We start from the raw sequence: 57671 nt of genomic DNA, 5'->3' as shown, positions 1-57671 counted from the left end.
CCGCTGACAGACGACACCCCGGAGCAGACGAACAACCTGCGCCGGGTGAACTCCCAACTGGCCGCCCTAAAGGGCCTGTTCGGCTTCGTCGGTGACCGCGGCCGACAGGTCGACGCGACGACCCGCGCGGCCCGTCTCGCCGGCCTGCGCGACACCGGGCCGGTCTACCTCGGCGGCGCCGACAACGACCCCGCCGAACCAGCCGAGGTCATCCAGGACCCGCCCTGCGGCTACCGGCTCACCGCACAGCAGTACGAGGAGTCCGCCGACGAGCTGGCCCTGCACGGCGTCCACGCGCGGCCCGACCGTGACGGCGACGGCGTACTCGTCCCGCTGCGCCAGCAACTGCGCGCTCTCGTCCCGCTGCTGTTCGACGAGCGCGCGCCGTACCGCCTGACGGTGGGGGAGCCCGACGCGACCTGCTGAAAAAGAGGGGATCGGCGTCACATGCGGTGCGGCTCAGTGGGCAGGTGAAGCTCGTTCCAGCCACTCGCGGAAAGGTTTCATCTGTGACGCAAGATCACAAATCCACCCACCACGGGGGAGGCGCGCTTCCGGGCTCGGAGGCGGGTCTCCCCGGCGGCGGGCGGCCCCGGACGGACCGTGTCGTGTTCGGCGTGACGGCGGCGCTCACCCTGGCCTTCGTCCTGTGGGGCGCCCTCGCGACCGACTCGCTCGAAGAGGTCTCCGGCAAGATGCTGAGCGGCCTGATCCACAACGGCGGCTGGGCCTTCATGCTGGCCGCATCCTGCTTCGTGGTCTTCGCCCTGTGGCTCGCCGTCAGTCGCTACGGCCGTATCCACCTCGGCGTCGAGGGCGAGAAGCCCGAGTTCCGCACGGTGTCCTGGGTCGCGATGATGTTCAGCGCCGGCATGGGCATCGGCCTGATGTTCTACGGCGTCAGCGAGCCCCTCGCGCACTACGCCTCGCCCCCGCCCGGCACGAACCCCGAGGGCTCCGGCGAGCACATGGAAACGGCCATGGCGACCACCCTCTTCCACTGGACGCTGCACCCCTGGGCGATCTACGCGGTGGTCGGCCTCGCCATCGCCTACAGCACCTTCCGCAAACGCCGCCGCCAGACCATCAGCGCCGTCTTCACCCCGCTGATCGGCGAGAAACACGCGAACGGCACCGGCGGCCGGATCATCGACATCCTCGCGATCGTCGCCACCATCTTCGGCTCGGCGGCCTCCCTCGGCCTCGGCGCGCTCCAAATCGGTTCGGGCGTCCAGGAGTTGGACTGGATGGACAAGGTGAGCACCGGGCTGCTCGTCGCCATCATCGCCGTACTGACCCTGGCGTTCGTGGCCTCCGCCGTGTCCGGTGTGGAGAAGGGCATCCAGTGGCTGTCCAACACCAACATGGTGCTGGCCCTGCTGCTCGCCGTCTTCGTGTTCGTCGCGGGCCCGACGATCCTCGTCCTCGACCTGCTCCCCACCTCGGTCTTCGCCTACCTCGGCGACCTGCCCCAACTCGCGGGCCGCACCGAGGCGTCCGGCGGCCAGGGCGTGGCCGACTGGCTCGGCAGCTGGACCGTCTTCTACTGGGCGTGGTGGATCTCCTGGACGCCCTTCGTCGGCATGTTCATCGCCCGCATCAGCCGTGGCCGCACCATCCGCCAGTTCGTCGGCGGCGTCATCCTCGTCCCCAGCTCGGTCAGTCTCGTCTGGTTCGCCGTCTTCGGCGGTACGGCGATGAAGCTCCAGGAACAGGGCCGACTCGGCGAGGAAGCGACCCCTGAGGGCCAACTCTTCGCCGTACTCAACGAGTTCCCCATCGCCACAGTGACCAGCCTGCTCGTGATGATCCTGGTCGGCATCTTCTTCGTCTCCGGCGCCGACGCGGCCTCCATCGTCATGGGCACGCTCTCGCAACGCGGCGCCCTCGAACCCGGCCGCTTCGTCGTCGTCTTCTGGGGTGTGGTCACCGGAGCGGTCGCCGCGATCATGCTTCTGGTCGGCAGCGGCCAGGGGGACGCCCTCACCGGCCTCCAGAACCTCACGATCCTGGCCGCCGCGCCCTTCGTGCTGGTGATGATCGGCATGTGCGTCGCCATGATGCGCGACCTTCGCCGCGACCCGGTCATCATCCGCGAGGAGATGGCCTCCGCCGCGGTCGAACTCGCCGTCGTCCAGGGGCACACGCGGTACGACGGCGAGTTCGAGATCAGGGTGGGGCCGGGGCAGGGAACGGAGATCGAGGGGGATCCGATAGGGCATCAGCACGATTGAACTCCGTAGGGGCAGCTGTGAGTGGAGGGCTGCGGGCCGTCTGTGGCTGGTCGCGCCCGCGCGGCGGAGCCGCATGTGTCACAGTCCCGCGCCCCTGACGATCACCCGGCAGCCAGTTGTGCGGCCTTCCTCGCGCAACCCCACGCCACCGTGACGCCCGCCCCGCCATGCCCATAGTTGTGCACCAACACCCGCCCGCCCCTCAGCGGCACCCGCTCCAGGCGGACCGCCGGGCGGGCGGGCCGCAACCCCACCCGGTGTTCGAGCACCCGCGCCCCCGCGATCTCCGGCCGCACTGCCACACACCGCGCAACGATCTCCTCGGCGATCACCGGATCCGGCGTCAGCGACCAGTCGTCCTCCTCCGCCGTACCACCGAGGATCAACCGATCCGGCTGCGGTATGAAGTACGTACTCTTCGCGTTGGCGCCGTCCACCAAGCCGAGCCACGTGGTGATCCCGGGGTTCTCCACGATGACCAACTGCCCCCGAACCGGCCGTACGGCCGGATCCGGCGCCAACTCCCGCGCGCCGAGCCCCGTGCAGTTGACCACGACCGGCGCGTCGACCGCGGCGAGATCCGTGACCGTACGCTCCTCGACCGTCCCGCCCGCCGCGACGAACCGCTCGCGCAGCCACCGCAGATGGGCCGGCATGTCGATGACCGGCAGTCGCGCCCACAGGCCCGTCCCGGCGTACTCCTCGGCGGTGGCCGCCCGCAGCCCCGGCACATGTGAGGCCCAGTCGCCGAGCCCGTCCAGTGTGGTCCCGCCGTGTACGCCCTCGACCATGCGTACGCCCGTCTCGTCGGGCCGTGCCGCCAACTCCTCGTACACGGAGAGCGTCGCGAGTGCCCACTCGCCGACGAGGGCCTCCGGCTCGATCCGGTACGGCCACCACAGTCCGCCCGCGACGGCGGACGTCGTCTGCTCGGCGGGCTCACGTGTCCAGACCCGTACCTGTCTGCCGCTCTCCGCGAGAACGACGGCCGTCGCCAGCCCGACGACTCCGCCACCGACCACGATCACGTCACTGTTCGATTCCCTGGTCACGACGGGACGTTAGCGGAATATGTCATGCCGTGCTCACAAGTCGGAATTTGTGGGGATACTCACAGCATGTCTGCCGAGTACGCGACCTTCGGCCTGGCACCGGCGATGCGCGCCGGTGGGGTCCTCGCCAACGGTGCCTACCAAGTGCACCGGGACTTCGTGGACTTCATCGTCGACGGACGCCCGCTGCTGTTCCAGCTCTCCGACCTCGACGCCGTCTCCCCTCTCGCCTCCGACGTCCCGCCCTCCATCTTCAGCGCCCAGGTGCGCGGTCTGCTCCTGGAGGCCGAAGCTCCCCTGCCGGATGGCCGGTACGTCATCTACGGCTGTCCGGAATGCGCCGACCTCGGCTGCGGTGCCGTGACCGCGGTGATAGAGCGGGCCGGCGACGACTATGTGTGGCGCGACTTCGCGTGGCAGACGGAGGAGGAGGCCGACCTCAAACTGAACGGCTACACGGGCATCGGCCCCTTCCGGTTCCGCGGCCCCGAGTATCAGAGCGCGCTGCAGTCCCTGCTGCGCGAGACCGCCGACGAGTCGGCGGCCCGGCGCCGCGTTCTCCTCATCGGTGCCCGCGTAGCCGTGCTCGCCAAACTCGCCGCCGCCCTGCGCGCCATCGGTATCGGCGCCGACATAGCGCAGGACGCCACCGGCGTGTCCCCCGAGGAACTGCGCGCCTACGGCGCGGTGGCCTTCGGCCGGCCCGTGGGCGAGGCGGACCGTGCCGCCGTACGGCGGGCCTTCGAGGGCGCCGGCGTCCAGGTCGCGTACGTCGACGGGCTCGCCCCGATCATCCCCCTCCTCGTCGCCCAGATCGAACACGCCCTCGACCGCAGCCCGGCCCAGCAGCGTCGGCTCACCCGCCTCGTCGCCGCCGACGGCCAGGCGGGCATCGAGATCACCTCCACGTGCCGGGTGGAGCTGACCGCGTACCGCTTGGACCGTCTGTATCGGACGCATACGCACAAGTTCTTCGACGGGATCCTTCCGGCGGGGCAGCACCGGATCGGGCTGGATCCGAAGTCCGTGAAGGGAGAATCGTTCATCGTGGCCCGGACATCGGGGACGGTGCTGGTGGAGCCGATAGGGAGATGAACCGAGGGGTGGGGGGACTGGAGGCGCGCTGCTCCGCCGGTAGTCATTAGGATCGCCCCCTGTGACCGCCACCCTCGTCGTCAAGAATCTCGCCGCCGGCCACGGCGACCGCTCCCTCTTCTCCGGGCTCGACCTCGTCATCGCCCCCGGCGATGTGATCGGGCTGGTCGGCGCCAACGGCGCGGGCAAGTCCACGCTGCTCCGGCTGCTCGCGGGGCTGCTCCCACCGGAACAGGGGGAGCTGCGCCTGTCCCCGCCCACGGCGACCGTCGGTCATCTGCCGCAGGAGCCGGAGCGCCGGGAGGGCGAGACCGTACGGGAGTTCCTCGCCCGGCGCACAGGGGTGGCCGAGGCCCAGCGGGCGATGGACGAAGCCACGCAGGCTCTCGTCGACGGCGCCCCGGGCGCGGACGACGCGTACTCGACCAGCCTGGAGCGCTGGCTCGACCTGGGCGGCGCCGACCTCGACGAACGAGCGGAGGAGATCGCCGACTCCCTCGGCCTCGCCGTCGATCTGGACCAACCCATGACCGGTCTCTCGGGCGGCCAGGCGGCCCGGGCCGGCCTCGCCTCCCTCCTCCTCTCCCGCTACGACGTCTTCCTCCTCGACGAGCCCACCAACGACCTCGACCTCGACGGCCTGGAACGGCTCGAACGCTTCGTCGCCGGCCTGCGCGCGGGCACGGTGGTCGTCAGCCACGACCGCGAGTTCCTCACCCGCACCGTCACCAAGGTCCTCGAACTCGACCTCGCGCAGAACGAGATCAACCTCTACGGCGGCGGCTACGAGGCCTACCTGGAGGAACGCGAGACGGCCCGGCGGCACGCGCGCGACGACTACGAGGAGTACGCCGACAAGAAGGCCGCCCTCCAGGACCGCGCCCAGATGCAGCGCTCCTGGATGGACAAGGGCGTCAAGAACGCCCGGCGCAAGGCGGGCAACGACAACGACAAGATCGGCCGCAAGTTCCGCAGCGAGGCGAGCGAGAAGCAGGCGTCGAAGGCCCGGCAGACGCAGCGCATGATCGAACGGCTCGACGTCGTCGAGGAGCCGCGCAAGGAGTGGGAGCTGCGCATGGAGATCGCGGCGGCCCCGCGCTCCGGCGCGGTCGTCGCCACCCTCCGCGACGCCGAGGTACGACGGGGCGACTTCTCCTTCGGCCCGGTGTCATTGCAGATCGACTGGGCGGACCGGATCGCCATCACCGGCGCGAACGGCGCGGGCAAGTCGACCCTGCTGGGCGCCCTACTGGGCCGCATCCCTCTCGACCAGGGCCACGCCGCTCTCGGCTCCGGAGTCCTCGTCGGCGAGGTCGACCAGGCCCGCGCACTCTTCCACGGCCCCGAGTCGCTCCTGGATGCCTTCCGCGCGGCCGTCCCCGACATCGAACCGGCCGAAGTCCGCACCCTCCTCGCCAAGTTCGGCCTCAAATCCGACCACGTTCTACGCCCCGCGATCACCCTCTCCCCAGGCGAACGCACCCGCGCCGCCCTGGCCCTCCTCCAGGGCCGAGGCATCAACCTCCTGATCCTCGACGAGCCCACCAACCACCTGGACCTCCCGGCCATCGAACAACTGGAATCCGCCCTGGACTCCTACGAGGGCACGTTGCTCCTGGTCACCCACGACCGCCGAATGCTGGAAGCGGTAAGGGTGACAAGGCGCCTGGAGGTAGCCGCGGGAAAGCTGACGGAACGCTAGCCCCGGGTCAGAAAAGGGCCTGAAAAGCAGGGGCGCGGGGAACTGGCGCGACAAGCCGCGAACGACCCGCACTCGCCGTACAAACCGCACCCCCGAGCTCATAGGCGCCCTGGCGGGGTCGAAGGGGCGGCAGCCCCTGGATGGGGGTCCCCCCGCTCGAGCGGAGCCGAGAGTGGGGGAGGGACGGGTAGGGGCGGCGGGGGCGCAAAACCCCCGCCGCAACCTCAACGCCGCTTGGGATCCACCAACCCGGCCCGCCGCAACGCATCAGCCATCGCACTGTTGGCCGGAGCCGGCACGGCAGCACCACCCTGCCGCGAACCGCCTCCACCACGCCCCTGCTGCCGCTGCTGCTGAGGCCCACGAGCCCCCCGCTGCGCCCGCGAGGAGGCCCCACCCGACGCCCCCTGACCCTGCCCTTGACCCGCGGCCTCATCATCCAACCGCAGCGTCAACGAAATCCGCTTCCGCGGAATATCGACGTCCAGCACCTTCACCTTCACGATGTCCCCAGGCTTCACCACATCCCGAGGATCCTTCACGAACGTCTTCGACATGGCCGACACATGCACCAGCCCGTCCTGATGAACCCCGACATCCACAAACGCCCCGAACGCCGCCACATTCGTCACGACACCCTCCAGCACCATCCCGGAGACAAGGTCGGAGATCTTCTCGACCCCCTCCTTGAACGTCGCCGTCTTGAAGGCCGGCCGCGGATCCCGCCCCGGCTTCTCCAGCTCCTTGAGAATGTCCGTCACGGTCGGCAGACCGAACGTCTCGTCCACGAAGTCCCCCGGCCTCAGCGACCGCAGCACACTCGTGTTGCCGACCAGCGCCGCGACCTCGCTGCCCGCGGACTTCACCATCCGCCGTACCACCGGGTACGCCTCCGGGTGCACGCTGGACGTGTCCAGCGGATCGTCCCCGCCCCGGATCCGCAGGAAGCCCGCGCACTGCTCGTACGCCTTCGGCCCGAGCCGCGCGACGCCCTTGAGCTGGGCGCGCGACTTGAACGGACCGTTGGCGTCGCGGTGCGCCACGATGTTCTCCGCGAGGCCGGAGGAGATGCCGGAGACCCGCGCCAGCAGCGGTGCGGACGCCGTGTTCACATCGACGCCGACGCCGTTCACACAGTCCTCGACCACCGCGTCCAGCGAACGCGAGAGCTTCATCTCGGACAGGTCGTGCTGGTACTGCCCGACACCGATCGACTTCGGGTCGATCTTCACGAGCTCGGCCAGCGGATCCTGAAGCCGGCGCGCGATCGAGACCGCACCCCGCAGCGACACATCCATGCCCGGCAGCTCCTGCGAGGCGAAGGCCGACGCCGAATACACGGACGCGCCCGCCTCGGACACCATCACCTTGGTGAGCTTCAACTCCGGGTGCTTGGTGATCAGCTCACCGGCGAGCTTGTCGGTCTCACGGGACGCCGTACCGTTGCCGATCGCGATCAGCTCGACCGCGTGTTCCTTCGCGAGCCGCGCCAGCTTGGCGATGGCCTCGTCCCACCTGTTGGCCGGGACGTGCGGGTAGATGACGTCGGTGGCGACCACCTTGCCGGTCGCGTCGACCACGGCGACCTTCACACCCGTACGGAAACCGGGGTCGAGGCCGAGCGTCGCGCGCGTCCCGGCGGGGGCGGCGAGCAGCAGGTCGCGCAGGTTCGCCGCGAACACGTTCACCGCCTCGTCCTCGGCGGCCGTACGCAGCCGCAGCCGCAGGTCGATGCCGAGGTGCACCAGGATCCGGGTGCGCCACGCCCAACGGACCGTGTCCGTCAGCCACTTGTCGGCGGGCCGCCCGCGATCGGCGATCGCGAACTTGTGAGCGACGATCCCCTCGTACGACGAAGGCCCGTCCGTGGGCTCCTCCGGCTCCAGGACGAGGTCGAGGACGTCCTCCTTCTCGCCGCGCAGCATCGCCAGGATCCGGTGCGAGGGCAGCTCGGTGAAGGGCTCGGCGAAGTCGAAGTAGTCGGCGAACTTGGCGCCCGCCTCCTCCTTGCCGTCCTTGACCTTCGCGGCCAGCCGGCCTCGTACCCACATGCGCTCGCGCAGCTCGCCGATCAGGTCGGCGTCCTCCGAGAACCGCTCGGTGAGGATGGCCCGCGCGCCGTCCAGGGCGGCCTGCGCATCGGCGACCCCCTTGTCGGCGTCGACGAAGGCCGCGGCGGCCGCGAGGGGCTCCACGGTCGCGTCGCCCAGCAGCCCCTCGGCCAGTGGTTCGAGCCCGGCCTCACGGGCGATCTGCGCCTTCGTGCGCCGCTTCGGCTTGAAGGGGAGGTAGATGTCCTCCAGCCGTGCCTTGGTCTCGGCGCCGCGGATCTGCGCCTCCAGCTCGGGCGTCAGCTTGCCCTGCTCGCGCACCGAGTCGAGGATCGCCGTCCGCCGCTCCTCCAGCTCGCGCAGATACCGCAACCGCTCCTCGATCGTGCGCAGCTGCGCATCGTCGAGCATCTCGGTCGCTTCCTTGCGGTAGCGGGCGATGAAGGGCACGGTCGAACCGCCGTCGAGCAGCTCGACCGCGGCCTTCACCTGCCGCTCCCGTACGCCGAGTTCCTCGGCGATCCTGCCTTCGATGGACCCTACTTCGATGGATCCGGGTGTCGTCACGATCCCGTACCGCCTTCTCCACTGAGGTTGCGCGGCAATTGTGGCAGGTGGCGCCGACAACGGGGGATCAGGGCGGCACGAGCCGCTCGTCGACTCGCGGCCGGAGTCAGGCCCGGCGGGCCCGTCCGGTGCGGTGGGTGGAGCTCGACGCACCGCCGAAGAGCCGGGCCAGGGCCCGGAACGGCAGTGTCACGACCGTCGCGATGGCTCCTCCGATCTGCCGCAACACATCTGCGATCGCACGGAACACGAACTTCCCCTTTCCTCTCCCGACCGACAGGGCCAGGAAAGAACCGGGTACCGCGCGCCTCGCTCTTCATGCCCGAACCGTCAGCCCTTGCCGACCATCCCCGCGGGGAACGCCCCGGCGGCGAGCATCGTCGTCACGAGCCCCGTCGCCAGCTCGGTGAGCCGTTCCACCCCGGTCGCGCCCAGATGCTCGTACGGCGCCAGATCGAGACGGTCCGTCGCGGCCTCGATCTCCTTGCGCAGCGAGACACCCGCCGCCGTCAGCTCGCCCGCGCCGTCGAGCAGCCCCCGCTCCCGGAGCCGCTCGCTCGCAGCGTCCCAGTCGTCCCGGGTCCATCCGCGTGTCGCGAGGACCCACTTCGGGGACATGCCCTTGCCGGTCGCGGTATGGCTGACCAGGGCCTCCACCGGATCGAGGCCGGCGTCGAGAAGCACCGCGAGATGCCCGTCGCCCCGGTGCTCGCGCAGCAGTGTCGCCGCGTGCCACAGCGCGAGGTGGGGCGTTGCGGGAACGGGCAGATCGGCGTGCGCCGCATACAGGGGGCGCGCGATCCGTACGCACGCCTCGGTGGCGCGCAGCGCCAGCTCCGCCGCCTCGGCGACCTCCTTGGCGCCGATCAGCTCCTCGCCGAGCAGCCGCCGTAGCGAGGCGTCGACGACGCGCTCGCGCGCCGCCAGCACCACCGCCGGAGCGGCCGTCTCCCACACCGCCGGGACATGCTCCGCCACCCGCTCGTACCGGAAGTTGAAGAACGTCGCCGTCACCACACCGGCCCCGACCTCGCCCATAGCCGCGGCCCGCACCGCGAAGTACGCCGCGCTCGGGTCCTCGATCCCCACGGCGGCCAGCTCCCGCCCGAGGTCCGGCGCGAAGTAGTGCGCGGAGTGGAGCGGATTGAGGAGGTTGTGGCAGCGCCGACCGGCGCGCTCCGGCAGAGAAGAGGTCATACCCGGCAGGTTACCGACTGGTCGGTTCGTGCGGCAGGGGGTGCCTGCCTTCGCCACCGCCATGGCAGAAAAGGTGGGCTACTCGTCATTGCGGCCATCCGCCGCCCACCCAAGAATCGAGGACATGCGAACCGTCCTGGCCGTCCTCTTCGACGGTGTGCAGAGCCTCGACGTCACGGGCCCGTTGGAGGTCTTCGCCGGCGCGGAACTCCACACCCCGGACACGTACCGCATCCGCACGGCCTCCCTCGACGGCGCCCCCGTCCGCACCTCCAGCGGCCTCACCCTCGTCCCCGACCACGCCCTCGCCGCCGCGCCCGCCCCGCACACACTGCTCGTCCCGGGCGGCCACGGCACCCGGAACCCGGCCCCGGAGGTCGTCGCCTGGCTGCGCGAGCACGGCCCGCGAGCCGAGCGCCTGGTCTCGGTCTGCACCGGCGCGATCCTGCTCGCCGAGGCGGGCCTCCTGGACGGCCGCCGGGCTACCACCCACTGGGCGTACTGCGCCAAGCTGGCCCGCGATCACCCGGCGATCGAGGTCGACCCCGATCCCATCTACATCCGCGACGGCCACATCGCCACCTCCGCGGGCGTCACCGCCGGCGTCGACCTCGCCCTGGCGCTCGTCGAGGAGGACCTCGGCCGCGAGGTCGCCCTCTCCATCGCCCGCCAGCTGGTCGTCTTCCTGCGCCGACCGGGCAACCAGGCCCAGTTCAGCGCCCAGCTCGCCGCCCAGACCGCCCGGCGCGAACCGCTCCGCGAGGTCCAGCAGTGGATCACCGAGCATCCCGGCGATGACCTGGGCGTCGAGCGGCTGGCAGCCCGCGCCAGCCTCTCGCCCCGCCACTTCGCCCGCGCCTTCCAGGCCGAGACGGGCATGACCCCGGGCCGCTACGTCGACCGCGTCCGCCTGGAACACGCCCGTCGCCTCCTCGAAGACACCTCCGACGGCGTCGAGGAGATCTCCCGCGCCTGTGGCTACGGCACCTCCGAGGCCATGCGCCGCGCCTTCGTGAAAGCCCTCGGCACGGCCCCGGCGGAGTACCGCCGCCGCTTCCGCCCGGCTTCCGCTCCCACTCCTTGAAGCTCCTTGAAGGGAATCCTCATGCAGATCGCCATCGTCCTGTTCGACCGCTTCACCGCCCTCGACGCGGTCGGCCCCTACGAGACCCTCGGCCGCCTCCCCGACTCGGAACTCGTCTTCGTCGCCGAGGAGACCGGGCCTGTCCGCACCGACCAGGCGAGCCTCGCGATCACCGCCGACAAGACCCTGACCGAGGTGCCGAGTCCCGACATCGTGATCGTCCCCGGCGGCCCGGGGCAGACCGCGCAGATGGAGAACCAGGCGCTCCTGAGCTGGCTGCGCACCGCCGACGCCACCAGCACCTGGACGACCTCGGTGTGCACCGGCTCCCTGCTGCTCGCCGCCGCGGGCCTCCTGAATGGCCGCCGGGCCACCTCGCACTGGCTGGCCCTGGACGAGCTGAAGCGGCTGGGTGTGGAGCCGACAGGGGAGCGGGTGGTGTTCGACGGCAAGTACGTCACCGCGGCCGGTGTCTCCTCCGGCATCGACATGGGGCTGACCCTGCTCGGCCGGATCGCGGGCGACGACCAGGCCCAGGCGATCCAGCTGGCGACGGAGTACGACCCGCAGCCGCCGTACGACGCGGGCTCCCCGGAGAAGGCCCCCGCCTACCTCGTCGAATGGTTCCGCCGGAACAGTCGCTTCGTCCTGAGCTGAGCCCTCGGTCGACGATCAGCCAGAGACTGTAAAAGGCAAGGGAGTTCAGACGCTCCACGTGAACCGCGGCTGTCTGCGCTCCAGAAACGCGGCGACCCCCTCCGCGGTGTCGCCGCTGCCGCGCGCCTGCTCGGCCCAGTAGGCGTCCCGGTCGGTACGGCCGTTCGCGAACTCCTTGGCCGCCGCCTGCGTCAACCGCGAGCGCGAGACCAGCACTCGCGCGAACTCCGGGACCCGCTTGCCCAATTCGCCCGCGGGCAGCACCTCATCCACCAGCCCCGTACGCAACGCCCGCTCCGCGTCGATCAACTCACTGGAGAACAACAGGTACTTGGCCGTACCCGGCCTGACCAGAGCCACCAACCGCCGGGTCGAGGAAGCCGGATAGACGATGCCCAGCTTGGCGGGCGTGATCCCGAACAGGGCCCCCTCCTCCGCGAACCGCAGATCACACGCCGCCGCCAACTGCGCGCCCCCGCCCACGCAGTGCCCGCGAATCGCCGCGAGCGTCGGCTTCGGGAAGGCCGCGAGCGCCTCTTCGGCGAGCACGGCCAGCCCCTGGGCCTCACCCGGTGACTCCCGCAGCGTGGAGATGTCGGCCCCCGCACAGAACGTCCCGCCCTCCCCGGTGAGCACCAGCGCCCGTACGGCGGTGTCGGCGGCCAGCCGGTCGAGCAGGGGCGGCAGGGCCCGCCACATGCCGGCCGTCATGGCGTTGCGCTTGGCCGGGTGGTGAATGACGACGGTCGCGACGCCGTCGGCGACGGTGTGCAGCAGCTGAGGCTCCATGCAACGGATGCTAGCCACCCCTCGCGCCCATACGATCAAGAAGGGACCCTGAACGTACGTCATTGGCACACTCCTCATCGACACACTCCTCACGGAGAGTGACCGAGCGGGCGCGGCGGCCGGGGCGAGCGTCAAACCCGTACAACCCGAATAGTTCCAAAACCGGCGAACCCTGCACGGGAGTGATCGTGCGGCCGCCCAAATCGGGCATGGGTGGTCAAATGTCACCGATTCATGCCGACTTGTGTTCAGGTACCCGCAGAACGCGCTGAGTAACCAACACTTGACATGTGGTGACAATCGAGCGCAAGGGTGGCGACCGGACCATGGACGACCAAGGGCGCGCGGGCGACCCACGCCCTGGAGGCGGCGGGTACGTCCCCGACGACCCGAGGCTGCCGGGAACGCTGCCGTACGAAGGGGTCTGGCGGTTCACCGCTGCCGCCGTCGACGTCTCGGTGCCGCAGGCGCGGCGCGCCGTCCGGGAACTGCTCGTCCGGCAGGGAGTGCCGATCTCGGACGACCTTCTCCAAGGGCTTCTGCTGATCGTCTCCGAGTTGGTGACGAACGCGGTCAAACACGCGGCGCTCCTGTCGCCGACGCTCGCCGTCGAGATCGCCGTCGGGGCCGAGTGGGTGCGGGTGTCGGTGGAGGACAACCACCCCTACCGCCCGACCGCCCTGGAGACCGACCATGGTCGGCTCGGCGGCCGGGGGCTGTTGCTGGTGCGCGAGATCACCCTGGCGGCGGGCGGGGCGTGCGACGTGGAGCACACCGCGACCGGCGGCAAGGTGATCTGGGCCGCCCTGCCGCTCAAACCCGCATACCCGATCCAGGGGTGACGGTCACCAGCCCGCGGACGGGCCCGTCAGCTCTCTGACCGCCGGGCGGGCCGCGTCCAGGACCGTCATGAACCAGGACGAGAAGGTGTCCTTGGCGTGCCGCTCCGCCAGCTCGGCCGGGGTCACGAACGCCGTCGCCGCGACCTCGGCCGGGTCCGGCCGCAGCGGGGCCTGTACCAGGCCGACGAACAGATGGTTGAACTCCTGCTCCACCAGACCCGAGTCCGGGTCCGGGTGGTTGTAGCGAACCGTGCCCGCCTCGCCGAGCAGCGCCGGGGAGGCACCCAGCTCCTCGTACGTCCGCCGCGCGGCCGCCGCGAACGGGGACTCTCCCGGGTAGGGGTGACCGCAGCAGGTGTTCGACCAGACGCCGGGGGAGTGGTACTTCCCGAGCGCGCGCTGCTGGAGCAGCAGCCGGCCGCGCTCGTCGAAGAGGAAGACGGAGAACGCCCGGTGCAGTTGCCCGGGCGGCTGATGCGCGGAGAGCTTCTCCGCCGTGCCGATCGTCGTGCCGTCCTCGTCGACCAGTTCCAGCAGGATCGCTTCCGTGGTGCCGTTCAATGAACCGTGCATCGCGGTGGCAGGTGTGATCGGCATGCCCATCCTTCGCTTCGTTCTTCGAGTCCCAAGTCTGCCGCACGAATCCGGCACTCCCGGCACTTCACGCCAACCCGCATGTCCTACCCCCGCACACCGCACGGGGACACGTCGAAACCCGGCCGGATGGCATACCCGGATGCACGTACGAAACCGAGGCGTGAGGAGTACTCCGGATGGCTCAGGTACGAGGACCGCCCGCTTTCCACCGCTGCGTGGGTCAGTGGCACAGCTTCGCCTCGTGCGCCGCGTGACCGCCCGGCTCCAGCTGGAAGGTGCAGTGCTCCACGTCGAAATGGTCGCCGATGCAGCCCTGGAGCTCATGGAGCATCTTCTCGTTGCCGATGGAGTCCAGGGTGTCCGAGCCGACCACGACATGGGCGGAGAGGACGGGCATGCCGGAGGTGATGGTCCAGGCGTGCAGGTCGTGGACGTCCTCGACCCCCGGCAGCGCGAGGATGTGGGTGCGCACATCCGCCATGTCGACGTTCTTGGGGGCCGACTCCAGAAGTACGTCGAGGGTCTCGCGCAGCAGTTTCACCGTCCGCGGGACGATCATCAGGCCGATCACCAGCGAGGCGATCGGGTCGGCGGCCTGCCAGCCGGTGAGCAGGATGACCGCGGCCGAGAGGATCACGGCCACCGAGCCGAGCGCGTCTGCGGCCACCTCCAGGAAGGCGCCCCGTACGTTCAGGCTCTCCTTCTGGCCCCGCATCAGCAGGGTCAGCGAGATCATGTTGGCGACCAGGCCGATCGCGCCGAACACGATGGAGAGCCCGCCCTCGGTCCCCGCGGGTGTGACGAAACGCTGGATCGCCTCGATCAGCACATAGCCGCCGACACCGAGCAGCAGCAGACAGTTGGCGAGCGCCGCGAGTATCTCGGCGCGTGCGTAACCGAACGTACGGTTACCGCTCGCCGGGCGGTTCGCGAAGTGGATCGCGAGCAGCGCCATGCCGAGGCCGACCGCGTCCGTCGCCATGTGCGCCGCGTCCGCGATGAGCGCGAGCGAATCGGCGAGAACACCGCCGACGATCTCGACCACCATGACGGTGAGCGTGATCGACAGCGCGACTCGCAGCCTTCCCTGGTACGCCGCTGCCGCGGTGCCCGTGGTCGGCGCGTGATGCGCGTGCCCGTGATCGTGCCCAGCCCCCATGGAATCCGTCCTTCCCGATTCTGTTGTGATGCCCGTGCATTCGGCTCGCGATCACAGTGAACTACGGGCGGGGGGTATGGGGCAACGCGGCACTGAACACCGTTGTCATGTGCCCTGACCTGCGGAAACGATACGCAGGTCAGGGCGTTGTGCCCATTCGCCGTGGGAGGTGTGCACTGCGTGTGAGGGGTGTCGCCTATAGGCCGATATGTCAACCGGAGTTTGTGGGCCGACCCCCCGATCCCTGATGATGATCGTGGCGGAGGGCCCAGCAGGCCAGGTTGAGCTGGCCGTTAACGGGTGGTGAACGGATGCTTCTCTTCATCCGATAACCTCTGCCGACACGCCGCCGGGCCGATGCGGGCCGGGCGCATGAAAACCACGCACATGCCCGGCGCGGTCGCGTCGGCACCCAGGGAGTGAGTTCGTCTGTCGACCGCCATCCTCACCGGTCAGCCGGTCCCCGGATCGTCGCTGGAGAGCGATCTGCGGTCGCTCGGCTTCGACGTGCGGGTCGCCTCCGACGTCGGTGACGCCGAGACGCTCCTCGCGACGGTTCCCGCCGGTCAGCGCGTCGCCGTCGTCGACTCGCGCTTCGTGGGGCATGTGCACGCGCTGCGCCTGGGGCTCACCGACCCCCGCTTCGACGCTGCCGCGCTGCCGGGAGCCGTGACCGTGCAGGCCGCCGCCCGCCAGGCCCTGACCCGCGCGCTGACCCGGGAGAGTTCCGCCACAGCAGGCGGTGCCGCGGTCGCCGTCGACAACCTCGCCGACCGTGTCACCGCCGCCCTCGACGCGGACGGCGTCACCCCGCACCGGCCCGAACTCGGCACCCTGGTCGCCGTCGTCCCCGCCGACCCGCAGGCCTGCAACGAGGCCCGCCAGGCGGTCGCCGCCGTCGACGACGAGGCCGTACGGCTGCGTACGGCGGTGAAGTCCCGCGACGGCTTCTTCACCACCCACTTCATCAGCCCGTACTCCCGCTACCTCGCCCGCTGGTGCGCCCGCCGGGGCCTGACCCCGAATCAGGTCACCACGGCCTCCCTCATCACCGCCCTGATCGCGGCGGGTTGTGCGGCCACCGGCACCCGGGGCGGCTTCGTCGCCGCCGGTGTGCTGCTCATCTTCTCCTTCGTCCTCGACTGCACCGACGGCCAGTTGGCCCGCTACTCGCTGCAGTACTCGACGCTCGGCGCCTGGCTCGACGCCACCTTCGACCGGGCCAAGGAGTACGCCTACTACGCGGGCCTCGCCCTCGGCGCCGCCCGTGGCGGTGACGACGTATGGGCGCTCGCCCTGGGCGCGATGGTCCTGCAGACCTGCCGCCACGTCGTCGACTTCTCCTTCAACGAGGCGAACCACGACGCCACCGCCAACACCAGCCCCACCGCCGCCCTCTCCGACAAGCTCGACAGCGTCGGCTGGACGGTCTGGATCCGCCGGATGATCGTGCTGCCGATCGGTGAGCGCTGGGCGATGATCGCGGTCCTCACGGCGGCCACCACTCCCCGTATCACCTTCTACGCGCTGCTCATCGGGTGCGCGTTCGCTGCGACTTACACCACAGCGGGCCGTGTCCTGCGGTCGTTGACGCGCAAGGCGGAGCGCACGGACCGTGCGGCCACGGCGCTCGCGGACCTCGCGGACTCCGGTGTGCTCGCCGAGCTGGTGGCCCGGGCCGGACGACGACCGCAGGTCCGTCCGTTCTCCCGTTCGCCGGTGCTGATCGCGGCACTTGGGGCGGCGTACATGTTGGGCTTCGCATGGGTGGAGCCCTTCGGCAGCCCTCTCACGAGCATGGCCGCCGTCCTCTACGCGGTCTTCGCGGGCGGTGCCGTCGCCCGCCCCCTCAAGGGCGCCCTCGACTGGCTCGTTCCCCCCTTCTTCCGTGCCGCCGAATACAGCACCGTTCTGGTACTGGCAGCCAAAGCCGATGTGAACGGAGCCCTGCCGGCGGCTTTCGGGCTGGTGGCCGCGGTCGCCTACCATCACTACGACACGGTGTACCGCATCCGCGGCAACGCCGGAGCACCGCCGCACTGGCTGGTGCGGGCGATCGGCGGGCACGAAGGCAGGACGCTGCTGGTCACCGTCCTGGCCGCGCTGCTCGCGCCCACTGAGTTCAAGGTCGCGCTCACGGCTCTCGCCGTGGCCGTGGCCGTGCTGGTGCTCTTCGAGAGCATCCGCTTCTGGGTGACCGCCCATAAGACCGGCGCACCCGCCGTACACGATGAAGGAGAACCCGCATGATCGGCCTCGTGCTGGCGGCCGGCGCCGGACGGCGTCTTCGCCCCTACACCGACACCCTGCCCAAGGCTCTGGTGCCGGTCGGCCCGGAAGGCAACGAGGACAGCCTCACCGTTCTCGACCTCACCCTCGGCAACTTCGCCGAGATCGGCCTGACCGAGGTCGCGATCATCGTCGGGTACCGCAAGGAGGCCGTCTACGAGCGCCGCGAGGCGCTGGAGGCCAAGTACGGCCTGAAGATCACCCTCATCGACAACGACAAGGCCGAGGAGTGGAACAACGCCTACTCCCTGTGGTGCGGCCGTGACGCCATCAAGCACTCGGTGATCCTCGCCAACGGCGACACCGTGCACCCGGTCTCCGTCGAGAAGACCCTCCTCGCCGCCCGCGGCGGCGACAAGAAGATCATCCTCGCCCTCGACACGGTGAAGTCCCTCGCCGACGAGGAGATGAAGGTCGTCGTCGGACCCGAGGGTGGCATGACGAAGATCACCAAGCTGATGGACCCGGCCGAGGCGACCGGTGAGTACATCGGCGTCACCCTCATCGAGGGCGAGGCGGCCGACGAGCTGGCCGACGCCCTGAAGACGGTCTTCGAGACGGACCCGCAGCAGTTCTACGAGCACGGCTACCAGGAGCTCGTGAACCGCGGCTTCCGCATCGACGTCGCGCCCATCGGTGACGTCAAGTGGGTCGAGATCGACAACCACGACGACCTCGCCAAGGGACGTGAGATCGCGTGCCAGTACTGACGAGGCTCATCCCCTCGCCGGTCGTCGTGGACATCCGTCCCGGCGCGCTCGATGACCTGGCGACGATTCTGTCGGACCAGCGCATCGCGCCGTCGGGCCGGCTGGCCTTCGCCATCAGCGCCGGCTCCGGCGCGGCGCTGCGTGACCGGTTCGCCCCCGCGTTTCCGGAGGCGGACTGGTTCTGCGACGCCGACGGCACCATCGACGGCGCGGTACGGCTCGCCGACTCGATCAAGAAGGGCGGTCACTACGACGCCGTGGTCGGGCTCGGCGGCGGCAAGGTCATCGACTGTGCCAAGTACGCGGCAGCCCGGGTCGGCCTGCCGCTGGTCGCCGTGGCCACGAATCTCGCCAACGACGGTCTGTGTTCCCCGGTCGCGACCCTTGACAACGACGCGGGCCGCGGCTCGTACGGTGTGCCGAACCCGATCGGCATCGTCATCGACCTCGACGTCATCCGTGAGGCCCCGGTGCGCTTCGTGCGGGCCGGCATCGGCGATGTGATCTGCAAGATCTCCGCCGTGGCCGACTGGGAGCTGTCCAGCCGGGAGACCGGCGAGAAGGTCGACGGACTGGCCGCCGCCATGGCCCGCCAGGCCGCCGAGGCCGTGCTGCGCCACCCCGGCGGTGTCGGCGACGACGACTTCCTGACGACGCTGTCCGAGTCCCTCGTGCTGTGCGGGATCTCCATGTCCGTGGCCGGTGACAGCCGTCCCGCCTCTGGCGCCTGCCACGAGATCAGCCACGCGTTCGACCTGACCTTCCCCCGGCGCAACGCCCTGCACGGCGAGCAGTGCGGTCTCGGCGGCGCGTTCGCCACCTTCCTGCGCGGCCACCACGAGATCGCGGGGCAGATGGCCGAGGTCCTCCGCCACCACGGGCTGCCCGTCCTCCCGGACGAGATCGGCTTCACGATGGACGAGTTCGTCCAGGTCGTGGAGTTCGCCCCGCAGACCCGGCCGGGCCGCTACACCATCCTCGAGCACCTCGAACTGAGTACCGAACAGATCAAGGACGCATACGCCGACTATGCCAAAGCCATCGGTAGCTGAACTCCGCCCGGTCGTTCACCCCCCGGGTGTGAAGGACCGTCGGAGCGGCGAGCACTGGGCCGGCCGGCTCTACATGCGCGAAATCTCGCTGCGCATAGACCGGCACCTGGTGAACACCCGGGTCACGCCCAACCAGCTGACCTACCTGATGACCGTCTTCGGCGTCCTCGCCGCCCCGGCCCTGCTGGTGCCGGGCATCCCGGGCGCCGTCCTCGGCGTACTCATGGTCCAGCTCTACCTGCTGTTCGACTGCGTGGACGGCGAGATCGCCCGCTGGCGCAAGCAGTTCTCCATGGCCGGCGTCTACGTGGACCGCGTCGGCGCCTACCTGTGCGACGCGGCCGTCCTCGTCGGCTTCGGCCTGCGCGCCGCCGACCTGTGGGGCAGCGGCCGTATCGACTGGCTGTGGGCCTTCCTCGGCACCCTCGCCGCCCTCGGCGCCATCCTGATCAAGGCGGAGACCGACCTCGTCGGCGTCGCCCGGCACCAGACCGGCAAGCCGCCGGTCCAGGAGTCGGCGTCCGAGCCGCGCTCCTCCGGCATGGCGCTGGCCCGCAAGGCCGCCGCCGCACTGAAGTTCCACCGGCTGATCCTCGGCGTCGAGGCCTCCCTGCTGATCCTGGTCCTCGCGTTCCTCGACCAGGCCCGGGGCGACCTGTTCTTCTCCCGGCTCGGCGTCGCCGTACTGGCCGGAATCGCCCTGCTCCAGACGCTGCTGCATCTAGTGTCCATCCTCGCCTCCAGCAGGCTGAAGTGAGCAGCGGCATGAAGGTCGGCGCGGTCATCATCACCATGGGCAACCGCCCCGACGAGCTCCGCGCCCTTCTCGACTCGGTCGCCAAGCAGGACGGCGACCGGGTCGAGGTGGTCGTCGTCGGCAACGGCTCGCCCATCCCGGACGTTCCCGAGAGCGTACGGACGATCGAACTGCCCGAGAACCTCGGCATCCCCGGCGGTCGCAACGTCGGCATCGAGGCGTTCGGCCCGAGCGGCCGGGACGTCGACATCCTGCTCTTCCTCGACGACGACGGCCTCCTCGCCCACCACGACACCGCCGAACTGTGCCGCCAGGCCTTCGAGGCCGACCCCGAGCTCGGCATCATCAGCTTCCGCATCGCCGACCCCGACACCGGCGAGACCCAGCGGCGCCACGTGCCCCGGCTGCGCGCCGCCGACCCGATGCGCTCCTCCCGGGTGACGACCTTCCTCGGTGGCGCCAACGCGGTCCGTACGCAGGTCCTGGCCGAAGTGGGCGGACTTCCGGACGAGTTCTTCTACGCGCACGAGGAAACCGACCTGGCGTGGCGGGCCCTCGACGCGGGCTGGATGATCGACTACCGGTCCGACATGGTGCTGTTCCACCCCACCACCGCGCCCTCCCGGCACGCGGTCTACCACCGCATGGTCGCGCGCAACCGCGTCTGGCTCGCGCGCCGCAATCTCCCGGCCCTCCTCGTGCCGGTCTACCTGGGCGTCTGGCTGCTGCTGACCCTGCTTCGCAAGCCCTCGCGTCCCGCTCTGCGGGCCTGGTTCGGCGGTTTCAAGGAAGGCTGGACGAGCCCGTGCGGGCCGCGCCGGCCCATGAAGTGGCGTACGGTGTGGCGCCTGACCAGACTGGGCCGACCTCCCGTCATCTGACAAGCTCGGTATCTGAGAGCATTCGGCCGTACCCGGTCCAGGCTTCCGCCTCGGCCCGACCAGGCTGCGCACCTTGAGGACGAAAGTTTCCATTTGTGAGTGAGACAACGCATGACGGCAGGGTTGTGGTGAGCGACCGTCCGTCGCCCGATGACGGGCTCACCGCGGCCGAGCTGGCCGCGAAGTACGGGCTGGCCGTGAGCGGCGCCCGGCCCGGACTCGTCGAGTACGTCCGCCAGATGTGGGGGCGGCGCCACTTCATCCTCGCCTTCTCCCAGGCGAAGCTCACCGCACAGTACAGCCAGGCCAAGCTCGGTCAGCTGTGGCAGGTGGCCACCCCGCTGCTGAACGCGCTGGTGTACTTCCTCATCTTCGGTCTCATCCTGAACGCCGACCGGGGCATGTCGCGCGAGGTGTACATCCCGTTCCTGGTCACGGGTGTGTTCGTGTTCACCTTCACCCAGAGCTCGGTGATGGCGGGCGTCCGCGCGATCTCCGGCAACCTGGGCCTGGTGCGCGCCCTGCACTTCCCGCGGGCCTCGCTGCCCATCTCCTTCGCGCTCCAGCAGCTCCAGCAACTGCTGTTCTCGATGATCGTGCTGTTCTGCGTGGCGGTCGGCTTCGGCAGCTATCCACGGCTGTCCTGGCTCCTGATTGTCCCCGTGCTGGTGCTGCAGTTCCTGTTCAACACCGGCCTGGCGCTGGTCTTCGCCCGAATGGGAGCCAAGACCCCGGACCTGGCGCAGCTGATGCCGTTCGTGATGCGCACGTGGATGTACGCGTCCGGCGTCATGTTCTCGATCCCGGTGATGCTGGAGAAGCACCCGGCATGGATCGCCGACATCCTCCAGTGGAACCCGGCCGCGATCTACATGGACCTGATGCGCTTCGCGCTCATCGACGGCTACGGCTCCGAGAACCTGCCCCCGCACGTGTGGGCGGTCGCCGCCGGCTGGGCCGCGCTGGTCGCGTTCGGCGGCTTCGTGTACTTCTGGAAGGCGGAGGAGAGGTACGGCCGTGGCTGACGCACTCATCCCCACCGTCATCGCCGACGAGCTGCACATCGTCTACCGCGTCAACGGCGCCAAGACCGGCAAGGGCAGCGCCACCGCCGCCCTCAGTCGCATCATCAAGCGCGGCGAGGAACGGGGCGTGCGCAAGGTGCACGCCGTCCGGGGCGTCTCCTTCACCGCCTACCGCGGCGAGGCCATCGGCCTGATCGGCTCCAACGGCTCCGGCAAGTCCACCCTGCTGCGCGCCATCGCCGGCCTGCTCCCCGCGGAGAAGGGCAAGGTCTACACCGACGGCCAGCCCTCCCTGCTCGGCGTCAACGCCGCCCTGATGAACGACCTCACGGGCGAACGGAACGTCATATTGGGCGGCCTCGCTATGGGCATGCCCCGCGAGCAGATCCGGGAGCGCTACCAGGAGATCGTCGACTTCTCCGGCATCAACGAGAAGGGCGACTTCATCACCCTTCCCATGCGCACCTACTCCTCCGGCATGGCGGCCCGGCTGCGCTTCTCCATCGCGGCGGCCAAGGACCACGACGTCCTCATGATCGACGAGGCACTCGCCACCGGCGACAGGGCGTTCCAGAAGCGATCCGAGGCCCGCATCCGCGAACTCCGCAAGGAGGCCGGCACGGTCTTCCTCGTCAGCCACAACAACAAGTCCATCCGCGACACCTGCGACCGCGTCCTGTGGCTGGAACGCGGCGAACTCCGCATGGACGGGCCCACCGAAGAGGTCCTGAAGGAGTACGAGAAGTTCACGGGCAAGTGACCCGACGCGTCCCGGGCCCTGTCGGAACTGCTCCGGCGGGGCCCGGCGTCTGCGGAGGAGACCGCAAGCCGGTGTCCGCAAAGGAAGCGTCAACTCCGGCAAGGGAAGAGTCAACTCCGGCTGCCCGTAGGAATCATGGGGGGCAATCGGTGTGTTCTTGTGATGTGCAGGACACCCCGACGGAGCATGGTGCGTTGTACAACGTAAGCTGTGTACCGGTGCCGAATCACGGCAAGTAGGTCCATAATGCGCGACACCCGGCATCCGCCGCATGCGCCGACCGCCGGGCGGCGTGTCCGAAATAGTGCGTATTGGGTCGGCAGTGTAGAACGGGAGATGTGATGGCCATGGCTACGGAAACTCCCCAGCTCGAAGGCGCTTCTGCCGTCCCCGTGCCGGGTGACGAGCGGTGACCGTAACCGGGACGGCGCGCATCGGCGACCCGGAGCGCGACACCCTCGACAAGGCCGCGGCCGAGAACTTTCCCGTCGCGCCGTTCTTCCTGCCCCGGGCCTGGCGCGACGACCTCATGGCGGTCTACGGCTTCGCCCGCCTCGTCGACGACATCGGTGACGGCGACCTCGCCCCCGGCAGCGCCGACGCCCGCCTCCTGGGTGTCTCCCCGCAGGACGCCGGCGACCGGCTCCTCCTCCTCGATGCCTTCGAGGCCGACCTCCACAGGGTCTTCGACTCCACTCCGGGCCACCCGCTGCTGCGCCGCCTCCAGCGCACCGTCCGCCGCCGCTCCCTCACCCCCGGGCCGTTCCTCGCCCTGATCGCCGCCAACCGCCAGGACCAACTGGTCCAGCGGTACGAGACCTACGACGACCTGCTCGCCTACTGCGCGTTGTCAGCCAACCCCGTCGGTCACCTGGTCCTCGCCGTCACCGGCACCACGACCCCCGAGCGGGTCCGCCACTCCGACGCGATCTGCACCGCGCTGCAGATCATCGAGCACCTCCAGGACGTCAGCGAGGACCTCGGTCGCGACCGTGTCTATCTGCCCACCGCGGACATGAAGCGCTTTCACGTCCAGGAGGCGGATCTCGCCGCGCCCACGGCAGGCGCATCGGTGCGCGCACTGGTCGCGTACGAGGCCGAACGCGCCCGGAATCTCCTGGATGAGGGCACCCCGCTCGTGGGTAGCGTCCAGGGCAGGCTGAGGCTGCTCCTCGCGGGGTTCGTGGCGGGAGGAAGGGCGGCCGTCCACGCGATCGCCGCCGCCGAATTCGACGTACTTCCCGGCCCGCCCAGGCCCGGCAAGCTCCGGCTGCTGCGCGAGGCGGGCGCGACCCTGCGAGGAGAGGGGTGATCCGGACCGTGGAGTCGGAACCACACGCGTCCGCACCGGTACTCGCCGCCTACCGCTACTGCGAGGCCGTCACCGGACAGCAGGCCCGTAACTTCGCCTACGGCATCAGACTTCTGCCGACGCCCAAGCGTCGCGCGATGTCCGCGCTGTACGCGTTCTCCCGGCGCGTCGATGACATCGGCGACGGCGCGCTCGCGCTCGACGTCAAGGCGGCCCGACTGGAGGAGGCCCGGGCACTGGTCGCCCGAATCCGCGACGGCGCCGTCGACGAGGACGACACGGACCCGGTCGTGGTGGCCCTCGCCCATGCCGGGGCGCGGTTCCCGATCCCGTTCGACGCCCTCGACGAACTCATCGACGGCGTCCTGATGGACGTACACGGCGAGACCTACGAGACCTGGGACGACCTGAAGGCCTACTGCCGCTGTGTGGCGGGCACCATCGGACGGCTCTCACTCGGTGTCTTCGGCATCGAACCCGGGGCGCGTGGTGCGGAACGCGCGCCGGAGTATGCGGACACCCTCGGGCTCGCGCTCCAACTCACCAACATTCTCAGGGACATTCGCGAGGACGCCCAGGGCGGGCGGGTCTATCTGCCCGCCGACGACCTCGCGAAGTTCGGCTGCTCCGGCGGGTTCGCCGGGCCGCTCCCGCCGGCCGACTCCGACTTCGCGGGTCTGGTGCACTTCGAGGTGCGCCGGGCCCGCGCCCTGTTCGCCGAGGGCTACCGGCTGCTGCCGATGCTCGACCGGCGCAGCGGAGCCTGTGTCGCCGCCATGGCCGGCATCTACCGGCGACTCCTCGACCGCATCGAGCGCGAACCGGAAGCGGTGCTGCGCGGCCGGGTCTCGCTGCCCGGACGCGAGAAGGCCTACGTCGCCGTCCGCGGGCTGTCCGGTGTGGACGCCCGGCATGTGTCGCGCCGTACCGTCAGGAGGCGCGCGTGAGGGACAATCCGGTCCAAGGTGAATCCAACGGGAAAAAGTGGTACGCAACCCTCCGCACCAAGAGGGCGTCCCTGACTGCGACGGCCTGCCGCGGACCGTTTCCTCACCTCGGCGGACCGGCAGGGGAGGGTGCACGATGACCGACGACGCACAGCCCGAAAGGCCGCCGGCCGCGGATGGTACGGGCCGCCCCCGGAGCACGGCCGTGGTGGTCGGCGGGGGACTGGCGGGCATCACCGCCGCGCTCACGCTCGCCGACGCCGGAATGCGGGTCACGCTGCTGGAAGGGCGGCCACGGCTCGGCGGGCTCGCCTTCTCCTTCCAGCGCGGCAACCTGACCGTCGACAACGGACAGCACGTCTATCTGCGCTGCTGCACCGCCTACCGCTGGTTCCTCGACCGCGTCGACGGAGCCGCGCTCGCCCCGCTGCAGGACCGGCTCGACGTGCCGGTGCTCGACGCCGGCGGCAGGCCCGGGCGACGGCTCGGCAGACTGCGGCGCGACGCGCTGCCCGTGCCCCTGCATCTGGGGCGCAGCCTGGCCACGTACACCCATCTCTCGCTCGCCGAGCGCGCCAAAGTGGGGCGTGCGGCGTTGGCGCTCAGGGCGCTGGACCTCGCGGATCCCGCGCTGGACGAGCGGGACTTCGGCGGCTGGCTGGCCGAGCACGGTCAGTCGGCGCGTGCCGTCGAGGCACTGTGGGACCTCGTGGGGGTCGCCACCCTCAACGCGGTGGCCGGAGATGCTTCCCTCGGGCTCGCCGCGATGGTGTTCAAGACGGGTCTGCTGTCCGACCCGGGTGCGGCCGACATCGGCTGGGCCCATGTCCCGCTGGGCGCACTGCACGACCGACTGGCCCGCAAGGCGCTCGACTCGGCGGGCGTCCGTACCGAACTCCGTACCCGCGTCACCTCCATCTCCCCTCAGCAAAACGGGAATTGGACGGTCCAGGTTCCCGGCGAGAGCCTCGACGCCGACGCGGTCGTCCTCGCCGTACCGCAGCGCGAGGCGCACGACCTGCTCCCGGAGGGGGCGCTCGACCACCCCGAGCGGCTGCTGGAGATCGGTACCGCGCCGATCCTCAACGTCCATGTGGTGTACGACCGGAAGGTGCTCCGGCGGCCGTTCTTCGCGGCGCTCGGCTCCCCGGTGCAGTGGGTGTTCGACCGGACCGAGGCGTCCGGGCTGAGCGAGGGCCAGTACCTGGCGCTGTCGCAGTCGGCCGCGCGGGACGAGATCGACGCACCCGTGTCCGTACTGCGCGAGCGGTATCTGCCGGAGCTGGAGCGGCTGTTGCCCCACGCGCGCGGCGCGCACGTGCGGGACTTCTTCGTGACCCGGGAGCGCACCGCGACGTTCGCTCCCACCCCCGGCGTCGGGCGGCTCAGGCCCGGCGCCCGCACCAAGGCACCCGGCCTGTACCTGGCCGGAGCGTGGACCGCCACCGGGTGGCCCGCGACCATGGAGAGTGCGGTCCGCAGCGGTGTCAGTGCGGCGGACGCCGCGCTCGGCGCCCTGGGCCGGCCCCGAGACCACCTCTTCGCCTATGAGGAGGCAGCGTGACGCTCGATGCGCACAGGACCGGATCCCGCACTCCCGGTACCGCAACAAGAGGAGAGACTGTGCCCACTGTGCCCCCGGCCGAGGCGGCCGCTCGGAGGACAGCGGTGGACGTGACCGCGCTCCTGGAGCGCGGGCGGACCCTGGCCACCCCCGTGCTGCGGGCGGCCATCGAACGGCTGGCGCCCCCCATGAACACGGTCGCCGCCTACCACTTCGGCTGGATCGACGCCCACGGCAACCCGGCCGACGGCGACGGCGGCAAGGCGGTGCGCCCCGCGCTCGCCGTGCTGTCCGCCGAGGTCACCGGCGCCGCACCCGAGGTCGGCATCCCCGGCGCGGTCGCGGTGGAGCTGGTGCACAACTTCTCGCTGCTGCACGACGACCTGATGGACGGTGACGAACAGCGCCGCCACCGCGACACCGTGTGGAAGGCGTACGACCCCGCCCAGGCCATCCTCGTCGGCGACGCCCTGATGGTCCTCGCCAACGAGATCCTCCTCGAACTCGGCACCGCCGAGGCGGCCCGCGCCACCCGCCGCATCACCACCGCGACGCGCGCCCTCATCGACGGCCAGGCCCAGGACATCTCCTACGAGCACCGCGAGCGGGTCACCGTCGAGGAGTGCCTGGAGATGGAGGGCAACAAGACCGGCGCCCTGCTCGCCTGCGCCTGCTCCATCGGCGCGGTCCTCGGCGGCGCCGACGACCACACCGCCGACACGCTGGAGAAGTACGGCTACCACCTCGGCCTCGCCTTCCAGGCCGTCGACGACCTGCTGGGCATCTGGGGCGACCCGGTGGCCACGGGCAAGCAGACCTGGAGCGATCTGCGCCAGCGCAAGAAGTCCCTGCCGGTCGTGGCCGCCCTCGCGGCGGGCGGCCAGGCCTCCGAGCGGCTCGGCGAGCTCCTCGCCGCAGACGCCAAGAGCAGCGACTTCGCGAACTTCTCCGAGGAGGAGTTCGCCGCGCGCGCCGCCCTCATCGAGGAGGCGGGCGGTCGGGAGTGGACCGCCGAGGAGGCGCGTCGCCAGCACGCCATCGCCATCGAGGCGCTGGACTCGATCCGGATGCCCGAGTACGTGCGGGACCAGTTCGCGGCGCTCGCCGACTTCGTCGTCGTACGGAAGAGATGATCGCCATCGACCGACGAAACGTCGTCATCGGTCGAATAGGCCTCGCGTAGTCGCCGGCCGGTGCTGTCACCGGATGCGCACCGGCCGACGGCTGACCCACCGCAGAGAGATCCGTCCACTGCATGAAGGGGAAGCCATGACAGCGACGACCGACGGAAGCACCGGGGCACTGCCGCCCCGCGCTGCCTCGGCCAGCGAAACCGACACCGACACCCCCGTGGCGGCGGGGGGCCAGGACGCCGCCGCGCACGCCATACGGCGTGCCACCGATTTCCTGCTGGCACGGCAGAACGCCCAGGGCTGGTGGAAGGGCGACCTGGAGACCAACGTCACCATGGACGCCGAAGACCTGCTGCTCCGTCAGTTCCTCGGCATCCGCGACGAGAAGACCACGCGGGCCGCCGCGCTCTTCATCAGAGGCGAGCAGCGCGCGGACGGCACGTGGGCCACCTTCTACGGAGGACCGGGCGAACTCTCCACCACCATCGAGGCGTACGTCGCGCTGCGGCTGGCCGGGGACGCCCCGGACGAGCCCCACATGGCGAAGGCGTCCGCGTGGATCCGGGAGCGGGGCGGGATCGCCGCCGCCCGGGTCTTCACCCGGATCTGGCTGGCGCTGTTCGGCTGGTGGAAGTGGGACGACCTGCCGGACATGCCGCCGGAGATCGTCTACTTCCCGAAGTGGATGCCACTGAACATCTACGACTTCGGATGCTGGGCGCGCCAGACGATCGTCCCGCTGACCGTCGTCTCGGCGAAGCGCCCGGTGCGGCCCGCGCCGTTCCCGCTCGACGAGCTGCACACCGACCCTGCCCTACCAAATCCGCCCAAGCCCCTTGATCCGATGGGAAGTTGGGAAGGTGCCTTCCAGCGGCTCGACAAGCTGCTGCACGGCTATCGCAAGGTCGCGCTGAAGCGGCTGCGCAAGGCGGCCATGAACAGCGCGGCCCGCTGGATCATCGAGCGGCAGGAGAACGACGGCTGCTGGGGCGGCATCCAGCCACCGGCCGTGTACTCGCTGATCGCGCTGCATCTGCTCGGCTACGACCTCCATCACCCCGTGATGCGGGCCGGGTTGGAGTCCCTCGACCGGTTCGCCGTGTGGCGTGAGGACGGGGCCCGGATAATCGAGGCCTGCCAGTCGCCGGTGTGGGACACCTGCCTCGCGACCATCGCCCTCGCCGACGCGGGCCTGCCCGCCGATCACCCGCAACTCGTCAAGGCCGCCGACTGGATGCTCGGCGAGGAGATCGTCCGGCCCGGGGACTGGGCGGTGCAGCGGCCTCAACTGCCGCCGGGCGGCTGGGCGTTCGAGTTCCACAACGACAACTATCCCGATATCGACGACACCGCCGAGGTTGTGCTCGCGCTGCGTCGCGTCCGGCACCACGACCCGGAGCGCGTGGAGAAGGCCGTCCGGCGTGGGGTGCGCTGGACGCTCGGTATGCGGTCGCGGAACGGCGCGTGGGCCGCGTTCGACGTCGACAACACCAGCGCGTTCCCCAACCGGCTGCCCTTCTGTGACTTCGGCGAGGTCATCGACCCGCCGTCCGCCGATGTCACGGCCCATGTGGTGGAGATGCTCGCGGTCGAGGGTCTGTCCCACGACCCGCGCACCCGGCGGGGCATCGAGTGGCTGCTGGCCGAACAGGAGCCGAACGGCTCGTGGTTCGGCCGCTGGGGCGTCAACTACGTCTACGGCACCGGGTCGGTGGTGCCGGCGCTCGTGACCGCCGGGCTGCCCGCCGCACACCCCGCGATCCGCCGGGCCGTGGCCTGGCTGGAGACCGTGCAGAACGACGACGGCGGCTGGGGCGAGGACCTGCGCTCCTACCGCGATGCCGCCGAGTGGGGCGGCAAGGGCGCCTCCACCGCCTCCCAGACCGCATGGGCCCTGCTCGCACTGCTGGCGGCAGGGGAGCGGGACTCCAAGGCCACCGAACGCGGCATCGAGTGGCTCGCCCAGAGCCAGCGGGACGACGGCGGCTGGGACGAGCCGTACTTCACCGGGACCGGCTTCCCCTGGGACTTCTCGATCAACTACCACCTCTACCGGCAGGTGTTCCCGCTCACCGCGCTCGGCCGGTACGTCAACGGCGAACCGGCCGTCCTGAAAGCCAAGGGGGGCTGATGGCCACGGCCTCCGCCCCGGCCCCGCTGCTGATCGCGTGCGCGCTCGGCATCGAGCGGCTCGCCCTGCGCGGCGGCGACCGGGGCTCTGCCGGGGGCCCGGTCACCGTCCTGCGGACCGGCATGGGGCCGAAGGCCGCCGAGCGGGCCGTCACCCGGCTGCTCGCCGACCCCGCCCTCGCCGACGCGACCGTGCTGGCCACCGGCTTCTGCGCCGGGCTCGCCCCCGGGATGCACCCCGGTGACCTGGTGGTCGCCGAGGAGACCCGGGGCCCCGGCGGCACCGTCACGCCCTGCGTGGGCACCGAACGACTCGTCAAGGAGCTGATGCGGGCCGTGCCTGGGCGCACGGTCCACAGCGGCCCGCTCACCGGATCCGATCACGTCGTACGCGGTCAGGAACGCTCGGATCTGTTCGCGACCGGCGCGATCGCGGTCGACATGGAGTCGGCGGTCACTCTCCACACCGCCATGAGATCGGGCACACGCCCGGTTGCGGCCGTCCGGGTGGTCGTGGACGCCCCAGAACATGAACTGGTCCGGATCGGCACGCTACGCGGTGGAATATCAGCCTTCCGCGTCCTTCGCGCCGTTCTTCCCGCTTACTACGAATGGCACCGTTCTTTGCTGCTCCCCAGGAGGTGAGCCAGATGGCCATGCCGCTCCGCCAGTCCATCAAGGTGGCGACGTATCTCGCTGAACAGAAGCTCCGCAAGAAGGACAAGTTTCCGCTGATCGTCGAGTTGGAACCGCTCTACGCCTGCAATCTGAAGTGCGAGGGCTGCGGCAAGATCCAGCATCCGGCGGGCGTGCTCAAGCAGCGCATGCCGGTGGCGCAGGCCGTGGGCGCCGTGCTGGAGTCCGGTGCGCCGATGGTGTCGATCGCGGGCGGCGAGCCCCTGATGCACCCTCAGATCGATGAGATCGCCAGGCAGTTGGTGGCCAGGAGGAAATACGTCTTCCTGTGCACCAACGCGCTGTTGCTGCGCAAGAAGATGGACAAGTTCACGCCATCGCCGTACTTCGCGTTCGCCGTGCACATCGACGGACTGCGGGAACGCCACGACGAGTCGGTGGCGAAGGAAGGCGTGTTCGACGAGGCCGTGGCGGCCATCAAGGAGGCCAAGCGGCACGGCTTCCGGGTGACCACCAACTCGACCTTCTTCAACACCGACACCCCGCAGACCATCATCGAGGTCCTCAACTACCTCAACGACGACCTCAAGGTCGACGAGATGATGATCTCGCCCGCCTACGCCTACGAGAAGGCCCCCGACCAGGAGCACTTCCTCGGCGTCGAGCAGACCCGCGAACTGTTCAAGAAGGCCTTCGCCGGGGGCAACCGGCGGCGCTGGCGGCTCAACCACTCGCCGCTGTTCCTCGACTTCCTTGAGGGCAAGGTCGACTTCCCGTGCACGGCGTGGGCGATCCCGAACTACTCGCTCTTCGGCTGGCAGAAGCCCTGCTACCTGATGAGCGACGGGTACGTCCCGACGTACCGGGAGCTGATCGAGGACACCGACTGGGACGCGTACGGACGCGGCAAGGACCCGCGCTGCGCCAACTGCATGGCGCACTGCGGCTATGAGCCGACCGCCGTCCTCGCCACCATGGGGTCGCTGAAGGAGTCCCTGCGCGCGCTGCGCGACACAGTGTCCGGGAACCACGGGAACCAGGGGTGACGCCATGACCGCCGTATCTCTGGGCGTTCCCGAAGTGCCCGCCCCGCCGGTCGCGGAGCGTCGGCTCTCGCGATTGATCCAGGTCGGGCCGGTGGCCGTCGGGGGCGGGGCCCCGGTGTCCGTGCAGTCGATGACGACGACCCGTACGTCGGACGTCGGCGCCACCTTGCAGCAGATCGCGGAACTCACCGCGTCCGGCTGCCAGATCGTCCGGGTCGCCTGCCCCACGCAGGACGACGCGGACGCGCTCGCCACCATCGCCGCCAAGTCGCAGATCCCGGTGATCGCGGACATCCACTTCCAGCCGAAGTACGTGTTCGCGGCGATCGAGGCCGGTTGCGCGGCGGTGCGGGTGAACCCCGGGAACATCAAGCAGTTCGACGACAAGGTCAAGGAGATCGCGCGGGCAGCGAAGGAGCACGGGACCCCCATCCGGATCGGGGTCAACGCCGGCTCGCTCGACAAGCGGCTGCTGCAGAAGTACGGCAAGGCCACGCCCGAGGCGCTGGTGGAGTCCGCGCTGTGGGAGGCGTCGCTCTTCGAGGAGCACGACTTCCGGGACATCAAGATCTCGGTCAAGCACAACGACCCGGTCGTGATGATCGAGGCGTACCGGCAGTTGGCGGCTCAGTGCGACTACCCGCTGCATCTGGGGGTGACCGAGGCCGGTCCGGCGTTCCAGGGCACGATCAAGTCCGCTGTCGCCTTCGGGGCGCTGCTCAGCGAGGGGATCGGCGACACGATCCGGGTCTCGCTGAGCGCCCCGCCCGCCGAGGAGGTCAAGGTCGGCATCCAGATCCTGGAGTCGCTGAACCTGAGGCAGCGGCGGCTGGAGATCGTGTCGTGTCCGTCGTGCGGGCGGGCGCAGGTCGATGTGTACCGGCTGGCGGACGAGGTGACCGCCGGCCTTGAGGGCATGGAGGTCCCGTTGCGGGTCGCGGTCATGGGCTGCGTCGTCAACGGGCCGGGAGAGGCGCGAGAGGCGGACCTGGGGGTCGCCTCCGGCAACGGCAAGGGGCAGATCTTCGTGAAGGGCGAGGTCATCAAGACCGTTCCCGAGTCGAAGATCGTGGAGACCCTCATCGACGAGGCGATGAAGATCGCCGAGCAGATGGAGAAGGACGGCGTCGCGTCGGGGGAGCCGGCGGTCACCGTGAGTTGACGACACGGGCTTTAAGAGCACGCATCGAGAGGGGGCCCGACGTGACGATTCTGGAGAGCATCCGGCAACCGCGCGACCTGAAGGCGCTGACCGAGGCGGAACTCGGTGTACTGGCCGAAGAGATCCGGGAGTTCCTGGTGCACGCGGTCGCCAGGACCGGTGGTCACCTGGGGCCCAACCTGGGGGTGGTGGAACTGTCCATCGCGCTCCACCGGGTCTTCGAGTCACCCGTCGACCGCATCGTGTGGGACACCGGTCACCAGAGTTACGTACACAAACTTTTGACTGGACGTCAGGACTTCTCCAAGTTGCGCGGCAAGGGCGGCCTGTCCGGCTACCCCTCGCGCGAGGAGTCCGAACACGACATCGTCGAGAACAGCCACGCCTCCACCGCCCTCGGCTGGGCGGACGGCCTCGCCAAAGCACGTCAGGTGCAGAGGGAGAAAGGGCACGTCGTCGCCGTCATCGGGGACGGCGCCCTGACCGGCGGCATGGCCTGGGAGGCGCTGAACAACATCGCGGCCGCCAAGGACCGACCGCTGATCATCGTCGTCAACGACAACGAGCGCTCGTACGCGCCGACCATAGGCGGCCTCGCGAACCACCTCGCGACCCTGCGGACCACGGACGGCTACGAGCAGTTCCTGGCCTGGGGCAAGGACGTACTGCTGCGCACACCGGTCGTCGGCAACCAGATCTACGAGGCGCTGCACGGGGCCAAGAAGGGCTTCAAGGACGCCTTCGCGCCGCAGGGCATGTTCGAGGACCTGGGGCTGAAGTACGTCGGGCCGATCGACGGGCACGACATCAACGCGGTCGAGTCGGCGCTGCGCCGCGCCAAGCGCTTCCACGGGCCGGTCCTCGTCCACTGCCTGACGGAGAAGGGCCGGGGGTACGAGCCCGCCCTCGCCCACGAGGAGGACCACTTCCACACGGTCGGCGTGATGGACCCGCTCACCTGCGAGTCGCTCGCGCCGTCGGGCGGGCCGTCCTGGACCTCGGTCTTCGGCGACGAGATCGTCCGGATCGCCGACGAACGCGAGGACGTCGTAGCCATCACGGCAGCCATGCTGCACCCGGTCGGGCTCGGCAGGTTCGCGGAGAAGTTCCCGGACCGGGTGTGGGACGTCGGGATCGCCGAGCAGCACGCGACCGTGTCGGCGGCCGGACTCGCGACCGGCGGGCTCCACCCGGTCGTGGCCGTCTACGCGACCTTCCTCAACCGGGCCTTCGACCAGCTGCTGATGGACGTGGCCCTGCACCGGTGCGGGGTGACCTTCGTCCTCGACCGGGCCGGGGTCACGGGAGTCGACGGACCGTCACACAACGGCATGTGGGACATGTCCATCCTCCAGGTCGTACCCGGACTGCGGATCGCCGCGCCGCGCGACGCCGAGCAACTGCGGACGCAGCTGCGGGAAGCGGTCGCCGTGGACGACGCGCCCACGCTGATCCGGTTCCCGAAGGAGTCGGTGGGGCCGGAGATTCCGTCGCTGGAGCGGGTGGGGGGCATGGACGTCCTCCACAGGGACGATCGGGCGGAGGTGCTCCTCGTCGCCGTCGGTGTCATGGCGCCGGTGTGTCTGGAGGCCGCCGAGTTGCTTCAGGCACGGGGCATCGGCTGCACGGTGGTGGACCCGCGCTGGGTCAAGCCGGTCGACCCGGCGCTGCCGTGGCTCGCCGACGAACACCGGCTGGTGGCCGTCGTGGAGGACAACAGCCGGGCGGCCGGAGTCGGTTCGGCGGTCGCACTCGCGCTGGGGGACGCCGAGATCGACGTACCCGTACGACGGTTCGGGATTCCGGAGCAGTTCCTGGCGCACGCCAAGCGGGGTGAGGTGCTCGCGGACATCGGCCTGACGCCGGTCGAGATCGCCGGGCGGATCAGCGCCTGCCTGGCCGTAAAGGATGAACCGCCCAAGGAGAAACCGTAGATGACCACCGAGGAACGCGCCGCAGGCACCGAGGAGTTCGACCTCGGCAGACTCCTCGCCGAGCGGGGCGCCGAACGCTACGAACTGCACGCCCGGTACCTGAACCACCAGCTCCCGCGCATGCTGCACACCATCGGCTTCGACAAGGTCTACGAGCGGGCCGAGGGCGCGTACTTCTGGGACGCCGACGGCAACGACTACCTCGACATGCTCGCCGGGTTCGGGGTGATGGCGCTCGGCCGCCATCACCCCGTGGTCCGCAAGGCACTGCACGACGTCCTCGACGCACAGCTCGCCGACCTGACCCGCTTCGACTGCCAGCCGCTGCCCGGGCTGCTCGCCGAGCGGCTGCTCGCCCACAGCCCGCATCTGGACCGGGTGTTCTTCGGCAACAGCGGCACGGAGGCCGTCGAGACCGCGCTGAAGTTCGCCCGGTACGCCACCGGCAGACCGCGGATCCTGTACTGCGACCACGCCTTCCACGGGCTCACCACCGGCTCGCTGTCCGTCAACGGCGAGGACGGCTTCCGGGACGGGTTCGCGCCGCTGCTGCCCGACACGGCCGTACCCCTCGGTGATCTCGACGCCCTGGCACGGGAGTTGAAGAAGAACGACGTCGCCGCGCTGATCGTCGAGCCCATCCAGGGCAAGGGAGTTCACGAGGCACCGCCCGGATATCTGCGTGCCGCCCAGGAGTTGCTGCGCGCGCACAAGGCGCTGCTGATCGTCGACGAGGTGCAGACCGGGCTCGGGCGGACCGGGGACTTCTACGCCTACCAGCACGAGGAGGGAGTCGAGCCGGACCTGGTGTGCGTGGCCAAGGCCCTCTCCGGGGGCTATGTGCCGGTCGGCGCGACCCTCGGCAAGGAGTGGATCTTCAAGAAGGTCTACTCGTCGATGGACCGCGTCCTCGTCCACTCGGCGAGCTTCGGCTCCAACGCGCAGGCCATGGCGGCCGGCCTCGCCGTCCTCTCCGTGCTGGAGAACGGGGAGATCGTGGCCAACGCCCGGGCCACGGGGGAACTGCTGAAGAGCCGGCTCGCGGCGCTGGTCGACAAGTACGAGCTGCTCAGTGACGTACGCGGCCGGGGCCTGATGATCGGCATCGAGTTCGGCAGGCCCAAGTCGCTGAAGCTGCGCGGCCGCTGGACCATGCTCCAAGCGGCACGCAAGGGGCTGTTCGCGCAGATGGTCGTCGTACCGCTGCTGCAACGGCACCGCATCCTCACCCAGGTCTCCGGCGACCACCTGGAGGTGATCAAACTGATTCCGCCGCTGGTCATCGGGGAGCGGGAGGTGGACCGGTTCGTCGAGGCCTTCACCGAGGTGATGAACGACGCGCACAGCGGGGGCGGGCTGATGTGGGACTTCGGCAAGACGCTGGTGAAACAGGCGGTGGCCAACCGTTAGCCGCCTAATCAGGTGTTTGCCTCTGAGGCAAGGAATTTGCCGTAGAGGCAAGCTTCCGGCTGAATGGAGGGCATGAGCCCCTCCGAGGGTACGCACCCTCCCGAGCCCCCGGCGGACGGGGAACTGCCCGCCGTCGCCCCGCAGCTGCGGGCCCTGCGCCGTCGGGCATCCCTCACGCTGGAGGCTGCGGCCCGGGCCGCCGGGCTGTCGCCCGCGCATCTGTCGCGGCTGGAGACCGGACAGCGCCAGCCGTCGCTGCCGATGCTGCTCGCGCTGGCCCGCATCTACGGCACGACTGTCTCCGAGCTGCTCGGTGAGACCGTCGCCGATCGAGATGCCGTTCTCCGCGCCGACGACATGGAGCCCACCAAGGCCGGCGGCTGGACGTACTGGCAGGCGGGCGCGCCCGGGCGGAGCATGCAGGCGCTGCGCGTCCATGTGCCGTACGGCTCGCAGGGCGACATCGTGCGGGTGCATCCCGGTGAGGAGTGGCTGTACGTCCTGAAGGGGCGGCTGCGGCTGCGCCTCGGGGACACCGCGCATCTGCTCGCGCCCGGGGACAGCGCGCACTTCGACTCGCTGACCCCGCACCGCATCGCCGCCGCCGACCACGACGGCGCCGATCTCCTCTTCGTCCACACCCTCTTGCAGAGCCCGACCGCCACGTTGTGCCTCGGGTCGACCGCCCCCGGAGAGACCTCATGAGCGACCTGGAAGAGAAGTTCCCCCGCGCCCTGTGGGTGCGGCTCATCATCTACATCGCGGTCGGCCATGTCTTCGCGGCCTTCATCTATTTGCTGTTCGAGGTGGGCACCAAGCAGTAGCCGAAAACGGACATCTCCCTCGGCTAGTCGAGCAGGCGCTCGCGCAGGCGGGACCGGGTCTCCGGGGTCACCTTCAGGCCCTGCTCCAGGTATGTGTCCACGTCGCCCCAGGTCTCCTCGACTGTGTCGAAGGCCGCCCGCAGATAATCGGCGCGGGCGTCGAAGAGGGGGCTGAGCAGCTCCATGACCTCCGGGGAGTAGGCGCTGGCGGCGGAGCTGCTGCGGTGCACCTTGTAGCGGCGGTGCTTGGCGTTCGACTCCAGATAGTCGGCGACGATGGCCTCGCGCTCGACACCGAGGGCGAGGAGCGTGACGGCTATGGACAGGCCCGCGCGGTCCTTGCCCGCCGCGCAGTGCATCAGCGCGGGCACGCTGTCCTCGGCCAGCGCGTGCAGCACACGGGAGTGCTCGGCCGTGCGCTGCACGACGATCGTGCGGTAGGAGGCGATCATCCGGCCCACCGCCTTGCCGTCGTCCAGCAGCTCACGCAGCTGGTCCAAGTCGCCGTCACGGACCATCTTCCAGAACTCGGCGCCGTCCGCCGGGTCGGAGAGCGGCAGGTTCACATTCCGCACGCCGGGCAGGTCGACGTCCGGACCCTCCAGCTTCTGGTCGGCCGCGTTGCGGAAGTCGAAGATCGTGTGCAGGCCGAGGGTGGTCAGGAACGCGGCGTCCTCGTCGGTCGCGTGCGCGAGATGGCCGCTGCGGAACAGCAGTCCGTGACGCACCCGACGGCCGTCCACGGTCGGCAGTCCGCCCACGTCGCGAAAGTTGCGCACTCCGGTCAGCTCAGGCTCGGTCGACGGGATCTGCTGCGTCACTGGGGCTCCTCCCCTCCGGCCGTCGGCGCCGCTCGTCGACGGGCACGCCCTCGGCATCGAGGCGCGCACTCGACGATACGACACGGCTGGGTACGGCAATGAGTTGTCCACAGGCGCCGCGGCACGCCCGTCGACGGTTGTCCACAGGCGGCGCCGGCCGACGGCCGGGGCCTGAGATGATGTTGCCGCCCGATCGCACCTGTTCGAATCTGTGGGGTCTTGATGTTGGAAATCGGCGCAGACGGCCGGACCTGGCTTCTCACGGGGCCGAGGAGCAGCTATGCCCTGCGGCTCACCGAGGCCGACGAGTTGCTGCACCTGCACTGGGGCCCACGGATCGCCCTCGCCGACGCCGAGGAACTGGCCGCCCGGCAGCAGCTGCCGTACTGGCCGTTCGAGGCCCCGGTCGACGGGCACGAGGAGTACCCCGTCGAGGGCGGCCCCCGTTTCGTACGGCCCGCGCTGTCCGTGCGCACGGAGGAGCGGCGCGGCACCGAGTGGGCCTTCCAGACATACGAGGCCGCGGGTGACGAGCTGCGGCTGCGGTTCACCGACGACGGTCTCGGGATCACACTGCACTACCGGATGCGCGACGACGTGATCGAGCGCTGGGTGACCCTTGCCAACGAAGGTCCGGTGGTGGAGCTGCTGCGGGCCGACTCGGCGACCTGGACACTGCCGCTGCGCGAGGAGAGCTGGCGGCTCTCCCAGCTGCACGGGCGGTGGGCGGCCGAGTCACGGCTGGTGCGCGGGGACCTCACCTACGGGGAGAAGGTCATCGGCAGCCGGCGCGGGCACACCGGGCATCAGCATCTGCCCTGGGTCGCCCTCGACACCGACGCGACCGAGGAGCGCGGCGAGGTCTACGGCTGCGCCCTCGGCTGGTCGGGCACCTGGCGGATCGCCGTGGCCCAACTCCCCGACGCGCGCGTGCAGATCACCGGCGGCGCCGGGTACGACGAGTCGGGCCTGCTGCGGCTGGAGAGCGGTGAGACCTTCACGACGCCCCTCTTCCCGGGGCTGTGGAGCGACGGCGGCTTCGGCGGGGCGAGCCGCGCCTGGCACGCCTACCAGAGGGCGTACGTCATCCCGGACGCGGACCAGGACCGGCCGGTGCTCTTCAACTCCTGGGAGGCCACCGAGTTCGACATCTCGGAGGAGCAGCAGGGGGTGCTCGCGCGGCGGGCGGCGGCCATCGGGGTCGAGTTGTTCGTGGTCGACGACGGCTGGTTCGGGACGCGGACCAGCGACCGGGCCGGGCTCGGCGACTGGACCCCCAACCCCGACCGCTTCCCGAAGGGGTTGAAGCCGCTCGCCGACTATGTGCACGCCCTCGGCATGCAGTTCGGCATCTGGGTGGAGCCCGAGATGATCAACCCGGACAGCGATCTGTACCGGGCTCATCCCGACTGGGTGCAGTTCCAACCGGGACGAAAGCGGACGGAACTGCGCAATCAGCTCGTTCTCAACCTCGCTCGCGAGGACGTCCAGGAGTACCTCTGGGAGCAGTTGAACGGCCTCCTTTCCAGTGCGTCCATCGACTACGTCAAATGGGACTTCAACCGCTGTTTCACGGACGCCGGCTGGCCCGGGGAGCCGTACCCGCAGAAGCTCTGGGTCGAGCACGTCCACGCCTTCTACGCCCTGCTGGACCGGCTGCGGGCCGCGCATCCGGGCGTCGCGTTCGAGTCGTGCTCCGGTGGCGGTGGCCGGATCGACCTCGGGGTGATGGCGCGGACGGACCAGGTGTGGACCTCCGACAACACCGACCCGCTCGACCGGCTCGCCATCCAGCACGGGTTCAGCCAGATCCATCCGGCCCGGGCCATGGCCGCCTGGGTCACCGACAGCCCGAACAGCCAGCTCAACGGACGGGTCAGCTCGCTGCGGTTCCGCTTCGTCAGCGCCATGGCGGGCGTGCTCGGCGTCGGTGGCGACCTCGCGGAGTGGAGCGAGGATGAGTTGGACGAGGCTCGGCGCTGGGTGGAGCTGTACAAGGAGATCCGGCCGGTCGTGCAGCGCGGTGACCTCTACCGGCTGCGTGCGCCGGCGGGTGGGCTCAGTGCCGTGCAGTACGTCCACGGTGACGAGGTCGTCGTCCTCGCCTGGCTCCAGGCCCAGCACTACGGTGAACCGCTCGCGCCGGTCCGGTTGCGCGGCTTGGACCCGGAGGAAACGTACGAGTGCCGCGAAACGGGCGAAGTGCATCGAGGTGCGGTGCTGTTGCATCACGGGTTGCGGACAGGGCTGCGTGGTGACTTTGATGCGGCAGTTATCCGGCTGCGTCGCACTTGGGTGAACTGTCCGAAATACAGCAGTAATTCCAACTAGCCCTGGAATAAAGTCTACTGGGCCGTAGGTGCGTGAGCAGCGTCATATTCGTGACGGACTGTTGCCGTCATGTTCACGTAATTTGCGCCTGTTTCCAGGGCGGTTGGAATGGGTTAAAGGCCGCTCATTTACGGAGCGTAATCGCGAATTGGTGCAAGGATCATCTAGAAAGACGCACAGGGAAACCCAATGGTTGTCTCTGTGGGCACAAGTCGCTTACGTTCAGCCTCAATCCGGACGGACGCCCAATCCTGCCGCCGACCGGAGCCGCGTACCGACCCGATCCACGGCAGGAGCGGGGGACCCACAGGTAGTACCGCCTGTTCCGGTCTCCGGAACGGCTAGGGGTAAAGCCGTGCGCAAGCACGGCCGGGCATCTCCAGCCCGCACCCGACAGCTCACCTCGCAGGCGCCGGAGAGGAATCCGCCATGCCCGCGAAGGGTAAGCACCGCCGCCCGAAATCCCAGCGCTTCACCCGCTCGATCGCCGCCGCCGGAACCGGTGGCGCGGCGCTCGCGCTGCCGTTGATAGGGGCCGCCGGCGCCCATGCCGCGACCCCGACGGCCGCCGTTTCCGGCGTTCCGGAGAAGGCCTCGGTCGCCGAAAGGGCGGTCGTGGAGCAGGGCGCGAGGCTTGAGCAGGCCGAGAAGGCCGCGCAGGCGGAGAAGACCGCCGCCACCAAGAAGGCGGCGACCACGACCTACTCGGTGAAGGTCGGCGACTACCTCGCGAAGATCGCGGAGGAGCAGGATGTCGACGGGGGCTGGAAGCAGCTCTACGCCGACAACCGGTCCGCGATCGGCTCCGACCCGTCGCTCATCCACCCGGGGCTCAAGCTCACGATCGGTGGTGCGGCCGCGTCGAGCGACACGTCCCCGTCGTCGACGAAGGCCCCGTCGCCGGAGTCCTCGAAGTCCTCCGAGTCCTCCCAGTCGTCCAAGACCTCCCAGTCCTCGACGCAGGAGACCAAGGAGTCGACCTCCACCACGTCGACCAGCCAGGCCGCCGAAACCAGCGGCTCCGGGTTCAGCCTGCCCATCCTGGGCTCCTCGGTCGGCACCGCGTACAAGACCGCGGGCAGCATGTGGTCCAGCGGTTACCACACCGGTGTCGACTTCGCGGCGCCGACCGGCACGAGCCTCAAGGCCGTGGGCGCGGGCACCGTCGTCTCGGCCGGCTGGGGCGGTGCGTACGGCAACCAGGTCGTCATCAAGCTCGCCGACGGGTACTACGCGCAGTACGCCCACCTGTCCTCCATCTCCGTTTCCGCGGGGCAGTCCGTGAGCGGCGGGCAGCAGATCGGCCTCTCCGGGGCGACCGGCAACGTCACCGGGCCGCACCTGCACTTCGAGATCCGTACGACCCCGAACTACGGGTCGGACATCGATCCGCTGGCTTATCTGCGGCAGAAGGGCGTCAGCATCTGACGTGCCGGATCTGCGTGGCTGATGGCCGGACCCTCTTCCTGGGGGTCCGGCCTTTGGCCGTGTTCGGGGTGCGTTGCGGTCTGGGTGGGTGTGGGGCAGAGTTGCTCCCAACTGTCGTGCAAGCGCTTTCTGTTGACTCGCCACCATGCCCGTACAGAAGGAGATTCATGACCAGCCGCAGAGCCTTCGGGGCCCTCGCTGTCGGCGCCGCACTTGCGGCGGCCACGCCTACGGCTACCGCGCATACAGGTGAGGGGGCGGGGCCGGGCCGGCGGCGGGGGCGGCTGATCGCGGCGGACGACTTTCGGCATGGGCTCGGGCAGTGGGTCACCGAGTCGCAGGACGGGGGGACGGTCACCGCTGGGGGTGGTGTGCTGGAGATCGATGTGCCCAGCGGCGCTACGGTCTGGTTCCGGCGGAAGTTGGAGGGGCCGTACGTCATCGAGTACACGGCCACGCCGGTCGCCGCGGGAGGCGCCAACGACCGGGTTTCGGATCTCAATAACTTCTGGAACGCCGTCGATGTGCGTTCGCCCGACGACTTGTTCGCCACGCCGCGTGGGGGTGCGCTGCCGGAGTACGACTACCTCAAGACGTACTACTCCGGTTACGGGGCCAACTACAACACGACGACGCGGCTGCGGCGTTACGTCGGCGAGGCGGGGGTGCGGCCGCTTCTTCTCGACTACACCGAGCCGTTGCTCGTCGCGAATGAGCCGCATCGTGTCCGGATCGTCTCCGACGGGGCCGTCGTGCGGTGGTGGAACAACGGGCGGCTTGTCTTCGACTACGTGGACCCCGAGCCGTACACCGGTGGGCACTTCGGCTTTCGGACCGTGTGGAGTCACTTTCGGATCGAGGGGTTTCGGGTGTGGCGGATCTTGGGGTGAGGCTGGTGGCGGGCGTTTGGGGTGAGGCTGATGACCTGCGTCTATTCCGGGTTGACCGATACTTGACGCGTGGTCTATCTCACCGGCCGTCAACCCTTTATTACGGTCGCGTAGGTCACATCGGAAGGTGAATCATGGGCCGACGTGGCAGACGATTCGAAGAATGACAGCAGAGACGTGATCGGGTCGTACGTTGCGGTGGGGGACAGCTTCACCGAGGGCGTCGGCGATCCCGGGCCCGACGGGGCGTTCGTCGGTTGGGCCGATCGGTTCGCGGTACTTCTCGCGGACCGGGTGCCCGAGGGCGACTTCGACTACACCAACCTCGCCGTGCGAGGGAAGCTTCTCGATCAGATCGTGGAGGACCAGGTGCCGCGGGCCCTGGAGCTCGCGCCCGATCTGATCTCCTTCTGCGCGGGCGGCAACGACATCATCCGGCCCGGCACCGATCCCGACGAGGTCGCCGAGCGGTTCGAGCGGGCGATTGCCACGCTCACTTCGGCGATCGGCACCGTGATGGTGACCACCGGGTTCGATACGCGTGATGTGCCTGTGCTGAGGCATCTGCGGGGCAAGATCGCTACGTACAACGGGCATGTGCGGGCCATTGCGGACCGGTACGGCTGCCCTGTGCTGGACCTGTGGTCCCTCAAGACGGTGCAGGATCGGCGGGCCTGGGACGACGACCGGTTGCATCTCTCGCCCGAGGGGCATACGCGGGTCGCGCTGCGGGCCGGGCAGGTGCTGGGGGTCGAGGTGCCGGCCGATCCTGAGCAGCCGTGGCCTCCGCTGCCGCCGCGGGGGACTTTCGAGGTGCGTCGCGACAACATCCAGTGGGCGCGGGACTATTTGGTGCCGTGGATCGGGCGGCGGCTGCGGGGGGAGTCCTCCGGGGACCATGTGTCGGCGAAGGGGCATCTGTCGCCGGACGACATCAAGATGCGGATCGGGTCGGTGGCCTGAACCTCCGGCGGTTGGGCCGGGGCGCGTGGGGTGCGTTGGGGGTCGGGGTCATGCCGGTGTGTCCGCCCGTCGCTTGGTGCCCCACTGCTCGGGGTTTGATGGGCTGAGGTTCTCTGGGCCGCTCTACGCGACGGGCGTGACGCACCGGCACGGCCCCCGTCCGTTGTTGCGCGGCCGGCCCTCCGTTGTGGTGGCGGCCCCTGCTCAGCGAGTTGTGGCTGTCAGGTTTCGCGGGGCAGGCCCAGTTCGCAGGCCAGGGCCTCGTCGGTCCAGTCCTGGGCGTGGGTGTGGGACAGAGGCGCCAGCCCTTGGCCTGGCCGGTCGGGGCGTACCAGCGGATGGCTGCGCGGAGGCGGCGGAGGGCGGTCGTGCGGCGGCTCAGTAGTTCGCGCAGGTGGGCCAGGTCGTCCTCGGTCGCGTAGCGGAATGCCTCGGCCACCAGCTTTTCCTTGGTGGCGAAGTGGTAGAGCACCAGGGCGTTGCTCACCCCGAGTGCGGTGGCCACGTCGGCGATGCGTACCACCGCGACGCCGCGCGCCTCGATCTGTTCCATGGCGGCCCGGACCAGCTCTTCACGCCGCTCGGCCACGCTCAACCGCACCCTGGTCACGCGGTAACCCTAATTGCGTCGGTATGTGAACGCCGGGGAGCTGAGGGTGTGTGGCGGGCCGGCAGGTTCACCGGTGCCAGTCGAACCGTGCCGCGATCACCGGCAATCGGTCGGCGACGACGGCGTGGGCGGCTGCGCGAGGGGTCGTGGTGTCGGTCTCGGCGCGGGAGAGGATCTGGTCGACGAGGGTGCGCATGGCGTGGCGGGTGTGGGTGAAGGCCTCGTCCGCGGTGGGGGCGATGTCGCCGAAGAGGGTCCACCACCACCAGGCGTTCGTGGCGGAGTTGACCACGACGTCCGGCAGGATCGTCACCCCGCGGGCGGCGAGCAGGTTCTCCGCCTCCGGGAGGACGGGCATGTTGGCCGCCTCGGCGATCAGACGGGCGGTGATCCGGAGCTGGTTGTCCGGGGTGATCGCGTACGACACGGCCGCGGGTACCAGTACGTCGGCGTCGGTGGCGAGCCAGGCGTCCCCCGCGCTTTCGTGGTCGTCCGGGCGCAGTGCGGCGCGGTCCACTGTGCCGTAGGGGTCGCGGGCGGCCAGCAGGGTCTCGACGTCCAGGCCGTCGGGGTTGGTGATGGTGCCCTTGATGTCGGCGACGGCGACGATCGTGAGGCCCGCTCGGGACAGGAAGCGGGCGGTGGCTCCGCCCATGGTTCCGAGGCCCTGTACGGCGACGCGGGTTCCGGTGTGGGGCATCCCGGCTCGGTCCAGGGTGGTGAGTACGGATTCGGCTACGCCGCAGCCTCCGACCAACTCGTCGAGGCCCATGCCGTCGACCTCGACCGCGAAGGCGTCCGTCAGGCGTCGGCGCGCCGTCGTCTCGTCGTCGAGGAGGGGGTAGACGGCTTGGATCGTCGAGACGAGGCCGGCCTCGGTGGCCGCTCGGTCCACCAGGTCCTGGGTGAGGCCCAGGTCCTCCCCGGTCGTCCAGAAGGTCTCGATGTACGGGCGCATCGCGCGCAGATAGCGGACGAGGACTCCGTACGCCTCCGGGGCCCGGGGGTCGTAGTCGATGCCGCCCTTGGCGCCGCCGAGGGGGACGTAGCGGTTGTCGGCGTTGTAGTGGAGCGCCTCCTTCATGGTCATGCCGCGGGCCAGGCCGGTGACCTCGTCGAGGGTGCAGCCCGGGCGCATCCGGAGGCCGCCGCTGGAGACGCCGCGTACGAGTCGGTCCACGACGAGGAAGCCCCGCTGTCCTGTGACGTGGTCGGTCCAGGTGAGCGACAGGAAGGGGGCGGTCGGGGAGGACATCGAGGGCTCCTCGGGCGTGGCCGGGGGAAGCGGCGGGCCGGTGGGAACAGAGGGGGCTACTGAACCGTTGATCAGTATGGCAGTGAGGAGTGACGGGCTGGACCCGGCGCTGTCGGAGGGGCGGACCATAATGGAATGCCTCAGCGAATTCACCAGGAGGTGCCGTGTCCGGTTCCCGTTCCCTGAGCTCGGGGCTGCGTGCCGTGCAGCCAGCCGCCTTCGGCGCGGATCCGAGTGGTGCCCGGCTGGAGCGGATCCGCAGATCCCCGCATTTCGCGGGTGGTGCCTTCGTGAATCCCGAGGGCGCCCGGGTTCGTCCCTCCGGCGGTGTCGCGCTGGAGATGGCGAAGAGACAGTTCCGCAAGGAGGAGCGCCTTCAGCGCGCCCCGGTCGGTCTGATCCCTGTGCACTCCACGACCCTCGCCGACCTTGCCAAGCCGCCTGTGAGTGGCTTGCGGATCACATGGATGGGTCACTCGAGTGTGCTCGCGGAGATCGACGGGCATCGGGTGCTGTTCGACCCCGTCTGGGGCGAGCGCTGTTCCCCGTTCGCCTTCGCCGGGCCCAAGCGGCTGCACCCCGTGCCCCTGCCGCTGGCCGCGCTCGGGCCGGTCGATGTCGTCGTCATCTCGCACGACCACTACGACCACCTGGACATGCCCACGATCAAGGAGCTGGCCGGCACGGACACGGTCTTCGCGGTGCCGCTCGGCGTCGGCGCCCATCTGGAGCACTGGGGTGTGTCCGAGGGGCGCATCCGCGAGCTGGACTGGCAGGAGACGACGAAGATCGGCGGTCTCACCCTGACCGCCACCCCTGCCCGCCACTTCTGCGGCCGGGGACTGCGCAACACCCAGCACACGCTGTGGGCTTCCTGGGCCGTCGCCGGTGACGAGCACCGGATCTATCACAGCGGGGACACCGGGTACTTCAAGGGCTTCAAGGACATCGGCGCGGAGCACGGGCCGTTCGACATCACCATGATCCAGATCGGTGCTTATAGCGAGTTCTGGCCTGACATCCACATGACGCCCGAGGAGGGGCTGCAGACCCATCTCGATCTGCAGGGCGGGCAGTCGAGCGGTGTGCTGCTGCCGATCCACTGGGCGACGTTCAATCTGGCGCCGCACGCCTGGGCGGAGCCGGGGGAGCGCACGATGTGGGCCACGCACGGGGCGGGGGTGACGCTGGCCTCGCCGCGGCCGGGGGAGCCGTTCGAGCCGAAGAACACGCCGCCGGTGAATCCGTGGTGGCGGGCGGTGGCGCAGCAGCCGGTCGGTGGCTGGGCCGCGTGGCCGCCGGTGGGGGAGCGGTTGGATCTGGTGGCGGAGAGCTGACACCCGCGTTGAGAATTCTCCCGATGGGGTGATTTTTGGATTGACGGCGAGGGCCGGAGGGCAAATTGCTCTCCGGCCCTCGCCGTCTGTTGTCGACCTGTCATCGACCCACTCCGATCGGCTCTGATCGGAATCCGGTCGCAATCCGGTCGCAAAGAGAATGCGACAAGAACGCGCGTCCGAATAATTGCCGGTCTTTCATGCGGGCCTCATACCAGAGCGAGACGCTTTGCGGAGGCCTTTGTCAACTGCGCACCGCACATGGCCCGTTGGTGACTACTGTGAGTTTCCGTCGGACGACGCAGGGCTGAATTCTTCGGCTCTCCCGATCGGCATGCGATGGCGCATGCCCAAGTCGCCCAGACGCGGCACCCCCACGCCCCAGACGGACCAGTTCGAGGACGCTGATGTCTCACCTTCGCGCACCGGCCGCACGCGCAGACCGCCGTGAGGGCGGGCGGCACGGGCGATCGGCCACCCGCGCCGTCCCCTCGCTGCCCGAGATCCACATACGGCCACAGCTGCTGCGTCTGGCGGTCCTGCCCCCCACCGCCGTGGCCCTCAGCGCCTGCGCCGCCGTGCTCTTCACCGTCCGCGCCGGCGGAGCCCGCCCGAGTCTCACTGTGTGGGCGGTGCTCGCCGGAGCCGCCGCGGTGGCCCTCGCCGGCATCGCGATCGCCGCCGTCGCGGCTGGCCGCACCGCCAAGTCCGTACGCGAACGCCTGGGCGCCCTGTGCCAGATCAGCACCAAGGGCGAGGACGACCTGCGCGCCCTCGTCGACGCGCTCCGGCGCGGCGAACAGCCGCCCGCGCGCGGCCCACGCACCAAGACCGCCGCCGACGCCGACGACTTCGAGCAGCTCACCGCCGACCTGGCGCGCGCCCACGACAGCGCCGTCACCGCCGTCGTCCAGGCCTCGCAGCTCTCCAGCCACGTGGGCAGCGAACAGAAGCTCGAAGTCTTCGTGAACCTGGCGCGGCGGCTCCAGTCCCTGGTGCAGCGCGAGATCTCCATCCTGGACGACCTGGAGAACGAGATCGAGGACCCGGATCTCCTCAAGGGCCTCTTCCACGTCGACCACCTCGCCACCCGCATCCGCCGCCACGCCGAGAACCTCGCCGTCCTCGGCGGCGCCGTCTCCCGCCGTCAGTGGAGCAACCCCGTCTCCATGACGGAGGTGCTGCGCTCCGCGATCGCCGAGGTCGAGCAGTACTCCCGGGTCAAGCTGGTGCCACCGGTCGACGGCACCCTGCGCGGGCACGCCGTCGCCGACGTCATCCACCTGCTCGCCGAACTCGTCGAGAACGCCACGGTGTTCTCCGCCCCGCACACCCAAGTGCTGCTCCGCGCCAACATCGTCACCTCCGGCCTCGCCGTCGAGGTCGAGGACCGCGGCCTCGGCATGCCGGTCACCGAGCAGAACAAGATGAACGCCCTGCTCGCCGACCCCGACCAGGTCAACGTCGCCAGCCTGCTCCAGGACGGCCGCATCGGCCTCTTCGTGGTCTCGCAGCTCGCCCGCCGCCACGGCATCCAGGTCCGCCTCCAGACCAACATCTACGGCGGCGTCCAGGCCGCCTTCGTCCTCCCGCAGGGGCTGCTGGGCAGCGACGACCAGGGCGTCACCCTCGGCGACCTGACGCAGACCCAGCCCCAGGCCCAGACCCAGCAGAACACCGGCGCCCGGCACCCGTCCGCCCGCCCCCGCCACGCGCAACCCCCCACCGCCCAGCGGACATCGGCCCCTGAGCCCGCGGCGCGACCGGCGTCCGCGCAGCCGTTCCGGCCGACCTCGGCACAGTCCGCGCGCCCGGAGCGGCCGGGCCCCGGCCCGTCCGCCGCGGGCCCGATCCGTCCCTCCGTGCCCCGGCAGCAGGGCCCCGACAGAGGAAACCGTCAGCACGGTCAGGGCCGGGGCAACAGCGGCCTCGACCCGCTGCCCGTGCGTGGCGCCCGTGAGGAGCGGCCCAACCCGGCCGAGGCCCGGCCCGGCATCCGCCCCGACGAGCGGCGAACCGTCGCGGACAATACCGCGACGCCCCCGACCCCGCGCGCCGGCGGCACCATACGCGGCACGATGGGCAAGCCGCAGCTGCCTCGCCGCCGCGCCCAGCAGCACATCGTGCCCCAGCTCCGCGGCGGCCCCCCGCCCACGCCCCGCCAGGACCCCGACCACTACGTCGGCCACGACCCCGGACTCATGGCGGCGTTCCAGCGCGGCATCGGACTCGCCGAGGCCCGCCAGACGGAGACCTCCGACTGGGACACCGCCACGCTCGACACGACCCCCGTCGACCTGGCACCACCGGACGCCTCGTCCCGCATCGACCCGGGACACCTGGACCCGCCGTCACGGACAGACCCGGGCCACCTGGACCCGCAGTCCCGCATCGACTTGGGCAACTTGAACACGACGTCCGGCACCGGCATGGGCTACTTGGACCCGATGTCCCGCACCGGCACAGGCCACACGGACCCGACGTCGCACATCAACACGGGTCGCATGGACGCCCTCCACATGGAGCTGGCCCACATGGACGCCCCGCACAAGGACGCGGCACAGCCCCTGGGCGGACCCACCAGGGGCGCCGCCCCCATCGCCGTACCGCCGTCGACCCTCGACGCCGCACCTGACCTCACGCCACCCCGGCAAGACGGGAGCACACCCGCCGGATGATCAGCCCCTTCTCCACCCCCACCGCCGTCCCCACCTCCTCCGCTCCCACCGACCTTCGTACCCCAAGGAGTCGATCCACCATGGCGAGCGACGCGCCGACCGGCCATGTATCCGATCTCGACTGGCTGATGAGCGGTCTAGTGCAGCGCGTACCGCACACGACGAGCGCGGTGCTGCTGTCCAGCGACGGGCTCGTGAAGTCGGTCCACGGCCTTGACCCGGACAGCGCCGACCACATGGCGGCGTTGGCATCCGGCCTGTACTCCCTCGGCCGCAGCGCGGGTGTCCGCTTCGGCGACGGCGGTGACGTACGCCAGGTCGTCGTCGAACTCGACGCGAACCTGCTGTTCGTCTCCACCGCGGGCTCCGGAACGTGCCTCGCCGTGCTCGCCGGCCGCGAGGCCGACGCCGCGGTCCTCGGCTACGAGATGGCGATGCTGGTCAAGAGCGTCCGCCCGTATCTGGTCACCCAGCCCCGCCAGGCCGTCGAACCCTCGGCGATGAGGCCTTGAGCGTGGCCGTGTCCGGCGACGGGCCCCTGTACGACGACGCCGCCGGTCGGCTGGTGCGCCCGTACACCGTCATCAACGGCCGGACCCGGCCGACCACCGCGCTCGATCTCCTCTCCCAGGTGATGGCCACCGGGGCGACCCCCCTCGGCTATCTCGGCCCCGAGCACGCAACCGCACTCGACCTGTGCCGGGCACCCATCTCGGTCGCCGAGGTCGCCGCCCACCTCAAGCTGCCGGCGGCGGTCACCAAGGTGCTGCTGTCCGACCTGGTCGACTGCGGAGCCCTCACCACCAAGCCCCCGGTTTTCCACCACAACCCGACAGACCGGTCTCTTCTGGAGGCAGTGCTCGATGGACTACGACGACAGCTCTGACCCCTTTCCCACCGCACTGAAGATCTTGGTGGCGGGAGGGTTCGGGGTAGGCAAGACGACCTTCGTCGGCGCGGTGAGCGAGATCGCGCCGCTGAGCACGGAGGAACTGCTCACCACCGTGAGCGTCGCGACGGACAGCCTCGACGGAGTCGAGAACAAGGTCGAGACGACCGTGGCCATGGACTTCGGCCGCATCACCCTCGACCCGCACCATGTGCTCTATCTGTTCGGCACGCCCGGGCAGCAGCGTTTCTGGTTCATGTGGGACGAGCTCTCCGAAGGCGCCCTCGGCGCGGTCATCCTCGCCGACACCCGCCGTCTGGAGGACTGTTTCGCCGCCGTCGACTTCTTCGAGCAGCGCGGCCTCGGCTTCATCGTCGCCGTCAACGAGTTCGACGGCTCCTTCCGCTACGACGCCGACGAGGTGCGTGCGGCGCTCGACCTCGACCCGGAGATCCCCGTCGTCTGCTGCGACGCCCGAATCTCCAGCTCGGGCGTACAGACCCTGCTCACCCTCGTACGCCACCTCCTCGCCCACACTCCCGCGCAGCTGCCCAGCCACGGGGCCCACACATGACGCACGACACGAGCCGCGGAGCCCATCGATGACCCCTGACCCGATCCGCGGAGCCCGGCAATGAGTTACGAGCCGCGCCCGGTCGGCCGCCTGCTGCTGACCCCGGAGGACCGCGACGCCCCCGAGCGCGTACGGCGGCTGCGGCTGCTCGGGCTCGGGGAGTACGCCGAACCGGCCCTCGACGCGTTCGCGGACCGGCTCGCCGAGGTTGCCTCCGTGCCGTACGCGATGGTCAACTTCATCGATGGGCACCGGCAGTTCTTCGCGGGCCTGCACGCGCCCCGGGACGCGACGGGGGACACGGACGCCGTGCTCGGGGCGGATCGCCGCCTGGCCCGTGACCACGGCTTCTGCCCCTATGTCGTGGTCCGCCGCAAGGCACTCGTCCTCGACGACGTGCGCGAGTACCCGAAGTTCGCCGGGAATCCCGTCGTCGACGACCACGGCGTCCGCTCCTATCTGGGCGCCCCGCTGATCGACCGCACGGGCATCGCCCTCGGCACGGTCTGCGTCATCGACGTACAGCCCAGGCCCTGGGGCAGGGCGGGCCTGGAGACCATCAAGGCGATGGCGGCGGAGCTGGCCCGGCGGATCGAGGGGCGGGAGGCGTTCCCGTAGCCGGGGTGCGTCCGGAGGGTGTGAAGGAAAGCTGCGGCTGAGGTTAAGAAAACCTCGATGGACCCGGGGTAGCGGTGTACGGCAGATTTCTCTGCGTTCCCACCCCTCTCCCCGGTACGGGCCCGTTCGTCATGCCTGCTCCGGGACCTCACCCACAGGAGCCGTAGCGTTGAAGGCGCTGGTCAAGGAGAAGGCGGAGCCCGGGCTGTGGCTCGTGGACGTCCCGGAGCCGGAGATCGGCCCCGGCGACGTACTGATCAAGGTCCTGCGGACCGGTATCTGCGGCACCGACCTGCACATCCGGTCCTGGGACGGCTGGGCCCGACAGGCCATCCGTACGCCGCTGGTGGTCGGCCACGAGTTCGTGGGCGAGGTCGTCGGGACCGGCCGTGACGTCGCCGACATCCAGGTCGGCGACCGGGTCAGCGGTGAGGGCCATCTGGTGTGCGGCAAGTGCCGCAACTGCCTTGCCGGGCGGCGCCATCTGTGCCGCGCCACCGTCGGCCTCGGGGTCGGGCGCGACGGCGCCTTCGCGGAGTACGTGGCATTGCCCGCCGCCAATGTCTGGGTGCACCGCGTTCCGGTCGACCTCGACATCGCCGCGATCTTCGACCCGTTCGGCAACGCCGTGCACACCGCGCTGTCCTTTCCGCTCGTCGGCGAGGACGTCCTGATCACCGGTGCCGGCCCGATCGGCCTGATGGCCGCCGCCGTCGCCCGGCACGCGGGTGCGCGGAGCGTCGTGATCACGGATGTCAGCGAGGAGCGGCTGGAGCTGGCCCGCAAGGTCGGCGTGAGCCTCGCGCTGAACGTCTCGGACACTCGAATCGCCGACGGGCAGCGGCAGTTGGGCCTGCGCGAGGGCTTCGACATCGGCCTGGAGATGTCCGGCCGACCCGAGGCGCTGCGCGACATGATCGCCAACATGACCCATGGCGGGCGTATCGCCATGCTCGGCCTGCCGTCCCAGGAGTTCCCGGTCGACTGGGCCCGGATCGTCACCTCCATGATCACCATCAAGGGCATTTACGGCCGCGAGATGTTCGAGACCTGGTACGCGATGTCGGTGCTCCTGGAGGGCGGCCTCGACCTCGCTCCCGTGATCACTGGCCGCTACGGCTACCGCGACTTCGAGGCGGCGTTCGCGGACGCGGCAAGTGGCCGTGGCGGCAAGGTCATCCTCGACTGGACCGCGTAACCCCCTTACGGAGCAAGCACTTCAGGAGCTTCCCATGTTCGATTCCGTGCGCGACGACCTGCGCGCCACCCTCGACGAGATCCGCGCCGCCGGTCTGCACAAGCCCGAGCGGGTCATCGGCACCCCGCAGTCCAGGGCGGTGAACGTCACCGCGGGCGGCTGTCCCGGCGAGGTCCTCAACTTCTGCGCGAACAACTACCTCGGCCTCGCCGACCACCCCGAGGTGATCGCCGCCGCCCACGAGGCGCTCGACCGCTGGGGCTACGGCATGGCCTCGGTCCGCTTCATCTGCGGTACGCAGGAGGTGCACAAGGAACTGGAGGCCCGGCTGTCGGCGTTCCTTGGGCAGGAGGACACGATCCTGTACTCCTCCTGCTTCGACGCCAACGGCGGAGTCTTCGAGACCCTCCTCGGCCCCGAGGACGCGGTGATCTCCGACGCCCTCAACCACGCCTCGATCATCGACGGCATCCGCCTGTCGAAGGCCCGCCGCTTCCGGTACGCCAACCGTGATCTGGCCGACTTGGAACGGCAGTTGAAGGAGGCGGTCGAGGGTGGCGCGCGCCGGAAGCTGATCGTCACGGACGGTGTCTTCTCCATGGACGGCTATGTGGCGCCCTTGGGCGACATCTGCGATCTCGCCGACCGGTACGACGCCATGGTCATGGTCGACGACTCGCACGCCGTCGGCTTCACCGGCCCCGGCGGCCGTGGCACCCCCGAACTGCACGGCGTCATGGACCGCGTCGACATCATCACCGGTACCCTCGGCAAGGCGCTCGGCGGCGCCTCCGGCGGTTACGTCGCGGCCCGCGCCGAGATCGTCGCCCTGCTGCGCCAGCGCTCCCGCCCGTACCTCTTCTCGAACACGCTCGCCCCCGTGATCGCCGCCGCCTCGCTCAAGGTCCTCGACCTCCTTGAATCGGCCGACGACCTGCGGGTCCGGCTCGCGGAGAACACCGCGCTCTTCCGCCGCCGGATGACGGAGGAGGGCTTCGACATCCTCCCCGGCGACCATCCCATCGCGCCGGTGATGATCGGTGACGCGGCGAAGGCGGGCCGCCTGGCCGAGCTGCTGCTGGAGCGGGGGGTGTACGTGATCGGCTTCTCCTACCCGGTGGTCCCGCAGGGGCAGGCTCGTATCCGCGTCCAGCTGTCCGCGGCGCACTCGACGGCGGACGTCAACCGGGCGGTGGACGCGTTCGTGGCAGCGCGGGACGAGCTGGAGGCCTGAGGCCCGATCGGGACCCGATCTGGCGGAAAGCGGCATTTGAGAGAATCAATCCCATGATCGAAGCGCGGCGGCTCCACATCCTCCGTGCGGTGGCCGACCACCGCACCGTGACGGCGGCTGCCGCCGCGCTGTACCTCACCCCGTCCGCCGTCTCCCAGCAGCTGACCGCCCTGGAACAGGAGACGGGCCACCGTCTGGTCGAGCGCGGCGCGAAGGGCGTACGGCTGACCCCGGCCGGCGAGATCCTGCTCTCCCACACCAACGCGGTCCTCGCCCAACTGGAGCGGGCGGAGGCCGAGTTGGCAGCGTACAGCTCGGGCGCCGCCGGCACGGTCACCGTCGCCTCCTTCGCGACCGGCATCGCCCTGGTCGTCGCGCCCGCCCTGGCCCGCCTCGCCGCTTCGGCGCCCGGCATCCGCCTCCGCGTCCAGGACGCCGAGGGCGACGCCAGCCTCCCGATGGTGCTGGACCGGCAGGTCGACATCGCCGTCGCCGTCGAGTACCGAGGCGCACCCGCCGCCGACGATCCGCGCCTGACCCACGTTCCGCTGTACGCCGAGCCCTTCGACGCCGTCGTCCCCGTCACTCACCGGCTGGCCGACGCCGACGAGATCCCGCTCGCCGAACTGGCCAAGGACCCGTGGATCGGCCCGTATCCAGGCAACCCCTGCCATGACGTGGTGGTCCTGGCCTGCGAGAACGCCGGTTTCCAGCCCCGCCTCGAACACTCCTCGGACGACTTCCGCGCGGTCGTCGCCCTCGCCTCCGCCGACGCGGGTGTCGCCCTCGTGCCCCGCTCCGCCCTGCGCGGCATGGACCTGACGGGAGTCGTCGTACGCCCCGTCGACGGGGTGGCTCCCACCCGCCGTGTCTTCGCCGCCGTACGCCGTGGCGCGGAGGGGCACCCGCTGATCCGCCCGGTGCTGGAGGCGCTCGGAGAGGCGGGGGAGGCGGCCGGGTGAGGCGGGGAGCGGGCGGGTGAGACGGACCACTCCGTGCCTCTGTGTTTCATATCTGGGATAGGATCCCGGATATGGGAATCCGTGGGGGTGTGGAAAGCGCCCAGGAAGTGCTGGACCCCGTAGACGTCCGCCTGGCCGCCCGCCTGGCGGAGCTGCGGGCCGAACAGGGCTGGTCCCTGGGGGAGTTGGCGGAACGCAGCGGAGTGAGCCGCTCGACTCTCTCCCGGGCCGAACGCGCGGAGACCAGCCCCACGGCAGCGCTCCTGAACCGCCTCTGCCATGTCTACGGCCGGACCATGTCCCAGCTCCTCAGCGAGGTGGAGGCCGAGCCCGTCACCGTCGTACGCGCGGCCGACCAGGCCATCTGGGAGGACAAGACCTCCGGCTTCGTGCGACGGTCCGTGTCGCCGCCGGCCACCGGGCTGCGCGGCGAGGTGATCGAGGGGCGGCTCGCGGCCGGTGCGGACATCGCGTACTACGGGCCGTCCGTGCCCGGTCTCGAACAGCACATCTGGATCCTCGCCGGAACCCTCCAGGTGACGGACCGGGGTGTCGAGCACGAGTTGGGCGTCGGCGACTGTCTGCGGATGCGTGTCTGGGGGCCGACACGCTTCCGGTGCCCGGGCCCCGACGACGTCCGTTACACGCTGATGGTGGTGGAACCGTGATCGTGATCGCCAGACTCGACGCCTCCCAAGTCCTCGCCGAAGTTGAGGAGTTGGCTGACCTGCTGGTCGACACCGTGAACAGCGGGGCCTCCATAGGGTTCCTCGCCCCGCTCGACCGTGCGACCGCCGTCGCCTGGTGGCGGGAGTGCGCGGCCGGGGTCGCCGCCGGTGAACTCGCCGTGTGGGTGGCCCACGACGGCGGCCGGGTGGTCGGGACTGTCAGCCTGGCCTTCCCGGACAAGCCCAACAGCCGCCACCGGGCCGAGCTGATCAAGCTGATGGTCCATCGCGAGGGCCGGGGGCGGGGCCTCGGCCGCACCCTCCTCGCGACCGCCGAGCAGGCGGCCGCCGAGGCGGGCGTGACCCTGCTCCACCTGGACACCGAGACCGACAGCTCTGCCGAGTACCTCTACGGGAAGACCGGCTGGACGCGCACCGGGGTCATCCCCGACTACGCGGCGAACCCGGGCGGGGCGCTGCGGCCGACGTCGATCTACTACAAGCGGGTGGGGGCCGCGGCTCCCGCAGAGTGATTGTCAGTGGCGACGGCTACGGTGCGTCTCATGCCGGATGCCGAAGACGTACGACGAGTCGCCCTCTCCCTGCCCGACACCACCGAGAAGGTTGCCTGGAGCATGCCCACGTTCCGGGTCGCGGGGAAGATGTTCGCCACGCTGCCCGAGGACGAGACGTCCATGGCGGTGCGCTGTCCCAAGGAGGAGCGGGACGAACTGGTTCTGGCCGAGCCCGACAAGTTCTGGATCGCCGACCACGAGGCGGGTTTCGCCTGGGTGCGGGTGCGGCTGTCCGCCCTGGAGGACGAGCCCGAGCTGCGCGACATCCTCGCCGACTCCTGGCGTCAGGCGGCCCCGACCCGACTCCTGGACTCCTACCCGGAGTTGGGGCCTCCGGCCGCCGAGTGACATGACCGCCGGAGGCCCGGCCAGGGGGTCCCTCACACACTGACCTCGGCCCCCAGAAACCCGCCGATCCGCTCCCGCAGCGAGGCCGCGTCCAGTCCGTGTGCGGTCACGTGTTCCTCGATCTGGCCGTACCGCCGTAGCTCCCGACGGCCGACCCCGAGCCCCAGTACTCGGTGCGGTACGTCGACGAGCGCGTCGTTCGCGGCAGCCGTGGAGGTGCCCGCCAGATACGGCTCGACGAGCACGACGTCGGCACCCGTCCCGTCCGTCCCGTCCGTCGCCCGGTGCAGCGCCGCCGTGTCGAAGGGGCGGACGGTGGTCGCGTACAGCACGGTCACATCGAGCCCCTCCGTGGCCGCGACGACGGCGTCGAGAATCGGCCCGACCGCGACGACGACCCCGCGACGCCCCTCACGCACCGTGAGGAACCGCTTCCCGTCCACCGCGAGCGCCCGCTCGTTGGACTGCGCGGACAGCCGCACGTACACCTTGTCGTCCTTGCCCTCACCTGCCCCGACCGCGTGCCGGAGCAGGGTCTCGGCCTCGTCGGGATGACCCGGTACATGCACGGTCCAGCCGTCGAGCGTGTCGAGCAGGGCCACGTCGCCGGGTGCCATGTGGGTGTAGCCGCCCGCGGGCCAGTCGAACGAGGCGGCAGCGCTCACCAGCACCGCGCCCACGTCCTGGTGCCCGAGATCCAGCTTGAGCTGTTCGAAAGGCCGCTCGACCAGGAAGCTGGCGAACGTGTGCACCACGGGGCGCATCCCTGTCAGCGCGAGTCCCGCACCCGCGCCGACCAGCAGCTGCTCACGAATACCGACGTTGATCACCCGTTCCGGGTGCAGGCGCAGCGCTTCCGCGAAGCCGTCCCTGCCGATCTCGGCGCCCGGCACCAGCACCCGGTCCGGGTGATGGCCGAGCGGAGAGTCGTACGAGCCGAATCCCGGCAGCCAGTCGACCGGCACGAATCCCTTGGCCGCGAGCACCGCATAGTACGCCATCGGCCCGTGCCCCTTGGACAACTGGAACCGATCACGCGTCGGGTCCTCCATCCGCCCCGGCCCCACCCGCAGCACTCGGTCGTAGAGCACCCACAGCACGTCCAGGGCGGAGGTGGCGGCGGGCCCGTGCTTCTCGTCGCCCGTCATCAGTCCCATCAGCCGGTGCAGATCCGCGAAGCCGTACGTACGTTCCATGCTTCGTTCCGCTGTCGTCGTCATACCGACGATCGTGCAACCTCAACCAAACTTCAGGTCAAGCGCGAGTGCGGCGCCCCTCCCCGATAAACGGGTGCGCGACCACCGGCTCAAGTGCGGTATTGTTTCCGTGCGCGTTCAGCCAGGGGAAACCCCAGGTCAGACGGGCAACGGGACGTGGCGCAGCTTGGTAGCGCACTTGACTGGGGGTCAAGGGGTCGCAGGTTCAAATCCTGTCGTCCCGACAGTTGGATGAACTGTCATCGCAGGTCAGGGCCTTGGATCACATCATGTGAGACGGGCCCTTGATCGTTTCTGAGGCTTCGTCTCGCAATTTCTCACAAACGCGGATGATCAACGCTCAGCCGAGAAGCTCACTCAGCTTCTGCGAGCCTGCCTTGAGGCTCTGCGGGTCGGGGTGAACATAGACCTGTCAATCCCCTCGCAGCGTGGAGACGATCTATGCGGCCAGTCCCTCGGCGAGGGTGGCTCGGTAGT

At 70.0% G+C, this 57671-nt stretch carries 54 protein-coding genes, 1 tRNA gene, 1 pseudogene and 1 riboswitch (1 of these 57 running past the window's edge); of the genes and pseudogenes, 44 read left to right on the top strand and 12 right to left on the bottom strand.

Annotated elements, in window-relative coordinates; translation table 11 throughout:
- Both F3T56_RS05985 and F3T56_RS05980 read left to right on the top strand, forming a co-directional pair.
- Positions 1–426, top strand: the end of a protein-coding gene (locus F3T56_RS05985) for a M14 family metallopeptidase (protein WP_149823638.1). It extends 861 nt beyond the left edge of the window; 426 of the gene's 1287 nt are visible here — the last part of the coding sequence; its start codon lies beyond the left edge, outside the window; the stop codon is at positions 424–426.
- An 83-nt stretch (positions 427–509) separates the two neighbouring features.
- Positions 510–2234 (top strand): BCCT family transporter, encoded by a 1725-nt coding sequence (locus F3T56_RS05980; RefSeq protein ID WP_149823637.1) that lies wholly within the window; start codon positions 510–512, stop codon positions 2232–2234.
- A gap of 101 nt (positions 2235–2335) precedes the next feature.
- Here the strand turns inward: F3T56_RS05980 and F3T56_RS05975 are convergent, their stop codons facing one another.
- Positions 2336–3286: an NAD(P)/FAD-dependent oxidoreductase gene (locus tag F3T56_RS05975; protein ID WP_246203436.1), complete on the bottom strand. Its 951-nt coding sequence runs from the start codon at positions 3284–3286 to the stop codon at positions 2336–2338.
- A gap of 66 nt (positions 3287–3352) precedes the next feature.
- On the opposite strand from F3T56_RS05975, the gene F3T56_RS05970 reads away from it, so the two are divergent.
- A complete protein-coding gene (locus F3T56_RS05970) occupies positions 3353–4381 on the top strand; it encodes an oxidoreductase (protein WP_149823636.1) in 1029 nt (342 codons plus the stop codon).
- A 61-nt stretch (positions 4382–4442) separates the two neighbouring features.
- Entirely contained in the window at positions 4443–6083 is a 1641-nt protein-coding gene (locus F3T56_RS05965) for an ABC-F family ATP-binding cassette domain-containing protein (protein ID WP_149823635.1), read from the top strand.
- A 224-nt stretch (positions 6084–6307) separates the two neighbouring features.
- Here the strand turns inward: F3T56_RS05965 and F3T56_RS05960 are convergent, their stop codons facing one another.
- The 3 genes from F3T56_RS05960 to F3T56_RS05955 form a co-directional block, all read right to left on the bottom strand.
- Positions 6308–8701 (bottom strand): Tex family protein, encoded by a 2394-nt coding sequence (locus F3T56_RS05960; protein WP_149823634.1) that lies wholly within the window; start codon positions 8699–8701, stop codon positions 6308–6310.
- Between the two features lie 106 nt (positions 8702–8807).
- Complete coding sequence (locus tag F3T56_RS46005; protein ID WP_172638820.1) at positions 8808–8951, bottom strand: LPFR motif small protein; 144 nt, start codon at positions 8949–8951, stop codon at positions 8808–8810.
- 80 nt (positions 8952–9031) lie between these two features.
- Complete coding sequence (locus F3T56_RS05955) at positions 9032–9898, bottom strand: SCO6745 family protein (RefSeq protein ID WP_149823633.1); 867 nt, start codon at positions 9896–9898, stop codon at positions 9032–9034.
- Positions 9899–10022: 124 nt separating this feature from the next.
- Here F3T56_RS05955 and F3T56_RS05950 point away from each other — a divergent pair, with 124 nt between their 5' ends.
- Complete coding sequence (locus F3T56_RS05950; protein WP_149823632.1) at positions 10023–10982, top strand: GlxA family transcriptional regulator; 960 nt, start codon at positions 10023–10025, stop codon at positions 10980–10982.
- A 21-nt stretch (positions 10983–11003) separates the two neighbouring features.
- Positions 11004–11639: a DJ-1/PfpI family protein gene (locus tag F3T56_RS05945; RefSeq protein WP_149823631.1), complete on the top strand. Its 636-nt coding sequence runs from the start codon at positions 11004–11006 to the stop codon at positions 11637–11639.
- 45 nt (positions 11640–11684) lie between these two features.
- Here the strand turns inward: F3T56_RS05945 and F3T56_RS05940 are convergent, their stop codons facing one another.
- Positions 11685–12428 carry an enoyl-CoA hydratase/isomerase family protein gene (locus F3T56_RS05940; RefSeq protein ID WP_149823630.1) on the bottom strand — a complete coding sequence of 248 codons (744 nt, stop codon included), beginning with the start codon at positions 12426–12428 and terminating at the stop codon, positions 11685–11687.
- 326 nt (positions 12429–12754) lie between these two features.
- Here F3T56_RS05940 and F3T56_RS05935 point away from each other — a divergent pair, with 326 nt between their 5' ends.
- Positions 12755–13270 carry an ATP-binding protein gene (locus F3T56_RS05935; RefSeq protein WP_149823754.1) on the top strand — a complete coding sequence of 172 codons (516 nt, stop codon included), beginning with the start codon at positions 12755–12757 and terminating at the stop codon, positions 13268–13270.
- A 3-nt stretch (positions 13271–13273) separates the two neighbouring features.
- On the opposite strand, the gene idi is transcribed toward F3T56_RS05935, so the two are convergent.
- Both idi and F3T56_RS05925 read right to left on the bottom strand, forming a co-directional pair.
- On the bottom strand, positions 13274–13867 hold the full coding sequence (idi, locus tag F3T56_RS05930) for an isopentenyl-diphosphate Delta-isomerase (RefSeq protein ID WP_149823629.1): 594 nt from the start codon (positions 13865–13867) through the stop codon (positions 13274–13276).
- Positions 13868–14087: 220 nt separating this feature from the next.
- A complete protein-coding gene (locus F3T56_RS05925; protein WP_149823628.1) occupies positions 14088–15026 on the bottom strand; it encodes a cation diffusion facilitator family transporter in 939 nt (312 codons plus the stop codon).
- A 429-nt stretch (positions 15027–15455) separates the two neighbouring features.
- Here F3T56_RS05925 and F3T56_RS05920 point away from each other — a divergent pair, with 429 nt between their 5' ends.
- From F3T56_RS05920 to F3T56_RS05830, 20 genes are all read left to right on the top strand, one after another.
- Positions 15456–17276, top strand: coding sequence for a DUF5941 domain-containing protein (locus tag F3T56_RS05920; RefSeq protein ID WP_149823627.1), 1821 nt, complete (start codon positions 15456–15458; stop codon positions 17274–17276).
- Entirely contained in the window at positions 17273–18025 is a 753-nt protein-coding gene (locus F3T56_RS05915) for a phosphocholine cytidylyltransferase family protein (protein WP_149823626.1), read from the top strand. The genes F3T56_RS05920 and F3T56_RS05915 overlap by 4 nt, the downstream gene beginning before the upstream one ends.
- A complete protein-coding gene (locus F3T56_RS05910) occupies positions 18013–19077 on the top strand; it encodes an iron-containing alcohol dehydrogenase family protein (RefSeq protein ID WP_149823625.1) in 1065 nt (354 codons plus the stop codon). The genes F3T56_RS05915 and F3T56_RS05910 overlap by 13 nt, the downstream gene beginning before the upstream one ends.
- Before the next feature lie 28 nt (positions 19078–19105).
- Positions 19106–19834, top strand: coding sequence for a CDP-alcohol phosphatidyltransferase family protein (locus tag F3T56_RS05905; RefSeq protein WP_149823624.1), 729 nt, complete (start codon positions 19106–19108; stop codon positions 19832–19834).
- The gene (locus F3T56_RS05900) at positions 19831–20715 is read left to right on the top strand and encodes a glycosyltransferase family 2 protein (RefSeq protein WP_149823623.1); all 885 of its coding nucleotides are present in this window, start codon (positions 19831–19833) and stop codon (positions 20713–20715) included. Before F3T56_RS05905 ends, F3T56_RS05900 begins: the two co-directional genes overlap by 4 nt.
- A gap of 95 nt (positions 20716–20810) precedes the next feature.
- Positions 20811–21740 carry an ABC transporter permease gene (locus tag F3T56_RS05895; protein WP_149823622.1) on the top strand — a complete coding sequence of 310 codons (930 nt, stop codon included), beginning with the start codon at positions 20811–20813 and terminating at the stop codon, positions 21738–21740.
- Positions 21733–22500: an ABC transporter ATP-binding protein gene (locus F3T56_RS05890; protein ID WP_149823621.1), complete on the top strand. Its 768-nt coding sequence runs from the start codon at positions 21733–21735 to the stop codon at positions 22498–22500. Before F3T56_RS05895 ends, F3T56_RS05890 begins: the two co-directional genes overlap by 8 nt.
- 409 nt (positions 22501–22909) lie before the next feature.
- A complete protein-coding gene (gene hpnC, locus F3T56_RS05885) occupies positions 22910–23812 on the top strand; it encodes a squalene synthase HpnC (RefSeq protein WP_149823620.1) in 903 nt (300 codons plus the stop codon).
- Entirely contained in the window at positions 23809–24759 is a 951-nt protein-coding gene (gene hpnD / locus F3T56_RS05880; RefSeq protein ID WP_149823619.1) for a presqualene diphosphate synthase HpnD, read from the top strand. Before hpnC ends, hpnD begins: the two co-directional genes overlap by 4 nt.
- Complete coding sequence (locus tag F3T56_RS49985) at positions 24756–24899, top strand: DUF6380 family protein (RefSeq protein ID WP_425473548.1); 144 nt, start codon at positions 24756–24758, stop codon at positions 24897–24899. The genes hpnD and F3T56_RS49985 overlap by 4 nt, the downstream gene beginning before the upstream one ends.
- Entirely contained in the window at positions 24896–26323 is a 1428-nt protein-coding gene (hpnE, locus tag F3T56_RS05875) for a hydroxysqualene dehydroxylase HpnE (protein WP_149823618.1), read from the top strand. The genes F3T56_RS49985 and hpnE overlap by 4 nt, the downstream gene beginning before the upstream one ends.
- A 59-nt stretch (positions 26324–26382) precedes the next feature.
- Positions 26383–27456 carry a polyprenyl synthetase family protein gene (locus F3T56_RS05870; protein WP_425473547.1) on the top strand — a complete coding sequence of 358 codons (1074 nt, stop codon included), beginning with the start codon at positions 26383–26385 and terminating at the stop codon, positions 27454–27456.
- Positions 27457–27592: 136 nt separating this feature from the next.
- Positions 27593–29587, top strand: coding sequence for a squalene--hopene cyclase (gene shc / locus F3T56_RS05865; RefSeq protein ID WP_149823616.1), 1995 nt, complete (start codon positions 27593–27595; stop codon positions 29585–29587).
- Positions 29587–30231 carry a phosphorylase family protein gene (locus F3T56_RS05860; RefSeq protein WP_149823615.1) on the top strand — a complete coding sequence of 215 codons (645 nt, stop codon included), beginning with the start codon at positions 29587–29589 and terminating at the stop codon, positions 30229–30231. Before shc ends, F3T56_RS05860 begins: the two co-directional genes overlap by 1 nt.
- Before the next feature lie 5 nt (positions 30232–30236).
- The gene (gene hpnH / locus F3T56_RS05855; protein WP_149823614.1) at positions 30237–31268 is read left to right on the top strand and encodes an adenosyl-hopene transferase HpnH; all 1032 of its coding nucleotides are present in this window, start codon (positions 30237–30239) and stop codon (positions 31266–31268) included.
- 4 nt (positions 31269–31272) lie between these two features.
- Positions 31273–32430, top strand: coding sequence for a flavodoxin-dependent (E)-4-hydroxy-3-methylbut-2-enyl-diphosphate synthase (gene ispG / locus F3T56_RS05850; RefSeq protein ID WP_149823613.1), 1158 nt, complete (start codon positions 31273–31275; stop codon positions 32428–32430).
- Positions 32431–32471: 41 nt separating this feature from the next.
- Positions 32472–34364, top strand: coding sequence for a 1-deoxy-D-xylulose-5-phosphate synthase (gene dxs, locus F3T56_RS05845; RefSeq protein ID WP_149823612.1), 1893 nt, complete (start codon positions 32472–32474; stop codon positions 34362–34364).
- Positions 34365–35774: an aspartate aminotransferase family protein gene (locus F3T56_RS05840; protein ID WP_149823611.1), complete on the top strand. Its 1410-nt coding sequence runs from the start codon at positions 34365–34367 to the stop codon at positions 35772–35774.
- Positions 35775–35846: 72 nt separating this feature from the next.
- Positions 35847–36479 (top strand): helix-turn-helix domain-containing protein, encoded by a 633-nt coding sequence (locus F3T56_RS05835; protein ID WP_149823610.1) that lies wholly within the window; start codon positions 35847–35849, stop codon positions 36477–36479.
- On the top strand, positions 36476–36598 hold the full coding sequence (locus F3T56_RS05830; RefSeq protein ID WP_149823609.1) for a DUF6126 family protein: 123 nt from the start codon (positions 36476–36478) through the stop codon (positions 36596–36598). The genes F3T56_RS05835 and F3T56_RS05830 overlap by 4 nt, the downstream gene beginning before the upstream one ends.
- Positions 36599–36621: 23 nt before the next feature.
- Here the strand turns inward: F3T56_RS05830 and F3T56_RS05825 are convergent, their stop codons facing one another.
- Entirely contained in the window at positions 36622–37419 is a 798-nt protein-coding gene (locus tag F3T56_RS05825) for a tyrosine-protein phosphatase (RefSeq protein ID WP_149823608.1), read from the bottom strand.
- A gap of 222 nt (positions 37420–37641) precedes the next feature.
- Here F3T56_RS05825 and F3T56_RS05820 point away from each other — a divergent pair, with 222 nt between their 5' ends.
- The 4 genes from F3T56_RS05820 (at position 37642) to F3T56_RS05805 (ending at position 43031) form a co-directional block, all read left to right on the top strand.
- A complete protein-coding gene (locus F3T56_RS05820; RefSeq protein ID WP_149823607.1) occupies positions 37642–39750 on the top strand; it encodes an alpha-galactosidase in 2109 nt (702 codons plus the stop codon).
- 266 nt (positions 39751–40016) lie between these two features.
- Positions 40017–40175, top strand: a riboswitch (cyclic di-AMP (ydaO/yuaA leader).
- Between the two features lie 4 nt (positions 40176–40179).
- Complete coding sequence (locus F3T56_RS05815) at positions 40180–41178, top strand: peptidoglycan DD-metalloendopeptidase family protein (protein ID WP_149823606.1); 999 nt, start codon at positions 40180–40182, stop codon at positions 41176–41178.
- Between the two features lie 167 nt (positions 41179–41345).
- Positions 41346–42068, top strand: a complete 723-nt coding sequence (locus tag F3T56_RS05810) for a DUF6250 domain-containing protein (protein ID WP_149823605.1) — start codon at positions 41346–41348, stop codon at positions 42066–42068.
- Between the two features lie 177 nt (positions 42069–42245).
- Positions 42246–43031, top strand: a complete 786-nt coding sequence (locus F3T56_RS05805) for an SGNH/GDSL hydrolase family protein (RefSeq protein WP_149823753.1) — start codon at positions 42246–42248, stop codon at positions 43029–43031.
- Here the strand turns inward: F3T56_RS05805 and F3T56_RS47445 are convergent.
- Both F3T56_RS47445 and F3T56_RS05795 read right to left on the bottom strand, forming a co-directional pair.
- The gene (locus F3T56_RS47445; RefSeq protein WP_246203434.1) at positions 43003–43641 is read right to left on the bottom strand and encodes a TetR/AcrR family transcriptional regulator; all 639 of its coding nucleotides are present in this window, start codon (positions 43639–43641) and stop codon (positions 43003–43005) included. The two genes, F3T56_RS05805 and F3T56_RS47445, sit on opposite strands and share 29 nt — an antisense overlap.
- 67 nt (positions 43642–43708) lie before the next feature.
- Positions 43709–44896, bottom strand: coding sequence for a Glu/Leu/Phe/Val dehydrogenase dimerization domain-containing protein (locus tag F3T56_RS05795; protein ID WP_149823604.1), 1188 nt, complete (start codon positions 44894–44896; stop codon positions 43709–43711).
- 164 nt (positions 44897–45060) lie between these two features.
- Here F3T56_RS05795 and F3T56_RS05790 point away from each other — a divergent pair, with 164 nt between their 5' ends.
- The 12 genes from F3T56_RS05790 to F3T56_RS05735 all read left to right on the top strand — a co-directional run bounded on the left by F3T56_RS05790 (position 45061) and on the right by F3T56_RS05735 (position 55977).
- Positions 45061–46233: an MBL fold metallo-hydrolase gene (locus F3T56_RS05790; RefSeq protein ID WP_172638818.1), complete on the top strand. Its 1173-nt coding sequence runs from the start codon at positions 45061–45063 to the stop codon at positions 46231–46233.
- Between the two features lie 407 nt (positions 46234–46640).
- Positions 46641–48911 carry a sensor histidine kinase gene (locus tag F3T56_RS05785; protein WP_216372926.1) on the top strand — a complete coding sequence of 757 codons (2271 nt, stop codon included), beginning with the start codon at positions 46641–46643 and terminating at the stop codon, positions 48909–48911.
- Positions 48912–48991: 80 nt separating this feature from the next.
- Complete coding sequence (locus F3T56_RS05780) at positions 48992–49423, top strand: roadblock/LC7 domain-containing protein (protein WP_149823603.1); 432 nt, start codon at positions 48992–48994, stop codon at positions 49421–49423.
- A gap of 2 nt (positions 49424–49425) precedes the next feature.
- On the top strand, positions 49426–49797 hold the full coding sequence (locus tag F3T56_RS05775) for a DUF742 domain-containing protein (RefSeq protein WP_149823750.1): 372 nt from the start codon (positions 49426–49428) through the stop codon (positions 49795–49797).
- Positions 49775–50374: a GTP-binding protein gene (locus F3T56_RS05770; RefSeq protein ID WP_149823602.1), complete on the top strand. Its 600-nt coding sequence runs from the start codon at positions 49775–49777 to the stop codon at positions 50372–50374. Before F3T56_RS05775 ends, F3T56_RS05770 begins: the two co-directional genes overlap by 23 nt.
- A 60-nt stretch (positions 50375–50434) precedes the next feature.
- Positions 50435–50992: a GAF domain-containing protein gene (locus F3T56_RS05765; protein ID WP_149823601.1), complete on the top strand. Its 558-nt coding sequence runs from the start codon at positions 50435–50437 to the stop codon at positions 50990–50992.
- 169 nt (positions 50993–51161) lie between these two features.
- Positions 51162–52190: an L-threonine 3-dehydrogenase gene (tdh, locus tag F3T56_RS05760; RefSeq protein WP_149823600.1), complete on the top strand. Its 1029-nt coding sequence runs from the start codon at positions 51162–51164 to the stop codon at positions 52188–52190.
- Positions 52191–52224: 34 nt separating this feature from the next.
- Complete coding sequence (locus tag F3T56_RS05755; RefSeq protein WP_149823599.1) at positions 52225–53424, top strand: glycine C-acetyltransferase; 1200 nt, start codon at positions 52225–52227, stop codon at positions 53422–53424.
- A 53-nt stretch (positions 53425–53477) separates the two neighbouring features.
- Entirely contained in the window at positions 53478–54386 is a 909-nt protein-coding gene (locus F3T56_RS05750; protein ID WP_149823598.1) for a LysR family transcriptional regulator, read from the top strand.
- Positions 54387–54457: 71 nt separating this feature from the next.
- On the top strand, positions 54458–55054 hold the full coding sequence (locus F3T56_RS05745) for a helix-turn-helix domain-containing protein (RefSeq protein ID WP_149823597.1): 597 nt from the start codon (positions 54458–54460) through the stop codon (positions 55052–55054).
- Positions 55054–55587: a GNAT family N-acetyltransferase gene (locus F3T56_RS05740; protein WP_149823749.1), complete on the top strand. Its 534-nt coding sequence runs from the start codon at positions 55054–55056 to the stop codon at positions 55585–55587. Before F3T56_RS05745 ends, F3T56_RS05740 begins: the two co-directional genes overlap by 1 nt.
- 30 nt (positions 55588–55617) lie before the next feature.
- Entirely contained in the window at positions 55618–55977 is a 360-nt protein-coding gene (locus F3T56_RS05735; RefSeq protein ID WP_172638817.1) for an MmcQ/YjbR family DNA-binding protein, read from the top strand.
- 32 nt (positions 55978–56009) lie between these two features.
- Here the strand turns inward: F3T56_RS05735 and F3T56_RS05730 are convergent, their stop codons facing one another.
- Together F3T56_RS05730 and F3T56_RS47440 are read right to left on the bottom strand one after the other, a co-directional pair.
- On the bottom strand, positions 56010–56927 hold the full coding sequence (locus F3T56_RS05730; protein WP_246203449.1) for a transketolase family protein: 918 nt from the start codon (positions 56925–56927) through the stop codon (positions 56010–56012).
- A pseudogene (locus tag F3T56_RS47440) lies at positions 56913–57125 on the bottom strand (transketolase); the annotation flags it as partial. The gene F3T56_RS05730 and the pseudogene F3T56_RS47440, both read right to left, overlap by 15 nt.
- 219 nt (positions 57126–57344) lie before the next feature.
- Here F3T56_RS47440 and F3T56_RS05725 point away from each other — a divergent pair.
- Positions 57345–57418, top strand: a tRNA-Pro gene (locus F3T56_RS05725).
- Positions 57419–57671 lie beyond the last annotated feature (253 nt).

It is taken from the genome of Streptomyces tailanensis (assembly GCF_008386495.1).
GTDB classification, from domain to species: Bacteria; Actinomycetota; Actinomycetes; order Streptomycetales; family Streptomycetaceae; genus Streptomyces; species Streptomyces tailanensis.
The sequence above is the reverse complement of the archived record's forward strand: the minus strand, read 5'-3'. Positions and strand labels throughout refer to the sequence as shown.

Bases quoted from the DNA above. Each gene is read 5' to 3' on its own strand.
- F3T56_RS05970 (WP_149823636.1), top strand. From the start codon at position 3,353: ATGTCTGCCGAGTACGCGACCTTCGGCCTGGCACCGGCGATGCGCGCC.
- F3T56_RS05955 (WP_149823633.1), bottom strand. From the start codon at position 9,898: ATGACCTCTTCTCTGCCGGAGCGCGCCGGTCGGCGCTGCCACAACCTC.
- F3T56_RS05950 (WP_149823632.1), top strand. From the start codon at position 10,023: ATGCGAACCGTCCTGGCCGTCCTCTTCGACGGTGTGCAGAGCCTCGAC.
- F3T56_RS05945 (WP_149823631.1), top strand. From the start codon at position 11,004: ATGCAGATCGCCATCGTCCTGTTCGACCGCTTCACCGCCCTCGACGCG.
- F3T56_RS05940 (WP_149823630.1), bottom strand. From the start codon at position 12,428: ATGGAGCCTCAGCTGCTGCACACCGTCGCCGACGGCGTCGCGACCGTC.
- F3T56_RS05935 (WP_149823754.1), top strand. From the start codon at position 12,755: ATGGACGACCAAGGGCGCGCGGGCGACCCACGCCCTGGAGGCGGCGGG.
- idi (WP_149823629.1), bottom strand. From the start codon at position 13,867: ATGCCGATCACACCTGCCACCGCGATGCACGGTTCATTGAACGGCACC.
- F3T56_RS05925 (WP_149823628.1), bottom strand. From the start codon at position 15,026: ATGGGGGCTGGGCACGATCACGGGCACGCGCATCACGCGCCGACCACG.
- F3T56_RS05915 (WP_149823626.1), top strand. From the start codon at position 17,273: ATGATCGGCCTCGTGCTGGCGGCCGGCGCCGGACGGCGTCTTCGCCCC.
- hpnE (WP_149823618.1), top strand. From the start codon at position 24,896: ATGACCGACGACGCACAGCCCGAAAGGCCGCCGGCCGCGGATGGTACG.
- shc (WP_149823616.1), top strand. From the start codon at position 27,593: ATGACAGCGACGACCGACGGAAGCACCGGGGCACTGCCGCCCCGCGCT.
- F3T56_RS05860 (WP_149823615.1), top strand. From the start codon at position 29,587: ATGGCCACGGCCTCCGCCCCGGCCCCGCTGCTGATCGCGTGCGCGCTC.
- hpnH (WP_149823614.1), top strand. From the start codon at position 30,237: ATGGCCATGCCGCTCCGCCAGTCCATCAAGGTGGCGACGTATCTCGCT.
- ispG (WP_149823613.1), top strand. From the start codon at position 31,273: ATGACCGCCGTATCTCTGGGCGTTCCCGAAGTGCCCGCCCCGCCGGTC.
- F3T56_RS05840 (WP_149823611.1), top strand. From the start codon at position 34,365: ATGACCACCGAGGAACGCGCCGCAGGCACCGAGGAGTTCGACCTCGGC.
- F3T56_RS05835 (WP_149823610.1), top strand. From the start codon at position 35,847: ATGAGCCCCTCCGAGGGTACGCACCCTCCCGAGCCCCCGGCGGACGGG.
- F3T56_RS05830 (WP_149823609.1), top strand. From the start codon at position 36,476: ATGAGCGACCTGGAAGAGAAGTTCCCCCGCGCCCTGTGGGTGCGGCTC.
- F3T56_RS05820 (WP_149823607.1), top strand. From the start codon at position 37,642: ATGTTGGAAATCGGCGCAGACGGCCGGACCTGGCTTCTCACGGGGCCG.
- F3T56_RS05815 (WP_149823606.1), top strand. From the start codon at position 40,180: ATGCCCGCGAAGGGTAAGCACCGCCGCCCGAAATCCCAGCGCTTCACC.
- F3T56_RS05810 (WP_149823605.1), top strand. From the start codon at position 41,346: ATGACCAGCCGCAGAGCCTTCGGGGCCCTCGCTGTCGGCGCCGCACTT.
- F3T56_RS05795 (WP_149823604.1), bottom strand. From the start codon at position 44,896: ATGTCCTCCCCGACCGCCCCCTTCCTGTCGCTCACCTGGACCGACCAC.
- F3T56_RS05785 (WP_216372926.1), top strand. From the start codon at position 46,641: ATGTCTCACCTTCGCGCACCGGCCGCACGCGCAGACCGCCGTGAGGGC.
- F3T56_RS05780 (WP_149823603.1), top strand. From the start codon at position 48,992: ATGGCGAGCGACGCGCCGACCGGCCATGTATCCGATCTCGACTGGCTG.
- F3T56_RS05770 (WP_149823602.1), top strand. From the start codon at position 49,775: ATGGACTACGACGACAGCTCTGACCCCTTTCCCACCGCACTGAAGATC.
- F3T56_RS05765 (WP_149823601.1), top strand. From the start codon at position 50,435: ATGAGTTACGAGCCGCGCCCGGTCGGCCGCCTGCTGCTGACCCCGGAG.
- F3T56_RS05755 (WP_149823599.1), top strand. From the start codon at position 52,225: ATGTTCGATTCCGTGCGCGACGACCTGCGCGCCACCCTCGACGAGATC.
- F3T56_RS05750 (WP_149823598.1), top strand. From the start codon at position 53,478: ATGATCGAAGCGCGGCGGCTCCACATCCTCCGTGCGGTGGCCGACCAC.
- F3T56_RS05745 (WP_149823597.1), top strand. From the start codon at position 54,458: ATGGGAATCCGTGGGGGTGTGGAAAGCGCCCAGGAAGTGCTGGACCCC.
- F3T56_RS05735 (WP_172638817.1), top strand. From the start codon at position 55,618: ATGCCGGATGCCGAAGACGTACGACGAGTCGCCCTCTCCCTGCCCGAC.